The following is a 41,096-nucleotide window of genomic DNA, read 5'->3' on the forward strand; positions in this document are numbered from 1 at the left end:
GGACGTTGGTAATAATATTTACAAAACGCTGTTCAAAACTCGCCCGTTTAAAAATGGAAATCCTGTTGCCGTAAATATCGCGGTATTTTGATGTTTTGCGCAATTGGTTGATAGTCAGTATTATATATGAATTTTGTTTCGTCCGCATGTCAAGCACTCTTCGTTTTCAAGGTTTGTGCAATCCGATTAGCGTCCCGTTGGTCTGCATTTAGTATCCCGTTGGCTTCCGTTTAGTATCTAAATGGCTCGCGATTACCTGCCAAACGGCTTCCAACGGGTGCCCCGTTGCGGGAAAAAGACGGATTTTCGGTTTTCTGCCGGGCGCTCTATCGTGTTGTATATCGCAATCGGTATCGTTTCCGTTTTCTATTTCATGGAAAAAGAAAGTGTTAAATTAGTGATAAAATCATGACACTGTGACGTACCTCTCGTACAACCACGGAGAACATAAAGCGCACAGTAATCATGTCGACAGGCGGAGGGATAACGGAGCTGTGACTTTTGCGGTTGTTTTTTCCCGATGTGTGATTGGCGTGGGGCAAATCCTGAAAATAGGCTGTTGCCTTTGCCCGCCGTCTCGATTTTATTTCTTATTTTTGCAATCGGAAACCGTTGTCGCCACTGTCGGCGACACATATTTTATAGAATAATGGCAATGGCAAACAAACTCTGGGAAAAGGATTTTGCGATAAACAGTGAGATAGAGCGCTTTACCGTGGGGCGCGACCGCGAGATGGATATCTATCTCGCCCGGTACGATGTGCTCGGTTCCATGGCTCACATCAAGATGCTCGAAAGCATAGGACTGCTGGAAAAGGCCGAGCTGGCCGAACTGCTGGCCGAGCTTCGGCGGATATACGATTTGTGCGAGCGTGGCGGTTTTATGATTGAGGATGGTGTTGAAGACGTGCACTCGCAGGTAGAACTGATGCTCACCCGCCGTCTCGGCGATATGGGAAAGAAGATACACAGCGGGCGGTCGCGGAACGACCAGGTGCTGGTAGACCTCAAACTGTTCATCCGCCACGAGTTGAAAGAGATCGCCATGGCAACCGGCGGCCTGTTTGACGAGCTGTTGGCCAAAAGCGATGAGTATAAGAACGTGCTCATGCCGGGCTACACACACTTGCAGGTGGCGATGCCAAGCTCGTTTGGATTGTGGTTCGGAGCGCACGCCGAGAGCCTTGCCGATGATATGCTGTTCTTGCAGGCGGCCTACCGCATGGCAAACCGCAATCCGCTCGGGTCGGCTGCGGGTTATGGCAGCTCGTTTCCGCTGAACAGGACGATGACCACCGAACTGCTCGGGTTTGACTCGATGGACTATAACGTGGTATACGCCCAGATGGGTCGGGGCAAGACGGAGCGTAATGTGGCTTTCGCCATGGCCTCGATAGCGGGCACGCTTTCCAAGCTGGCTTATGACGCATGTATGTTCAACAGCCAGAACTTTGGGTTCGTCAGGTTGCCACGGGAGTGCACCACGGGCAGCTCGATAATGCCGCACAAGAAAAACCCCGATGTGTTTGAGCTTATACGTGCCAAGAGCAACAAGTTGCAGGCGCTGCCGCAACAGATAACGCTGATAATGAACAACCTGCCCACCGGCTATTTCCGTGACTTGCAGATAATAAAGGAGACGTTTCTGCCTGCGTTCGGCGAGCTGAAAGACTGTCTGCGCATGGCGGCGTATATCATCAGCCGTATCGAGGTTAATGAGGGTGTGCTGGATGACAAGATGTATGACCCGATGTTCTCTGTGGAGGAGGTCAACCGCCTCGCGGCCGCCGGAATGCCGTTCCGTGACGCATATAAGAAGGTGGGACTGGACATCGAGGCCGGCACGTTCGTGCCCGACCGCAATATCCGCCATACGCATGAGGGGAGCATCGGCAACCTGATGAACGACAGCATAAGGGCTATGATGGCCGGCACGATGGCCGGCTTCGGTTTCGACAAGGCCGAGGAGGCGGAGCGAACACTGCTTTCGAGATAGCTTTCCGGTTCCCGGGTCGCGGGAGAGTACGCTTTCACGGGGATTTGGCATTAAGAAACAAGATCGGGAAAACCATTCTTGTCGGAACCATTACAAGATAAAAACAGCAATGACAATACGCAAGACAATCATCAATACCGTTCTTCCGGTGCTGCTCGCCGTCGCGTCGCTCTGCTCGTGCGACAAAGCCGAGGAGACATACGGAAGCAACTATCCGTGTGCTTTCGCTTTCGACACCCGGCTGCACCCTACGAGCCTGCTTACGCGGGTGATGGACAACCCCGGCTCGTTCGTGCGGGTTGACGTGCGCAAGACGCAGGGTATAAACAGGCTGTCCATATCGTCCAACAATGGCATCGATACCGAAGACCTGCCAATCACCACAGACAGAGAAAACTACAGGATAGGAAACGTGGGGGCGGCAAACAGTATAATCGTAGGCTGCTCGGTGTTTAACGGACCGTGTGCCTACGACAGCCAGTGTCCCAACTGCATTGTTACCGGCGACATCTCGGGAGTGAGTATCCTGCTGGCATGGACGAGGGGCGGGCAGGCCGTGACGTGCGGCAAATGCAAGCGGAGCTATGAGCTGAACTACGACGGCCGGCCGACGGAGACTGGCGGCAGGCCGCTGATGCGATACAAGATTGGTTATAACGGCGTTGAGATGACGGTATACAACTGATTTTTTTGTAAAAACGTTTGGCCGTTACGATAAATAGCGCTACCTTTGCACCCGCAATAAGAATGCGGAAATAGCTCAGTTGGTAGAGCACGACCTTGCCAAGGTCGGGGTCGCGGGTTCGAGTCCCGTTTTCCGCTCACTGATACATGGATGCCGCAATGGTGGAATTGGTAGACACGAGGGACTTAAAATCCCTTGGCCAGTGATGGCCGTGCGGGTTCGAGTCCCGCTCGCGGCACGGTGTGTAAAGGTAAAAGGGTAAAAAAGTAAAAAGGTAAAAAAGCCGTGCGGCATGCCGTTGGACAAGCCGTCTCCAAAGCTTTTCTACCTTTTTACTTTTCTACCCTTTTTACTTTTTTACCTTTAAAAGTGCTAATAAAGTAAAATAAAACATTAAAAGGGGTGCTTAATCATCGCAGATGTTTATCTTTGCATAACAGTTGAATAACTTAATACATTAATAAATATGCAGAAGAATAATCTATTATTACTTTCCGCGGCATCGATGATGCTGCTTTCAACGTCATGCTCCTCAAAGCTCGGGGCGCTTTCGGCAGACAATTTCAAGGTCGTTCCCGACCCGCTGGAAGCCCATTCCGGTCAGGTGCCTGCCACGATAAACGGTATGTTCCCCGAGAAGTACATGAAGAAAAAGGCTGTGGTGACGGTAACGCCCGAGTTGCGATATGCCGACGGCATGGTGGCCCGGGGCGCGAGCGCTACGTTCCAAGGCGAGAAAGTGGAAGGTAACGACCAGACAATATCATATCTCGTGGGCGGAAACTACACGATGAAGACCAGTTTCAAGTACGTTCCCGAAATGCAGAAGAGCGACATGTATCTCACTTTCAACGCCCGTGTGGGCAAGAAAGAGGTAGAGGTACCTGCGGTTAAGGTGGCAACAGGTGTCATAGCCACGTCAGAGCTGTGCAAGACGACAGTGCGCACGGCCGAGAGCAGCATAGCTCCCGACGCATTCCAGCGTGTGACACAGCAGAAGCAGGAGGCCAACATCAAGTTCCTCATCCAGCAGGCCACACTACGCAAGAGCGAGCTGAAAAACAACTCGGTGACCGAGTTTGTCAGACTGCTCAAGGATATAAACGACAATCAGGAGGGACTCATTCTAAACAACGTGGAGGTATCGGCATACGCGTCGCCCGACGGAGGCTTCAAACTAAACGAGAAACTGGCCGACAAGCGTCGCCAGACATCGGAGAAATATGTGCAGCAGCAGTTGAAGAGCGCCAAACTTGACGCTCCGGTGGACGGCGGCTATACGGCACAGGACTGGGAAGGATTTCAGGAACTGGTCAAAGCGTCTGACATACAGGACAAGGACGTGATACTGAGAGTGCTCTCGATGTATAAAGATCCCGAGGAGAGAGAACAGCAGATAAAGAATATCAGCCAGGCGTTCCGTGAGCTTGCCGACGGCATTCTGCCGCAGTTGCGCCGCGCGCGCCTTACAATCAATTACGAGGTTGTAGGTCGTGATGACGAGCAGATCATGGCACAGTTGTCTAAAGACGCCAAGCAACTCAGCGTGGAAGAGATGCTTTATGCCGCCACTCTGTCCGAAAACCCCGCTGAGCAGGAAGCCATCTACAAGAAGACCACCGAGATATATCCCAATGATTGCCGTGCGTACAACAACATTGCGGCAATGGAAATGGCAAAGGGTAACAACGTGGAGGCAAAGAGATACATAGCAAAGGCCACGGCGATCAATGCCAACAGTGCCGAGGCTAACATAAATCTCGGACTCATGGCCTTGCAGGAAGGAGACCTGAACGCTGCCGAAGGATATATAGCAAAAGGCACGGGAGCAAGCGGATATGCCGAGGCGCTCGGTAACCTGCATCTTGCGCAAGGTAACTATGCACAGGCTGAGCGCGACTTCGGCAAGGTGAGCTCCAACAGTGCGGCACTGGCGCAGATACTGAACAAGAACTACGCTGCCGCTGCCACCACGCTGAACAACGTGAAGAATGCCGACGCCATGACATCGTATCTTAAAGCGGTGCTCAACGCTCGCCAAGGCAATAACACCGAAGCGGCAGCCGCACTGCGCACTGCTGTGGCAAAGGATGCCTCGCTGGCCAGGTATGCGGCCGCTGATCTCGAACTAAGGAACATCAGCAAATAAGGAAAAATGCGGTTTACCGGATTTTTATTGCTCACCCTGATACTGGTTTCATGCGGTGCCGAGAGCGGACGTTTCCGTATCGAAGGCCGGTTCAGAAACTTGAATCAGGGTGAGTTCTATGTATACAGCAGGGACGGGGCGGCCGACGGCATGGACACGATAAAAGTCGCCGACGGCCGTTTTGCGTATGAGACGGACCTCGAAAGACCCGCCACATTCGTCATCGTGTTTCCCAATTTCTCGGAGCAGGCGGTGTTCGGAGAGCCGGGAGCCACGGCTACAATCAGCGGCGACGTGTCAAACTTGAAGGAAATGGAGATCGAGGGCACGGCCGATAATGAGTTGATGACCGATTTGCGCATGCGGATTAACAAGTTGTCACCGCCGGAGATTACCGCCGCCGTGGAAGAATTCGTAAGGGAAAATCCGTTGTCGTCGGCCGCTATGTATGCCGTGGAGCGATACATCATCATGAAAGGGACGCCCGATTACGGGAAAGCGTATGAGCTGACCGCCCTGATGATTAAGGCAAATAACGCCAACCGTAGGCTGGCCGCGCTCAACAAGCAGTTGAAAAGCCTGCAAGCGGCGCGGAAAGGCGGCAGGCCGGTCGACTTCCGTGCCACGGATACGGACGGAAAGATAGTGGACAGGGCGATGATGGACGGCAAAGTGAACATCGTCTGCCTGTGGGCATCGTGGAATTACGACAGTCAGGCGATGTTGAGGCGGATAAAAGGATTGAAGAAGAAGTACGGGGCGGACATGTCTGTGATGAGCATCAGCGTCGATGCCTGGGCCGCTGACTGCAACGCCGCGCTTGAAAGAGACTCCGTAGACTGGCCCAATATCTGCGACGGCCGTATGTGGGACTCCCCTGTGATAAGCAGCCTGGGACTTTCCACCGTGCCGGGCAACATTGTGTTCGATGCCAAAGGCAAGGTCATAGCCTCCAACCTGACCGCCCGTGAACTGGAAGAGAAAACCGAATCGATACTGAAATAAAACACGATAATGCTTGTAAAAACATACTGTGCGGCGGTGCCCGGACTTGAAGCCATAACCGTCACCATAGAGGTCTGCATGTCACGAGGGGTGATGTATCACCTCACGGGGCTTGCGGATGTCGCTGTCAGGGAGAGTCACGACCGCATTGTTGCGGCTCTTCAAAACAACGGATATAAGTTTCCGGTGGCCGATATAACCGTGAACATGGCGCCGGCCGACATCCGCAAGGAGGGAAGCGGCTACGACCTGCCGTTGGCGATAGGCATATTGGCGGCCAACGGGAAGATAGACGCCTGTCGGCTCGGTGATTATATGATGATAGGGGAGCTGGGGTTGGACGGGCGCTTGCAGCCTGTGCGCGGAGCGTTGCCCATAGCCATAAAGGCCAGAGCCGACCGTTTCAAAGGGCTTATAGTGCCGAAGCAGAACATACGGGAAGCGGCCGTGGTGAACAATATCGACGTGTACGGTATGGAAAACATCACCCAAGTCATAGCATTCTTCAATGGTGACACGTCGGTAGAGCCCACCGTGACGGATACCCGCAAGGAGTTTTATGAGCGGCAGAGTACTTTTGAGCTTGATTTTGCCGATGTCCGTGGACAGCAGAGCGTGAAACGGGCGCTTGAAGTGGCCGCCGCCGGCGGTCATAACCTGATAATGATAGGCCCGCCGGGCAGCGGCAAGTCGATGATGGCCAAACGGTTGCCGTCGATACTCCCGCCGCTGTCTCTCTCGGAGAGTCTTGAGACAACGCAGATACACAGTGTCGCCGGCAAGCTCAGCCGTGACACGTCCCTGATTACCCAGAGGCCGTTTCGCGCTCCTCATCATACCATATCGCAGGTTGCTCTTGTCGGTGGCGGGCACAATCCCCAGCCGGGAGAAATTTCGCTTGCCCATAACGGTGTGCTGTTCTGCGACGAGTTGCCGGAGTTCAACCGTACGGTGCTTGAAGTCATGAGGCAACCGCTTGAAGACAGGCATATAACAATAAGCAGGGCAAAATATACGGTGGAATATCCATGCTCGTTTATGTTCGTGGCTTCGATGAATCCCTGTCCGTGCGGGTATTACGGCGACCCGACGCACCGCTGCGTGTGCTCTCCCGGACAGATACAGCGATATATGAACAAAATCAGCGGACCGTTGCTTGACCGCATAGACATACAGACGGAGATAACGCCGGTGCCGTTCAGCGACATATCGAAGGGAGAACAGGGCGAACCGTCGGCCGACATCCGCGAGCGCGTCATTGCCGCGCGCCATCTTCAGGAGCGGCGCTTTAAAGACTTTAAGGGCATACACTGCAACGCACAGATGACCGAGCGCATGATTCATCGGTATGCGGAACCCGATGCGTCGTCGCTCGATATGCTCCGCATGGCAATGGAGAGGCTGTCTCTCTCAGCCCGGGCGTACAGCCGGATACTCAAAGTGGCCCGGACAATAGCAGACCTCGAAGGGTCGGCCGATGTATTGTCGCATCACCTTGCCGAGGCCATCGGATATAGAAATCTCGACAGGGGCGACTGGGCAGAGAGGGGAGTGTAAGTTTAATACATGTGGGCATTGCGGTAGGCACCCACCTGTATACGTAAAGTTAAAACATCATCTATATTTGCCAAACAGCCATGTACGGCGTGCAAGAAAGCCTTTTTAATTTTCTATTTTAATACTGTCGGGCCTTTATTGATAAAAACTGTTTGAAAAGTTGCGGGAAATGGCATACCTGCAAATTGATTATGGCTCCCACTGTGAAAAATCACATTATGTTCCTGCTCTTGATGATAGGCAGCCCGAAAGCGCCTTTACCTATTTGCAGGTGATATCGTGTTCCGGTTCGTATCCTGTTATATTGTTTCAGGCTTATTTGCATCTCTTTTGTCCGGCCGTTGTCAAACTTTACTGTCATGTAATACACGTAATAAGTCTTTCCGCTTGAATATACCCGTCCACGTATGCGTCGTGTCTGTTGGCGTTTCCTGCTGAACTTCCGCTGCACGGTAACTTCTTCCCGGTGTTCGGACGAAGCGTCTTCAATATAGTAATTTCCCGCCAATATGACAAAGACGATGAGGCTGGCCGCCGTGATGGCATGCGCCGTGGCCCGTACCCATGTCTTTGTTGATGGGAACATGCGTTTCCATATTTTTTTTGTCGGTAGCCACAGGAGCGCCGTGCCCGCTGTCGCAATGGCGAGAATGGGTGTCCAATCGGTGAGTGTCTGATGATAAATCATAATGTTCCATGTATTCAGGCACACAAGAACGATTATTCCCGTAATTGTTATTGTTGTAGAAGACATTGTTTTCATAAAATATGACCTTTTAGGCAAAGTTACTCAAAAGCTGGCTTATTATTGCCTGTTTAATTCGTTTTTTATCGTCATGCGGCCATTTCGTTACGATATAATATGAAGCCATATTACTTATGACGATGTTTTTTTGTGATGTAAGGCACAGCCTGTATTGCCTGGTAAAAATTTCCTCATCATGGTAGTGATAGGCCCTTGACCGTTTTAAGCATTTATATTGCAGGTCGGTAATAAAAAACAGGCGGCAGTCATTTGGTGTATGGGATATTTTGCGTAATTTTGTTTTCCGATAACATAGCTGACATTACATTAATTTATGATAGACGAGATTTTGAATTACAACAGGGAGTTTGTCGCCTCAAAGGGGTATGAGAGGTTTGTCACGTCGAAATATCCGGACAAGCGTATTGCCATCGTCACTTGCATGGATACCCGGCTCGTGGAACTGTTGCCGGCGGCATTGGGGCTTCGCAACGGCGATGTGAAGATAATAAAGAACGCCGGAGGTACGATTGTCAATCCGTTTGACTCTACGATGCGGTCGCTTCTGGTGGCCGTATATGAACTCGGAGTAAACGAGATAATGGTGATAGGGCATACCGGATGCGGAGTGCAGGGTATGAACGCAGCCGAGATGCTTGACCTTATGCGTGAGCGAGGCATCAGTGAGGAGCATATCACTTTGATGCGCCATTGCGGTATTGACCTTGACGGTTGGCTTCACGGATTTGAAAACAGTGCCGATGCCGTGCTTGAAACCGTCGATCTTATAGCCAATCATCCGTTGATGGCGGCCGATATTCGCGTGGCCGGTTATATAATGGACTCTACCACGGGTGAGCTTACAACCCTGTGAACGCGGTGTCCGACCGTTGCATGATGAACGTTTGACATAAAAATGCGGGCGTACCGATTATCGGTACGCCCGCATTTTTATGTCGTTTTTTTATTTGTATATCTTCTTCTCCACTTTGCAGCTGCCGTCAGAGTAGATACGCTTCTCGATTACGAGACCTTTGGCCTTGTTCACGATTTGTCCGTTTGCATTCATGCGGATGACGGAAACCGGAATGCCCGCTTTGTCATTGTCGGATATTTGTCCGATGCTGTCTTCCTGCATCTTTTCCGCAGCGAGTCTCAGTTGTGCGTGCACGTTGTAGTATGCAGGTTTGGCTTTCAGGTTGCTGTCGAACATCAGCGGTTGGTTCTGTCTCCATGAGTGATTGTCCGATATACCCCATATCAGCATCGACGGGCAGTTCTCGTTTCTGAGGAATACTCGCGTGATGGCTCCGTATTCTTTTGCCTGTATGTCGAGAGCGTCCGACGCGTATGGATTGGCCAGTGCAATGTCAAGTTCGGTGATGATGCACTTCATGTCAATGTCGGCGTAACGTCTGATGTTCTTTTCCAGTTTTAGCGTGTCAAGCTCTCCGGTAGTCAGGTGGCATTGCAGTCCGACACCGTCTATCGGCAGTTTCGACGCTTTCAGTCTCTTCACGAGGTTGAAGTATGCCTCGGTTTTCGTGCCGCCCATGAACTCGGCGCCGTATTCGTTGATGTAAAGCTTTGCCTGCGGGTCGGCCTGATGCGCCCATACGAATGCCGAGTCGATGAACTCCTCGCCGATGTATGTCGCCCATATTGATGGTCTGAGCTTGTATGCGTCGGGGTCTGTGCGCACGATGCTCTGGTCGTCGTCGAGCACTTCGTTGCATACGTCCCATTCGCGGATTCTTCCCTTGTAGTTGCCCACCACGTTGAAGATATGGTTCTTCAGTATGTCAAGCAACTCGCGTTTGGTAAAGTTATGGTCGTTCTTCTTTCCGTCCTTGCTCAGCCATGTGGGAACCTGCTGGTGCCATGCCAGTGTGTGCCCTCTCACTTCCTGGTCGAATCGGTCGGCCACCCACATCACCGCGTCAGAACCTCCGTAGTTGAAGTTGCCCTGACTCGGTTCCGTGGCGTCGAATTTCATCTCGTTCTCACCTACGATGATGTTGAACTCCATGCCCGCCAGTCCGGCTTCACCGTCGTCGCGGCTGCAATCGTAGCGATAGCTTGCCACGGCCATACCGATGTTCTTGCCGAGCTTCTGTGCGTATGTGCGCAGCGGGGTGTCGTCAGTCATGTCTGCCGTCCAGTCGTCATCCGGATACTCGCCTTTGTTACCTGTGTCGTCGTCATCATCTTCCACTTCGCCCTGGCCGCTGTAATCCAGCGAGGTCACCTTTGCCACCACGCTGTAAGAGCCGTCGGTATTCTCGCGCTGCTCCACGACCCATGTGTAGTCTTTCGGATATCTGAACCGGAAGCCCCAGTCGTTACCCTGTTTCTTCGTTGCGGTGAGCAGTGTAATCTCATCGTTCACCGTCAGTTTGGCGTCTTCTGTGAGCGCTATTGTCAGGCGTGGCATTTTCTCCGATGTCTCGAAGTCCTGTGTCTTGTTGTTGTATGCCAGTGTACCCTTTATGTCGAGCAGGTCGTGCTCTTCGGTGTTCTTGACTCTGCAAATGATGTTTGCCTCCGGGTGTAGGGTTATGTTTACGTCTGATGTCGCCGCCGCATAGTTGGCGATATGCAGAGTGCCGGGATTCTTGGTGCCGGGAGCTACATTGCCGTATACCTCTGTCTGTGCGGCCACGTTTCCGTTGCCGGCCAATGTAGTACCCTTGAACACGAACACAGTGCCGCTGCCGCCCACGGCTCCGCTCTTTTTGCCGGATTGTGCCGCCGCCGCGTCGTTGTCGATAACCAATGTTCCGTCGAGCAGGCGTATTCCGGCACTGATGTTATTGTCGTTGCCGGTGATGGTGTATGTACCCTTGCCTTCCTTTATCAGTCCTATCTTGTTGCCCTCGTTTGACGCATATATCTTTCCTGCGAGAACGGCGTCGGTATTGTTTGCGCCGATAACGTAGTAGGAGTTGGCCGAGCTTTTCTTATAATATCCGTCGAGCACGCTTCCTTCTTCCGTGTTCAGCTCACCTATTCTGATGCCTCTTGTGCCCGACTCCACGGCTATTGTCGCTCCATTGTGCAGCACCACTTTCTTGTCGGCGAATATGGTGTTGCCGCGAGAAGCCTCGATATTGTCGGGTTGGAATGTTCCGCTGCTCAGCAGCAAGCCGTAGAAACCGCAGTTTGCTTCCATTCCTTTGTATGGGAACACGTGTATGTCGCCAGTCATGGCGTTCCACTCTGGATATGTGGTGCCTTTGCTGTTAGCCGTTCCTATGTATGAGCGTTCGCCTCCGGCATAGATGTTCAGCGTTCCGCCACCTGCCACTTTGCCGGTCCACTCCGAGTAACGGGATGTGCGGACGTTGGCCGTCTGCCCGACAGGGATGTATATGTTGTCCGATATGTTCTTGTAGGAGCTTGACGAGTTTTTGACGCAATAATCGAGTGTCTCTCCGTCTTCCGGGGTGATGTAGTCGTCCAGCTCTCCCACCAGTTGTATGTTGTCTATGTAGAAGTCTGAATTGTTGTGGTGTATGCCGAGGCGGATTACGTCAGAGTTATTGTCTTCGGCCACTTCTTTCAGAGTATATGCCTTGGTCTGCCATTTCCCCTTGTCGCCTTGGTGCGGGTAACCTTCGTCACGGTATACCTCTTGCGTACCGATGAAGGCGGCAAACTGTTTCCAGTCGTCAACCTCTTCGGTGCTGCGGTAGAGGTCGTATCTCACTGTCTGGTAGCGGTCTGTAATCGCTTTGCCCCTCAGCTCTGTGGGCAATATGAATTCGGGATGGCATCCCCAGTCTTTCAACACGACGTGCAGTACCTTGTTGTTCGGGTTTGCCGGGTCTGTTTCCACTTTTGCCGTCGACGCGATCTCTCCGTCGCCGTTTCGCCATAATACCCATTCCGTGCCTACTGCGTAGTTCTCGAAGTCACATACTGTCAGCGGTGCGGCATTGCTATTTCCACACCATGCCGCAAAGACAGCAGCGACCATGCCAAAGAATTTTCTTCTCATGATTTAAATATGATCCTTTTTATTAGTAATATTTATAATTCAACCGTTCATAACGATATCAAGGCTACAAAGTTACTTGTTTTTTCTCAAAACGCAGAAATAAGCGGTGAATAATCATTGTGGAAGGCAAATATCCGGTCTCGATAAAATGAAGTTGTCGGTATACGTGGCTTTATTGTTGTCTATGGCGGACGGTTGTCATGCAAGCCATTCGCTGATACGTTTTCTTACCAATGAGGTCTCACTGAGAATACGTATGAATTCTTTGGCGGCCGCCTTTCTGTAACATCCTTTCAATGTCTGCACGGAACCTTCCATCCTGCATCGTTCGTGACAGATTGGAATGGCTTTAAGGTCTTCCGCGTCTTCGGTGGCCGAGCCGGATAGTATTGTGCATATACCGGTGTTGCGGACAATGCGCAGAAGCGGTGTCACCTCGTTCATCTCTATATGCACGTTAAGCTCGGCGTTGCCATCGGGCAATATGCTCTCCAACACTTTGCGCGCTTGCAGTCCTTTGGCCGGCAATGCTATCGGATAGTCGGAAAGGTCGGTGAGCGATATGCTTTCTTTTCTGGCCAGAGGATGGTCCTTCCGTGCGATCACAGACAGGCGGTCTTCAAAAAGGATATGCGATTCTATCTGCGGATAGTGGCCTTGCGGCCGGAAAGACAGCACGAAGTCCAGTTCTCTCTTCGACAGTCTTTCTATCAGTTCGGCCATGGGCATGTATACCACATTCAGGCGTATCTCCGGATAGCGTTTGATGAAGTCTTTTATGGTCTCGTGCATCACCATGTTGAACGAGTGTGTCACTCCGATGTTCAATGTCCCGCATTTCATGTTTTTCAGATCTTCCATGCGGTTGGCGCAGTCGTCGGCTGTCTGTATGGCTCTCTCGGCAAATGGGAGCAGTTCCTTTCCCGGTTCGGTGAGTGCCACTTCGTGCGAGTTTCTGAAAAACAGGGCGCAGCCGAGCTCGTCTTCCAGTTGCTTTATAGTCTGCGAGAAAGTGCTCTGTGTGACGCATGTGGCGCGTGCGGCCTCAGAGAAATTCAGTGTTCTCGCCGCCTGTATAAATGATTTCAGGTGTCTTAGTTCCATGTATTAATGGTCGTTTCTTAGGTTTTTCTATGTGCAAAGATACATCGTTTTGCTCAAAAAAACTTTCGTCCGGCATTTATAATGTCATTTTAACTTTGTGTCCTGTGGGGAATATTTGCCCAGGCAGAATATGGGCACGGTCACTCCGATGAACATAAGTACGATGATGGAGCAGCATAGAAAGCCGTTGTAGTTCAGTTGATATAGGTGGTGCATGAAGTCGTTTTCCGAAGCGTGGCGTATGCAGAGCAGGAAAGCTTGTATCGTGCGGTAAGCGTACATGCCGGGAATCATTGGCAGCAAAGCCGGAAACGAGATGCTCTCGGCCGGGGCTTTCCTGTGTGATGATAGAGGCACGGCCAGCAGGCCGATAACGAGGCTGCCGATAAAACTTGCCGTAATGACGGACATGTCGAGCCTGTCGGTCAGCAGTGTTCTCGTGCCGTGGCCTGCGGCGGCAAGCAGGGCGCAGTCTGAAAAGTTTCTGACAGGCACATTGCTTATACTGCCGAAACCGATGGCGGCAATCGCCGCAAAGATGCAATCTTCCAAAATGTATGTCATACTTATGTTTGTTTACATGATGTTGATGTTCATTATCAATAAGCAGAGGTATAACCCGGCAGACAGGCAAATGGTGGTGGTCGAGGCCGTGATGAACCGGCTCATGGCGCAGATGTGGTGACCGTTGATCAGGTCGCTCACGGCATTCATGTAATGTATTCCCGGCACGAGGTAGAGCACACTTGTGGCCAGTGCGGTGTCGGGAGTGCCGCTCCAACTGAAAACACGTGCTGAGCACGACATTACGGCAGATATGCAGCTTGCGGCTATGATGGATAGGCGTGGGTCGATATGCCACTTTCTGTGCAAGGCGTCTTTGACGTAAAAACCGCAGGCCGTGGCAACGAGCACTATGAGCATTGCCATGCCGTCGCCTCCGAACAGACGGCAGAACGATGCATTGGCAAGAGAGGTGAGGGCGGTCACTGCCGGAAAAGGTATTCTCGGCGTGCCTGTCACTTTTCGGTATAGCATGATTGCCGTGCCGAGCGGCAGATGTCGCTCACGGCAGTGGAGGCTTAGTTTGCTTAGCGATTTCACAGTGTGATAGTTCACGGCGCATAGGCATGTAGCCTTGCTCCTGACGATGATGCTGCCTGCCGCCTTGCCTTTTACCACTACTTCCACGTGGCGCGGATAGATGTTTACTTCCGTCTCGCTGCCGTATGCCTCTGCCATGCGTAGAACGTTTTTCTCTATCCTTACCGTTGTGGCTCCGCATTCAAGCAGTGTCGCGGCATAGTCGCACAGGAATGTTTCAAGCTCATGCCTGTCGGTGGTTGTGTGTCTAATTGTCGTCATCGTCTGTTGAATATATTGTGTCGTTGTCCCATGATATGATATGGTGTTTCTTGTTCAGTGAGCTTAATTTTTTGCACACTGTGTCGCCGAATGCCACGAAAGCCACGAAAATGAGGCATCCGTATATTGGCAGCGCTTCGTCGGATAGTAATATAGCTGTTGTCATAACTTATCGTTTTTTTGTATTCATCCGGCAAAGTTACGGCATGATTGTCGGGCGGAAAATGATTTGGATGCGTTATTGTGAATAGCGGCTATCGGTAAATGGTATATAAGGAGGTATTTATTTGTCTTTTAATTATATTTTAAGTAATTTTGTCATCCTGTAAAATCAAAAGTATAGGAATGGATAATATGTTTTCGGATGGTATAGAGGTCATCGTGTTTGATGCCGATGATACTCTTTGGGACTGTCAGTCGCATTTCGAGAAGGTAGAGCGCCGCTACTGCGAGTTGCTCTCGTCGTATGGTGATGAGAAGACGGTGGCCGGCGAATTGTTTCGTACAGAGCGTGAGAACATGGCTATGCTCGGCTATGGCACCAAGGCTTTCACGCTGTCGCTCATAGAAAATGCAGTGCGGGTCAGTGGTGGAAAGGTGTCCGGTGATATGGTCGGAGAGATTGTGAGTATGGGTAAGTCGCTGTTGTCCATGCCGGCAGTGCCGCTTCCCGGAGTTTACGATGCGTTGGCCCGACTGTCCGGTTACCGTATGGCAGTGTTCACCAAGGGCGAGCTTCTCGATCAGGAAAATAAGTTGCGCCGTTCGGGACTGGCCGGTTTTTTCGAGCATGTTGAGATTGTTTCTGATAAGACCGAGCGTGAGCATGCCGCTCTGTGCGATCGTCTCGGTGTCGTTTCAAGGCGTGTTCTCATGGTTGGCAACTCGTTTCGCAGCGATATCGCTCCTGCGGTGGCTATCGGCGCCCGTGCTGTTCATATCCCGTTTCACGTCACATGGGAGTTGGAAAAGACGGAGGAATACGCCCATGAGCGGATTGTCAGGTTGTCGCACATCAGCGAATTGCCGTCACTGGTATTGTCCGGTCGGTAACGTTTGCGACTGTGAGGCGTATGTAAAACAACTGTGAGGCATATATAAAGTGTATGTAAAATGTTAACGGCGCAAAGTCTGATCGTCAGACTTTGCGCCGTTAACATTTTATAGAATACGTGAAAAGCGGGTTATTTGACAAACTTGTGTCCGTCGACAATGTATATACCCTTGCCCACTTTGTTTATATCTGTTCCCATGTACCGTCCGTCAATTGTGTATATATGTCCGTTCCGGTATTCGGTTGCGGTCGTTTTGATGTCTTCTATGCCGTTGATGTCGGTAGGCGTCACAAGAACCTCATCAAGGAAGAAACGATGTTTGGCAGTCTTGAATGTCACTTTTATGTTTCCATTTCCTGAGATTGTGGTGCTGTAATCGTTCCATCGGTTTGGAGTCATTGTGAATGTCGAGTGTTCTATTGACGCATTATCTCCACTAACAGCTACGGTAAGGTTTACACCATCTCCTATCCAAGGAGCCGCTTTGAATTTCAATGTCGCGCTGCCATTGATTAGGAACTCGGGTGTTGTGGTGTTTCCGTTTTGTAGGTTTGAACCAAATCTTGCGCATCCGTTGCCTCCGAATTTGTTGCTTCCGACCCATCCGGTGTTGTCTGAAACGAAAGAGCCGGAACCGACTCCGTTGCCTCCCCATATATTATCGTTTCCTCCATTACCGAAACAGAGGTTGAATGATTCGTAGAATAATGCGCCCTCCGGTTTTTCGGGTTTCAGATTTTCGTTCTTTTTCACCTCAAACGATACCGTTCCATTGTTATGACGGGCAATGTTGAGAATGGATTTGTCCATATAGTAAGTACCGTCAGTGTTTTTGTTGTATAACATGGTTGACGGTGTGGTGGTAGCCGTGATGCAGTTTACCGAGCCGTAAGGGAACGGGTCGCCGGCAAAATCAGCTGCCGATGTGCTTCCGTCTTTGTTGTCCGCATGGATGATGGTGCACCTTTGGTGATCGTTGATATATGGGTTTGTGGTGCAGTTAACCATGTTGTAACTCCATACGGATTTGTTGAAGTCCACGTGCAGCACGAGCAGTCCCGAACCGTAAAGCTCGCTGTCCCATCCGGTCTGTTGCCTGTTTTCAAACAGGTAATACTCGTTTTTATTTCCTTGATTGTACATTATGTAAGTATCGCCGCCTTCGCCGATTGCTTTCATGTCGGTGATGACGGTGTCGCCGGTAATCTCTATCGGCTGTTTCCATCCGCAGTACATCCGCTCGTAGCTTGTGTATGACGGCGGGGTGAAACCATTGTCGAGATGGCTGCCCGAGTCCATGATGTCCCACACTCCCATGCCGAAGTTACCGCCGTACTGAGTGTCGTACATGTCGGGCAGTCCCATGCAGTGTGAAAACTCGTGGCAGATCACTCCGATACCTTCCGGCTGCGTGTCGCTGCGCATCTCGTTGCTGCATGCGTATGTGTTTATGACGACTCCGTCGAGCTTTATTCCGTAGCCGAGTTGCGACTCGTGGGGCCAGATGGTGTTCTCGTCGCCGCCTGTTGCCTCGCCGCGTCCGGCATAGAGGATGAACACCTGATCCACGGCACCGTCGCCATCCCAGTCGTAATCGGCAAAGTTCACCTGGCTGTCTGCTTGTTGGCAGGCTTCGACAACCATGCTGCGCACGTTAAGGTCAATTGCTCCGTTGTATCCGTTGGCACCGTAATAGGCATATCCCTTTGGCATCGTCATCGGACCCACCACATCGAAGTCGAGTGTGAACTGTCCTTCACTCTGGTCACGGAAATAGTCTTTTACGCTGCCCACGAATCCGTCGTTGCTCGTGAACCCTTCCTCGTTGGCTATTCTGTCGTACAGTGCCTGGTCGTGGCCGGGTTTAAACTTGGTGTCGGCAAACTCCACGAGTATTATCAGACCTTTCTTTGTACCTGTATATGCGGGGTGGTCTCCTCCGATTGTCGCTTTCATCTGGCCTTGTCCGGCTTTTGCCAGCATACGTTTTGTATTGGCTTCCTTTCTCAGCTCCATCGCCCTTTCGGCTATCATGGTTTTGTTGGCAATCTCGTAAACATCGGTTCCTTGTTTCTTTACGTATCCGGTTCCGTCGGCCGCCTGCCAATAGTGTCCGAATTCGTCGCCTTTCAGTTCCACTCTCACTTCCCTTCCATCAGCCAGCCGCACGGTTTTCCAGATGCCGCGCTGTGCCGGAACGGCCATGGCAAGTGTTGCCGTGGCGATGAACGACAGTGTCATCAATAACTTTTTCATGTCATTATGTTCTTTGTTTGTTATGTTATTTTATATTGTAGATATGCTGTTTTCGGTAGTGTGCGCAGCAATTTGCAAAGTTAGTGAATAAAAATGAGAAAATAAAGAGAAGGGAGTTAAAAGAGAGTGTAAGCCGTCGAAATGGTGAAAGCCGCATTTCGCTAATCTTCAAAAGTCGGCCTCCGGTCGTGTGTCATACCCTCATCACCGCTCTTACGGCAAACCAACAGTGCATCGCCAAAGTGACGAACCTGCCGTAATGGGCTTCCATTATGCGGTAACGCTCTTTCAGGGAACTGCGGCGATGCTTCGTCGACAGGCCCTCCTCGGTGTAGTTTGCTATCGTGGCCTGTACGTTGAGGAGCGGCAGTTGCCTGCTTTCAGCCTCTTTCATCACTCTGATGCACCAGTCTACATCGGCCGAATAGCGGTATCGCAGGTCGTAAGCGATGCCTCTGGCTATGTCTTTTCTTGCGTAGAAAGCCTGATGGCACACGAGCATTCCGTGCCTGAACGATCGCCATGTGAGTTGTTTCGGCGGTGTCAGTCGCCGGCGGCGCAGAAACACCCCGTTGCTGTCCACGATGTCCGTATCGCCATACAATACGGCGGGCAGTTTGCCAATAGCCGCTTTTTTAGCCTTTGCTTTTCTTATGATTGACGATACGGTTGAGGCTTCGGGGTAGAAATCTCCGGCGTTCATGAATACGATGTAGTCGCCGGTGGCCATTGTCAATCCTTTGTTCATAGCGTCATAAAGTCCATTGTCCGGTTCCGACACGATTATTACCCTGCGCCTGTTGTGTATAGTATAGCTGTCTCGCTTGTATTCTTTGGTCATTTTTACGGTTCCGTCTGTCGACGCTCCGTCTACGATGATATGCTCGATGTTGTGATAATTCTGTGTGAGCACGCTCTTTAAAGTGCGTGGCAACGTCTCCTGTGCATTATAAGTGACGGTTATGATGCTTAGTCTTATCATACGGTTTCAGGCTTTGTCGTTTATTAGTCGGTTGTATATCTCTATATATCTGTTTGCCACGGCACTCTCTGAAAACCTTCTCTGCACCTCGTTGCGGAGTTCTTCTCTCCGGATGTCCGTCTTTATGCACCAGTCAATGCCGGCCGCGAGGTCGTCCGTAGATTGGTATTTGGCGAGATAGCCGTTCTTTTTGTGTCTTATTATGTCTGTCTGTCCGCTGTTGTCGAACGATACTGGAAGGCAGCCGCAGGCTTGCGCTTCTATCAGTGTCTGCCCGAATGTCTCATAAAGTGATGATGACACAAGCGTGTCGGCAGCCGAATAAATCTTCGACAGCGTGTCCTCGTCGCTCACGGATCCTGTGTGTTTGTATTCCACGGGCATGTCGTCGAGTATGCTTTTGTCTCTTATCGCTCCGAAAAGCAGCAGGCATACGTCTGTCCTTGCATATCCGTGGCGCTTCACGAGGCATGCCAGTGCCTCTTTCAGGAAATGAAATCCTTTGATGGGTGTATCTATTCGGGCGGCTCCGAATGCTATGACATGTTTTTGGGCGATACCCAGCGCTGTGCGTGATGTTTTCCGGTCGAGCGGTTTGAATTTTGAAAGGGGCAGCGAGTTGGGAATCGTATCTACCGGTTGGCCATGCAATAGCGCGCTCGAGCGTGCCCTGTCTGCCAGCCACCCGCTTACGGCCACGAAATTTATGCGTGCTCCTTCGAGCAGGTCCCGTTTGCGTATGAATGTCCTGTAAGCCAAATCCTTGGTGCCCGGAAACCTCAGCATCGGGCATTCTCGGCATTCTGTGGTGTATTTGCCGCATGTGTGTGCGTGATGGCAGATGGCCGTACACTCCCACATGTCGTGCATTGTCCATACCACGGGCTTGCCTGCCGACAGTATCTTGCGGATGCTTTTCAGCGACAGCATGCCCTGGTTTATCCAGTGCAGGTGTATGATGTCGGCCTCTTTGAACTCCGCCGTCCGCGTGATGTCCATTCCGGCGTCGGCCGTCGACACAGCGAAGAGGTTCTTCCGGCTGAACAGATTATTGGCCCAGATGACCAGCCGCTCGTACAGGAATGCCGCCTTGTGCCTCATTCCGCCGCCGCATTGCGCCACATATAGTGCGCCAGTCTGTTTTTTTGCCACCAGCATGCGTGCCTTTATGCCGTTGTTGTTCAGTGCCTCGGTCAGCCGTCTGGCCGCCACGGCCGCTCCGCCGGTGCATTCACTCGTGTTGACTGTCAGTACTCTCATTGTCATTGTGATTGTGTTTGCAAAGATAGTGTTATTTCTCGAAAGTAGCATGATTGTTTGGCGCTATTTCTTCAATAAAGCGATATGCGTTTTATTGTTTGTGGATTGGATCCCGTGTCTTTGCCGGTATGCGATGCGCTGATATTCGGTGCCAGCTACAAATAAAACGCCGCCGCTTTCACAAGCGGCGGCGTTCGACCTAATGTAAAAGTGGTATTCACCACATTAATTAAAACGAAATGTTTTAATCATTTCCCTTCCGCCCCGCCTCACGCTTCTTATAAACATTCGTTGGCGTGCCGGCCGTTTACTGCCGTGCGTGACGGATTATTGTCATCAACCGTATCCTTAGTCTTCCTCGTCCATGCCCCATACGTCGAAACTTCCGAAAGCATGGTCTTTCGAGCGGTCGGTGTCATTGTTGCCTGACGGGTCTACATCCAATAATGCGCTTGCGGCGAGTATTGGTGAAATTTCTATGTTGAGCACGTATGTTGATGGTTTGATATACTTTTTCATGTCTTTTCGTTGTATTTGTTTGTTGATGATTTGATTTTTTGTTGATAAACTTCTTGCCGTTCTTTATCAGCAGCCCTTTGGCATCTGCCGAAACACGGCGACCCGTGAGGTCGTATACCGGTGCGTCGGCCTCGTATTTGGCAGCGTTGATGTCGCTGATGCCTGTCGTCTCACCGTCGAAAGCAATCTTCACGCCTTTGGCTGCGTTCGTGCCGCTGACGAGCAGATACGCCCTGTTGGCCTTAATCTGAGTGCCGGCTGGTTGGCGGAATCCGGCTACTCCGTCTTTCATTCCGAGAGTGAGCACGGTCTTACCCGGCTCGGCGGCAAGTACGGTTATGTCTGTGTCTTCGGTCACGCCTTTGAGGTCGCTTACCATGACGCCTGTTGATGTCGCTTCTTCGAATGTGAACTCACCTGCCTCATTACTTTTCACGAGCACGCCGTAATTCGCCGGGATGAAATCGAGCGTGATTTCGCTCACGGTCAATGTCGTCTCGTCGGCACTTAACTCGCCCCTGTATGCCGTCACGCCGGCGGGGATAGTGGCGTTATAGTCGAGATAGAGGCTGTAGAAGTCTGTATCGGTGGTGGTGAGGGTGTAGCTTTTGGTAGTATGAGGATATTTTACTGCTATCATGCTTGGATAGAGGACCTGTCCGTTGTCAGTAATGGTAAGTGTGTTTTCTGTTCCTGTATATGTGTATGTCAAGGTCTTTGCTTTTGTATCAACTTTATCTGCATCCTGATTGTTGAAAGACATAGCATTTACCGTGGGTGTTGGTCGGTATATACACTGGCAACACCTTTCCTCCAGCATGAATTCTTAGCTTCATATTGCGTGCCGTTGAGACTTACCTTTCTTGATTTAGTGTCGTTCGTGATGTTTTTTATATTCGCACCAATAACACTTTCAATGGTAACATTCTCCATGCTTGTCCATGTCTTTTCACCTACGGTTTTGTTTGTGTCATCAAGACTCTGCGTAAGTCCGATAGTTGTTGTCTGTGCCCATCCCATGCCGATTCCGCATGCAATGAGCATTAATAAACTCAGTATTCTTTTCATTTTAATTTGTTAATAGATTTATATTATGTCAATTTAATTTCGCGAACAAAGATAGTTAATAATATTCAAAAAAAACAGATGTGAAAATATTTCAACAGAGGGTTCTTTTAACCTTTTTTGCGATACAAATATACTTTCAGCGTCGGGTTGTGTGTTTATCAGGGTTGATGTGTCTCGTGTGTCGGTTTTGCCGGTGGAATATATTTTGCGGCCGTTTGATATAGTTTATCGCTATCGGCCTGGTGCGGTGCGTTGCCAGTGATTGTCGTGAATAATGTTTACAAAAGGTCGTTTATATTTCGATTTTTTTGAAATTAAAAGCCTGTGGGCTGAAATATCACAGTATTTTGCGATTTCGGCAACGGCCTGTCAGTCAGGTGATTATGTTTATGTGGACATGTTTTGACAGTATTTTACCGTGTGAAGGGCACCCCGTCGGGTGTGTTTATATATGGTTTTGGGTCGCGTTTGGATACCCGTTGCGACACAACGGGTATCCAAACGCAATGCAACGGGTATCTAATCATGGAGCAACGAGTATCCCGTTGCAAAAAAATGCCGTGTTTCCGGTCTTGCAACGACAAGTCGGGCGCTTTTTATTTTCTATTTCGTGGAAAAACAAAGTGTTAATTTCGTGACTTTATTCTTACATACATAGGTTCTGTCCTGCTATCGCCTTTTTGTGTCGGGAGTTGGTAAGGCGATAGGTGATGTCATGGCGGGATGTTGTTGCCCGGTATGTTTACTGCCCGGAGACCAGCGGCCACCCGTCTGCCGTCCACTCCATATTGCGGCGAACGAGCACCGGCGCTCCTTTGTCGGTGGTGCTGTATCCGTGGCAGATGAATATGTCCTTGTCTCCGAAATGATACGCCGCACTGTGTCCCACAGCCTCAAACAGGCGTTTGTCTCCCTCGATGACGACGGTGCCGCCACCATCGCGCATGTCTCGTCCATCCCGGTCGAGATACGGGCCGGCCACGTTGCGGCTGCGACCCACCGCCACCTTATATGTGCTTTCCGTTCCGCGGCAGCAGTAGTCCCACGACACAAAGAGATAGAAATATTCTCCGTGGCGGAAGATGAACGGAGCCTCCACGGGATTTTCACGGCCGCCGGTCTTGCGGCGGGCTATCGTGCGGATGCTGTCACGGCTCGCTATGTGCATGGTAGAGTCGAGCGGGGCGAGCTGTATGCCGTCCCAGAAAGAACCGAACGCAATCCATGGACGGCCATTCTCGTCGATGATGAAGTTGGGGTCTATGGCGTTCCAGTTGTCGCGCCCGCCGCGCGAGCACACCAGTGCGCCTTCGTCTTTCCATTGTGTGCCTCCGTCTCCTCTGCCGTCGGGTGCCACGAGCCTTTCGGCCGAGGCCAGTCCTATGGCCGACGTGTTCTTTCCGAATGTGGAGCAACTGTATGCCAGCCACCAGCGGCCCCGGAACCGGATGATGTCGGGTGCCCACACGTGGTCTCTGAATCCGGGCACGGAGTCGTGCGTCCACCCGGGAATGGACCCGAGTACGGGGGTGCGGCTCCACACCGTCCATTCTTTCATGTCTGCAGATGTAGCCAACTGCAAGCCGTGTCCTGTGCTCATCATGTAGTATGTGCCGTCTTGCACGGCCATTACCGGGTCGTGTACCATCGGATTGCATGTCTGTATGCTCTGCTGTGCGGTTGCCGTTGCGGCGATCAGTGCGAATAGGGATAGTGCGGTTTGTCTCATGTATGTATATTCTTAATATAGCAGTAAGGCTCCGGCCGCGGCGCTGTATGCGATCATGTGTATGGGATTGATTTTGAAAAACATGGTTCCGGCGAAGGTGGCCGCGAACAATGCTGTGCTGATGAAAAACCGCCACGGGTTTTCCGAGGGTGTGGAGAAGTTGTCGGGGGTTATGAGCAACAGAGTGGCCGCCCCGAGAAGTCCCACCACGGCGGGGCGCAGTCCGGCGAATACAGACTGTACCGTCGGGGTATGCATGTATTTGAGGAACATTCGGCTGATGACGATCATCAGTATGAGCGATGGTAGAACGAGGGCCGCCGTGGCAGTGAGACTGCCGAGGATGGCGAGCGGCTCGCCAAGTCCGGCGTTGTGTACGGCGGTATATCCGCAGTATGTGGCGCTGTTGATGCCTATCGGGCCGGGTGTCATCTGGCTGATTGCCACGATGTCGGTAAACTCGCTCGTGGTCATCCAACCATGGTTGTGCACCACTTCGGCCTGTATGAGAGACAGCATGCCGTAGCCGCCGCCGAAACCGAAAAGGCCGATGAAGAAGAAGGTGACGAATAGGTCTGTGAAAATCATGATCTTGCGGTTTTGTCGTGTGTGCCGTCAGTGTGCGGGCTGTCTGTTCCGGTGTGCTTGCCGTCTTTCTCTTTGGTCCGGCAGATGTATCTGCCGTATATCCATCCGCCGGTTCCTGCTATGATGATGACGGCTATCGGCGACACGCCGAGTGCCCATATTGCGAGTGCCGACACTATCGGAATCCAGCAGTTGGTGATGCTTATCCGTGCGCTGCGGGCCATGTTGAACGTGGGCACCGCGATTAGCGCCACCACGGCCGGGCGTATGCCTCTGAACATTGCCGCCACGATGGCGTTGTCTTGGAAACGGCGGAAGAACATGGCGATGAGAAGTATGATGACGAATGAGGGCAGGGCGGTGCCGAGTGTGGTGCACACGGCTCCGCGTGTCTTGCGCAGACGATATCCCACGAAGGTGCTTACGTTGATTGCGAACACGCCGGGACAACTCTGTGCTATGGCGATCACGTCCATAAGTTCCTCGCGGGCCATCCACCGGTGGCGGTCCACTATCTCTTTTTCGATCAGCGGTATCATGGCGTAGCCGCCGCCAAGGGTGAACAGTCCTATCTTGAAGAACGTCTTAAAGGATTGTAAGAGCATGTTTTTTTAGGAGAGGCTTTTTTAGGAGTTAAAGGAGCTAAGGGAGTTATGCAGGCCACCGCCTGTGGGGTTAAGGACAATACTGATTATAATATATATAGCTGTTATATGAACTTGATACAACTTTAAGCATTTGTCTTTAACCCCACAGGCGGTGGCCTGCATAACTCCCTTAGCTCCTCTGGTTTCTAAAAAATTATTGTCTTGCTTTTACCCATTCCCTGGCGTTCACGAACGCTTCTATCCAAGGGGTGACATCGTCTGCACGGCGGTCGGCAGGATACCATGCGTTCTGCCATGGGAAGATGGCGCGCTCCAGGTGGGGCATCATGGCCAGGTGACGACCGTCGGCGCTGCATATTCCCGCCACGGCGAAGTCGCTTCCGTTCGGGTTTCCGGGATATTCGGCACGGTTATACTTAGCCACTATGTTGTATTGGCTCTCGTCTCCGGGCAGGGAGAACCTGCCCTCGCCGTGAGCAACCCAGATACCGAGTCTGTTTCCGGCCAGTGAACGGAGCATCACACTGTCGTTCTCCGGTATGGCGAGACTCACGAAAGAACTCTCGAACTTGTGCGAGTCGTTGTGTTTCATCTGTATTTGCTTGATGTCGGAAGTCGGTTTGCCATCGAGCAGTCCAAGCTCTACCATGATCTGGCAGCCGTTGCATATACCCAGCGACAGGGTGTCTTCGCGTGCATAGAACTTTTCGAGCGCCTCTTTGGCCTTCGGGTTGAAGAGGAACGCGCCTGCCCAACCTTTTGCCGAGCCGAGCACGTCGCTGTTTGAGAAGCCTCCGCAGAACACGATCATGTTGATGTCTTCGAGTGTCTCGCGGCCGCTGATGAGGTCGGTCATCATCACGTCTTTCACGTCGAATCCGGCAAGGTAGAGCGAGTATGCCATCTCACGCTCGCCGTTGGTGCCTTTCTCACGTATGATGGCGGCTTTGATGCCGGATGGTGTGCGGCGGTCGGGGTCGATGCCGTATTGCGACAGCCGGCCGGTGAAGTATTTGTTGAACTTCATCTCCAAAGGCTGGTTCTTATAGTTGGCGTATCTCTCGGCCGCGCAGCCGTTCATGCTCTGTTTGCGGTCGAGCAGGTATGATGTCTTGTACCATGTGTCGCGCAGTGCGTCGATGTCGAACTTATGCTCGAAGTCGCCGCATTTCACTGTGATGTTGCGGTCGTCTGGCGTTGAGTAGCCGATCTTGGCAAAGCCTGTTCCGTGCTCGTCCATGAATGTGCGGAACTCCTCTTTATGCTCGTCTGATACTTCGATTATCACTCCCGGGTTTTCGGCGAAGAGTGTCTTTACGATGTCTCCGTCGGTACACAGGTCGTGCAGGTTGATGTGCATGCCGCCCTTAGTGTTGGCAAAGCACATTTCGAGCAGTGTGGTTATCAGTCCGCCGGCGCTGATGTCGTGACCTGCCATTATCCAACCGCGGTTTATCAACTCCTGAACGGCGTGGAAGGCGTCGCGGAAATACTCGGGATTTTTCACCGTGGGGACATCGTCGCCCACCTTGCCGAGACTTTGTGCGAATGCGCTTCCGCCGAGGCGCTGCTCGTCGAAAGAGAAGTCTATGTGGTAGATGGATGCGTTCTTGTCGTTCACCATTACGGGCGATACCACCTTGCGGATGTCGCTTACCTCGCCGCCGGCACTCACGATGACCGTTCCCGGGGCAATGATCTTGTTGCCGTCGGGATATTGCTGGGTCATGGAGAGCGAGTCTTTACCGGTAGGCACATTCACCTGTATGGCGCAGCAGAAGTCGGAAAGGGCCTTGACAGCACTGTAAAGGCGGGCGTCCTCGCCCTCCTGCGAGCGGCAGGGCCACATCCAGTTGGCCGAGAGGCTGAGGCTGTCCATGCCTTCCGAGAGCGGTGCCCACACGATGTTGGTAAGAGCCTCGGCCACGGATAGCACGCTGCCTGCCTCGGGCGAAGCCAGGCCTGCCTGCGGGGCGTGGCCCAGAGCGGTGGCGATACCCTTGCGCCCACGGTAGTCGAGAGCCACCACGCCGCAGTCGCTAAGCGGCAACTGTATCTCGCCCTGGCACTGCTGGCGGGCTATCTTGCCCGTAACCGAGCGGTCGACTTTGTTCGTCAGCCAGTCTTTGCAGGCCACGGCTTCGAGCTGTAACACGCGAGACACGTAAGTGTCCAGTTGCGTGTGTCCGGCTGCCTGTTGGCAACCGTTGTCCGCCTGTGTCTTGTCCGTGCAGTTGTCATAAGCCAGCCGAGCGTAGTTGCGCCGCACCGTGTTGTCTTTCATAATGGTTTTCGGTGAGTGGCCGAACATCTGGGCCACATCGAGGTCGAACGGTCTGATGCCGTCGCCCTGCTCGAATGAGAAGTGGGCGTCGCCCGTAGTCTCGCCGACCACGTACATAGGGGCACGCTCCCGCTCGGCAATCTTACGCACGTCGTCTATGTGTTTCTCGTCGATGAGCAGTCCCATGCGTTCCTGACTCTCGTTGGCGATAATCTCTTTGGAGCTGAGGGTCTTGTCGCCGATAGGCAGTTTGGCCATGTCTATCCGTCCGCCGCACTCCTCGACAAGCTCGCTGAGGCAGTTGAGGTGACCGGCAGAACCGTGGTCGTGGATGCTGACCACCGGGTTGACGTCGCCTTCGCACAATGCTCTGACGAGGTTGTAGGCGCGTTTCTGCATCTCCGGGTTGGCACGCTGCACGGCGTTAAGTTCTATTCCGTTAGAGTATCGGCCCGTATCTACCGACGATACCGAGCCGCCGCCCAGTCCGATGCGGTAGTTGTCGCCGCCCACGACAACCACCTTGTTGCCTTTCTGCGGCTCCTTTTTGAGGCAGTCGCGCTTCGTTCCGTAGCCTACTCCGCCAGCGAGCATTATCACTTTGTCGTAAGCGTACTTCTCGTTGCCCTCGCAGTGCTCGAATGTGAGCAGCGAACCGCATATCAGCGGTTGGCCGAACTTGTTGCCGAAGTCGCTCGCTCCGTTGGAGGCTTTGATCAGAATCTGCTCCGGTGTCTGGTAGAGCCATTTGCGTACCGGCAGTATGTCTTCCCAGTCTCTGTCACGGTCGCCCGAGAGCTCGTCTTCCGCGAGTCTCGGATAAGAAGTCATGTATACGGCTGTTCCGGCGATTGGCCATGAGCCTGTTCCGCCGCCCATGCGGTCGCGGATTTCTCCTCCTGTACCGGTAGCGGCGCCGTTGAAAGGCTCCACGGTGGTGGGGAAGTTGTGTGTCTCGGCTTTCAGGGATATAACGCTCTCCACGTCCTTGACGGTGAAGTAGTCGCTGGTAGTCTGGTCGGCGGGAGCGAACTGCTCTACGACCGGTCCTTGGGCGAAGGCCACGTTGTCTTTATATGCCGATAATATCTTGTTCGGGTTTTCCTGTGTTGTCTTTTTAATCATTGCGAAGAGGCTCGACTCCATCTCTTTGCCGTCGATGATGAACGTGCCGCCGAAAATCTTGTGGCGGCAGTGCTCGGAGTTTATCTGCGCGAAACCGAATATCTCGGAGTCGGTGAGCGGCCGGCCGAGCTCTTTCTCTATCTTGTGTAGATACTCTATTTCCTCTTTCGAGAGCGCAAGTCCTTCCTGCTCGTTGTACTCTTCGAGGTTGTCCACATGCTTGATGGGCTGCGGGGCGAGGTCGACGGTGAACACCGACTGGTCGAGTCCGTCGTACATGCGTTGCAACATCGGGTCATGTCCGGCCTCTTTCGATTCCACGGGGAAGAACTCTTCTATACGAGAAATGCCGTTGAGATTCATGTTCTGTGTAATCTCTACGGCATTCGTGCTCCATGGTGTTATCATTTCGCGGCGCGGACCGATGAAAAATCCTTCCATACTGTCGCCCTCTACTGGCTCGGCGTTGCCGTACAGCCAGCAAAGCTCATTGATTTCGTCGCTGTTCAACCGATGGTCTGTCTCGGTCGCTATTACGCTCTTCTGCGGAGTCTTGAAAAAAAGAATCATGCCTTATATTTTAATTAGGGGAAAAATACGTATTTGCCCGCAAAGTTACATCAAAATAAGGAGAGAGCAAAATATTAAAAGGTCTTTTTTGTATCGCGTTCAGTTGCCTTTAGCCTTGCGTTTGGCTGCCAAACGGTATGTTTTCAAAAGGTCGACACCCACTTTCACGGTGCATACCGACGGCTTGATACCGTCTGTCGTCTTGAAGAGGGGTGTCAGTCCGATAGTCGTTCCGATGTTCAGCACGCCAAACTGCATGTCCAGTTCCATGTTCATGCCGAAGCGGTTGAGCCGCAGGTAGTCGGTCACGCCGTCCGTTGCGTCGGTCGACTTGAAGTTATACTTGGCGTTTGTGCGAGCCTCGAACGACAGACCGATGTTGCAGGAGTATATGTCGTCGATGCTTTGGATGCGGAACATCACCGGCAGCCGCAACGAACCGAAGTGTATGTTGTTCTCCGTTGTCGCGGGGTTGTCCGTGCGTTTCACCATGTCGCCCTCGTGACTCATGGCATGGTTCTTGTCGAAACTGTACCGTGAGTATACCAGTTGCACGCCGGCCGATATGCCGATGGTCTTCGATTTGTTCATGGCGAAAGCGACGGAATAGGGTGTCAGGCCTATTTCGAGCGACCCGGTGCGGTGTGCCCGTGTGCCGTCGTAACTGCTGCCGAGCGGTTTTGTGACCATACTTCCGAAGCCGTACCATACCGTCGGCATGCCCGGGTCGAACTTCCGCTTGTCTAAATCCTTGATGCCCGTCATCGCCATGCCGGAGAATACGCGTTCCTCTTCGGTACCGTTGGTGAACACACTCTCTTTCGTTTTGGTCAGATAGTTGTCCTTTCGGTCGAATACCTTGAAGTCAGGCTCACCTCCCCGCTCGCCGATTACTATTCTCTTGCCTTTGTAAATGACGGTGGTGTCGTTGGTTTCTTCTGCCTGTGCCGCAATGGCGGCAAGGCAAAGCAGTGCTGTGAGTATCTTGTTTGTCATGATATGGGGCGTTTGTTTTTTATATATGGGTCGTTTGCTTTTAATGTATGGGTTGTTTCGTTCCAAGATATGGGTTATTTCTTCTTGAACAGTTTGAATACCTTGCCTATATCGGTGCCTATGCTTATCGAGGTCATGTTGGCCTTCACGCCGTCTGTTGTCTTGAATATCGGTGTGAGACCGGTTTTCAATCCGAGGTACACGGGGCCGTAGTTGATATACATTTCCAAGTTTACTCCGAAGCGGTTGAGTTTCAAAGCGTCGGACATCCCGGTTGTGTTGTCCGACGCTTTGAAGTTATACTTGGCGTTGGTGCGTGCCTCGAACGACACGCCTAACGACACGGCGCCCGGCATTTGAGGCTCTTGCAGGGTGAAGAGGAGCGGTACTCTCACCGAACCGAAGAACATATTGTTTGCCGTTGTGGCGTCGCATCCGATGCGTTCCACAAGTCCGTTGGTCATTCTCATGCCGTAATTGTGGTCGAAGCGGTATCGGGAGAACACGAGTTGCAGGCCCGATATCAGTCCGAATGTCTTGGCCCTGTCGAGCGAGACGGCTGTCCGCAGCGGTGTGACGCCCGCCTCAAACGAGCCCCACATGTTGCTGCCCATGGGGTTGCCGCTACTTCCAATTCCATCGGTAAGTTTGTTGATGCCGACCCATACGGTGGGCAACATCCCTTTCACGCCCATTGTCTGCAACTCGTTCTCGCCCGAGAAAGGCGAGCTTACGTATGTCCTTACGACGTTGTTGCCGTCTACAAACACGCTTTCTTTTATCTTGTTCGTGTCATTTTGGTATACGGTTATCTTTGTCTCGGTGTCGTTTGAGCCGATGACGAACTTCCGTCCTTGATAGTTTACCGTGGTGTCTGTCGCCTCGGTGGCGTTCATTGTGCATGGCAGTAATGCTACGATGGCTATGATAATACTTCTCATTGTCTGTTGTTTGTTTGCCGCTTGTCATGCTAAAGCGTTTATGCCGGCATGGCCTGCGTTTTGGTTTTGATTATGGTGGGGTTGCCATTTATCTTTGGTTGGCACCTTTTTGTCCGGCGCCCGGTGGGTTGCCCCGTCCTGCTTACAGTATCACTCCGAGGCCGACAGACGTCGTGTAGCACTCTGGCGCATTCCCTTTTTTGAACAGTGGAGTGAGTCCTACGCTCATGGTAACCATCAGGTTGTTGTAGCCGGCATAGAACTCGGCGTTGACGCCCATCGGATTCATTTTCAAGTTCTTTGACGGTGTCACCGTTCCTTGCTCCGTTTTGTATCTGCTTAGCTCGTTGAAGCGCGCTTCCAAGGACGCTCCCGCACCGATATACATTTCGTGATTGCTTGTCCCCAGCCGGGTCTGCCACTCCAATACGACAGGCAACTTGATCTTCTGATAGCTTATGTAGCTGTTTTTCACTTCTCCTTCTTTTATCGGCACGAGCTCGCTGCGGTTGCCGTCGAATGTCATTGTCCAGCCTTTGTCGAGGTGGTGGTGGGTGAATACATACTGCACTCCCATGCCTATGCCGAATGTTTTTGAGGCGTTGAACGATATGTTGGCGTTAATCAGCGTAAGTCCTATTTCGTATGACTTGGTGTTTCTTGTGTGAAGCGCGTTTGAGTTGCCGAACGACAGGCGGCTGTCGTTCCACAACGCGGAGTTGAAGAAGAAGTCGGGCAGATGCACGTTGAACTTGTTTTTTCCTCGCGCGTTCCACGTGTTGGGCAGAAACGGCGACGATACATATACCTGTTCCACTTCCTGTCCGTCGGCGAATGTCGTCTCCTTGACCATCCTCATGCCTGTACTGTCGTTCTTGAAGACGCTTACTTTTATCATATCCCCGTCTTCCGACACTACTATCTTCCTGTCTTTCGTATTCACCACCGTGTCTGTTTTCACTGTCGTTGTGGCTATGCTGTCGTTTGCTTGTGCGCCTATGGCCATTACAGCGGCGGCTATTAAAGTAAAGAGTTGTTTTTTCATTATATTTGTTCTTTGGGTTTTCTGTATGTTTATTGTCATTTTGAGTAGCAGATGCTCATGATGTCCTGTGGCGAAAGGTTGCCCTCTATGTATATTACCGCACCGCGGTTACTGTCGGTATTGCTGAAAAGGATGTAACGGTTGATGTTTTTTTCTTCCGCCGGCATCATGTAGTATCCGCTTACGATGCGTCCGTTTTCCACCACTTCGCGGATTTTCTTGGCCCGTTTGCGGTCTTCTTTGAGCAGCGTGGCGATATTTTCCCCATATTTTTTGTAGGTGAGGCTCTTGTAGACTTTGAGCTTGTAGCCTTTCAGTCGGGTGTCGTGCAGTTCCACCATTTTGCAACCTTTGGCGTGACCATATTGTTCAAAGGCCTTTCCTGTTTTCAGATCGCCTTGTGCCAGTGCGGTCGCTGTAGCCATGACAGCCATCAACAGGAGCATTGACAGTCTTTTGAAGATGTTGCGTTGTCTCATGTTATGTCGTTTTTTTTGTTTCTTTAAAATGTTTATATTCTCTATATCATATTTTAGTGAAAATGAGTATGCTTGTTGCCTTTCTTGCGGGTGATGTCCTGTCAATCATCATCTGCTCATCATTTTCAGTGCTTCAAACGGGTCGTCGTCCGTGCTTGATACGAGTTTGAGTGCTTGTTCGGCTTCTTGCATGGCAAGGTCGTTGTCCGTATATTCGATACCGTCTATCACCACATGGTTTATCGCTGTCGCGGGTCGATGCCTGACGATGCCGAAAACGAGCATTGCCGCTGCCGCCGCTGGGCAGACATACATCATGACGCGATGTAACGTGCGTCCGGCTTGATGTTTGTGCCGTTCCGGTTGGTGTGCCGTTTGGCTTGTGGCGGTTTCTTTCCGCTCTGCCGTCACGAAGGCGAAAATAGCCCGTAACGGCTCCCATTCGTCCGGAATGCTGTCGCCTGCCGTATTGAAATACTCTCTGAGAGCCTGTTCCTCCGATCCGGTGGTGTCTCCGTCCATGTATCTCTCTATTAGTTTCGCGATGCTTTCTTGTGTCATATATTGTTCCTCTCACTTCTGTCTTTTATTTGTCAGATGTCTTTTTCCGTGATGTGCCTGTGGCTTTTGCAGGCTTGCGGGCTTTATCTACGCATGGCGGAAATCCTTATGAACTCTTCCCTTACTTTGCGTCTTGCCCTCGACAGGTTTTGCCTCAGGCTCTCGGCTGTGCATCCGGTGATTTGCATTATCTCGCCGCTTTCATATCCTTCTATCTCTTTCATTCTGAAAATAGTGCTTTGCAGTGCCGGCAACCGGTCTACGATGGCTCTTATCAGCCTCACCTGGTCGGTCTCTTCCACTGTGTTGTCTTCCGTGTATGGTTCGGCATAGGCATTTGTCTTGTCCTGTTCAAACCTCTTGCGGCGCCACGAGTCGATGGTCTTGTTGCGAAGGATTGTCATTGCCAGAGCCTCTATGTTGCCGTGATTTTCGAGTTTGTCGCGCATGTTCCACAGGCGGAGCATGACTTCCTGCACTATGTCTTCTGCGGTGTCGTCATCTCCAGTCAGTGTGCGTGCCCGTGCCACGAGCCTTGGTCTGATTGGTGTCGTTATGCTGTTGAACGTCTCTATATTCATAATCGCTTTCATAAATAAAACGATTATGGCGGTGTTTTGTGACACCGTGACATGATTTTTTTTAGGAGTTGGGGGAGTAAGTATTTGTGTAGTAAGCAGAATTGCTTGGGAATAGTTATGTAATTCTTTTTAGGAGTTGGGGAGTAAGTATTTGTGTAGTAAGCAGAATTGCTTGGGAACAATGAAGCAATTCTTTTGAGAATTAAGGTTGTTTCTTTGGGATATTAAAGGCGTTAAGGAAGTTATAGCTCGCAAACTCGCTCGGAGGTTGAATGACAATGGCTTTAAGTGTTGGGTGAGGTGCCACGTTTATGCCCTCGGCACCCGTCGTCCTGGCTCATCCCGCCGGACTTATGATGCACCAGCAAAAAAATGTCTATATCGTATTATTTGCTTTTTACCTTTTTACTTTTAAATGGCCTTTGCTTGTGTAAAGCGTAAGCAAAAACAAGTTTCCCCTTTCTGTGAACGGCACAGACAGGGGAAGCAGGTTATAGGAATGGTAATATTTGTTGCACCTTGGTCACCAGCTTTGAGTGCTTGATGAACCATGCGCAGTTAATCTGACGGATGTTTTTGGGCAACAGGTTGGTGTCGCGGAGCTTTCTGAGAAAGTTTCTCAACGGCTTGCCTGGAGATTCCATGTCGTCTGTCATGATACCCGTGCGGGCCAGTTCGCGATTGGCCTCAATCTCGTTGATTTCCACTTTCCCTATACGAACCATATAGTCGTCAAGGCAACTTTGGATTTTCTCCATGTTCAAAGAGTTTATCATACGCGGTACTTTTTAGTTAAAAGGTTAATGCAAATATACGACTTTTTCCTATTCGGCAGTCATCTTTTTTATCTTTATTGGACAATATTGACAATAATAAGGATATTTAGGACAGAAGTGTAAGGAATGTTAACCGATTTGTTGCAATGTGAAAACAAAACGCATTTTATAATTTTAAATTAGTGTAAAAACGCCGTGTTTTTATTGTATGTTGATATTTGCGTGTGCAGATGTCAATCCTGCAGCCGGCCGACCGTAAGAAGATTAGTTTGTTGTATGATGTGCAGAGCGGAAATGAAGTGAATTAAGGCAACGGTGTCTGCTTGTTGATTTTTACAAACGGTACTTCTTACTGTCGGCCGACGATGGATTGGGGTTTTATGTACGGTCAGGATTCACGGCTTTCCTTCCATGCTTTCGTCACCTCGTCGATGCCAATCCCGAGAAGGCGCATGTCGTGGAAGATTGCCGGCAGGGTGCGTTCCATGAAGTCGGTGCGGCGCGTGTCGGCAATGTGCGCCCTTGCTCCCGATGACACGAAATATCCGATGCCCCGTTTGTTGTATATTATTCCTTTGCGGGCAAGCTCGTCGTAAGCCTTCACTGCCGTGTTGGTGTTCACCTGCAATAGCATTGCGTATTCGCGAACGCTCGGTATGCGGCTGTCTTCACCATAGGTTCCGGCAATGATTTCGTCGCACAGGCGGTCGGCAATCTGGATGTATATAGCTTTGTCGTTGTTGAAAATCATAAGTTTGTCCATTTGTTGTTGATTACTTGCATGCGGCAGAACAGTTTGTAGGAAGCCCACAGCTCGAAGGCTATCAATGCGGCAAGCGCCATGTCGGTGAGTATGAATAGGGTCGTGGGGCTTATCGGATTGTGCTGGAAGAATATCCTGTGTACATAGGACGTGAAGTCCAGTTCGATGAGGATGTAGCCCGCCGTGTATACGATAATGAATACCATGCCCATCGTGCATAGCCATGAATGTTGGCGGAAGAGCGTTCCTCCGAGAATGAATGTCATGTATCCGGTGACTATGATTTCTATAACCAGCAGCCATGTGGCCATGTCGTTTATCTGTTGGCTTATGCCGGCGTTGAAGAAAACTATGCCATCACAGAAAAAGAATATGTTTTTCAGAAACCAGAACGATACCATGCCGATGTAGCGCTGGTTCAGTATGAAGTCGAGTAATGCTCTCAGCAGGTCGGCGGCGAACAGTGCGGCGATAAACACGATAAAGGCACCTACCGACGAGTAGAGTATCTTGACAATGAACTTTTCCATGTTTGAGGCCGGTTGCATCAGCAGGCTTATCCGTTGTTGCTTAGTCTTCATCGTGGTGAATATCATCGATGCGCATACGGACATGAACAGTACTGCTATGAAAGACAAGGACGCAGCCAGTGCTTGTGCTTTGTCGGTAGAATATTCCGGACTGTATGTGTCGCCTCTTGTACTCAATATGTCGATGGCGAAGAAACACAGGATACCGAACATGATGGACAGTGTCATGCGGAGCGTCACTTTCCAGTTTGATACCAAATCCCACTTGATGGTGAGCAGCAGGCGGTTTAGATTTATATTTCTCATTTTCTTTTGTTTTTTTCTTTTGTTTGTATTTTGTCTCGGATTGTCATGTAACGGGCAGACACGTCTTTCCCGATTTACGCATTAGTGCTTTCTTTGCACATTTTCGTCACGGCGTTGAAGAGCAGTTCGAGGTTGACGGACGTTTCCGGGCTGTTCTCTTTTCTGCGCGCCATGACGGCGTTGCCCTGCAATGTGGGCTCGGCGTATATCACGTCGTCGGCCTGTTCGCCCGGCATGCGGTACTCGAAGGTGTATTTCTTGCAGATGTCGGCCACCGGGCTGTCGAGCAGCATGCCTGTGGGCGAGGCTATCAGGATGTGGTCGAGCAGTTGTTCCACGTCGTGGACCTGATGGGTTGAGATTACTATCGTGCGGTCATCGCTCATGTTTCCTGTCACCACCCGGCGGAACTGGCTCTTCGACGGAATGTCGAGACCGTTTGTCGGCTCGTCCATCAGCAGCAGGCGGGTGCCGGCGGCGAGTGCGAACGACACGTAGACTTTCTTCTTCTGGCCCATCGACAGTTCGTCGAGACGGGCGAACGCAGGCATATCGAAATCGCGCAGGCAACTGTCGAGCACCTTGCGGTCGAAGTTGGGGTAGAAAGGTGCGTTCAGTTTGATGAAAGTGTCGAGCGACACGGGCGGCAGGTCAAATTCCTCGGGAACGATGAACATGTCTCTCAGCGCCTCGGGCAGTCGCTTCTTCGTCTCATTGCCGTCAAACGTCACCGTTCCGGCCGTGGGGCGGAGTAGTCCGCAGATGAGGTAGAGCAGAGTCGACTTGCCGGTACCGTTCTTACCCAGCAGTCCGTAAATCCTGTTTTTCTCAATCGTGAGATTGAGTTTGCTGAACACGTTTCTGTTGTTCGGTGTCTTTTGTTTCTTTACAAACGGCAACCCGGTGTGGTTGGCGTATTTGAAACTCATGTTTTTGATTTCAATCATATATTTGTATTTTATGGGTTTGTCAATTTTATTATTATCGTTCTGTCTGACTTTGTTTTGTGGTGTTTCTTACACCTTTAGGCTGTGTTCACCCTCTCATGCCGGTTTGGCCTTGTGGCGTTTGCCGGTGTTCATGGCATATTTATTTTATGAACTGTGTGTATGTATGCAGCGTTTTTTTGTTTATCAATGATATTTATATCAGGGTTGTGCTGTTCGGCATTCAGACGGCTTTGTCCCAAGCTTGATTGGCGGAGTGTGATTCTCTCCCGCCGGGCTGATTTTCGCTTTGCATTGATATAATTGCATTTTAAATGACAATGTGTATTTGTGTACTACTTTGATATTACACTGCAAATGTAGTACATTTATTTTTTTTCCACAACCATTTTATGAGTTTTTTTTAATCAATTATGCGGTTTGGCTTTTTCTCATGCTTTTCCGGGTATATTTTTGTTTCTTATCCCATGAATTTACATCCGTTTTGTTATACTTGCATTGATTATGTAAGATAAATCCCATCTCCTTTTTCATTTATGTACCGAGACAATGTACGTGTGGTTTGAGCCTCCCGTATTGTCGTGTGTTGATTGCAATCTTAAAGTTTCGGAATAATCATTACAAAAGTCCTCTCATATTTCGATTGTTTTGGAATTGAAAATCCGTGGCCGCAAATAAGCGGGCTTTGGACTTGTTTGGGTAACTTGTTGTATATCAGTGATGTATGCCGTTTTAAACGTATTGCGGCTCAGGATATTCTGTTTTGTGGAGGCGGAAATGATGCGATTGGCGTCCCGTTGCCTTGCATTCAGATGCCCGTTGGCTTCCGTTTAGTTGCTAAACGCTTTGCAATATGCCGCTAATCGCTTTCCAACGAGCGTCCCGTTGCGGAAAATCGGCCGGACTATCGTATTGTATATAGTGTATTGTATAGTGCCGGTTTTTCTATTTCATGAAAAAACAAAGTGTTAAAATCGTGATGTTTTTATTACATTTTCCTGCCGTGGCTCTGAGGTGGTTCAGACACAATGGTTTCGTTAAAGAAATGAATAGAGGTGTGTTTGAAGTTAAAAAACATTAAACATGTGTTACGTTTATTCTACACCTGCGTCATAAATATATAAATTTGCAAGGCGAGATTACGGAAATATATGTCAGGATAGAGGCAAGGATGAATCTTTTACGGGATTGTGGACAGGGCGGAAAGAGATTATTGCGTGTTGTATATAATTAAGGTAATACCTTAATATATGGATGTGATATAAATATATACGGAAAACAATAAAACAAAGGAAAGGGAATAGTATGAAAAAGAACATTGTTATTATGTCGCTTGTTGCCGGCTGCATGCTCGCCACGGGCTGCGCAAGCAAGAAGGAGTTGGAAGGCTGTCGCGCTGAGAATAAGGAACTCACGGGCAAGTATCAGGATACGCGCGAGGAGTTGGCCGCGAGCAAGACGCGTGTGGCAAGTCTTGAAAGTCAACTCGCACAGCAGAAGAGAGACTATGCGGCTCTGCAACGTTCGCTCGACAAGAGTCTTACGTCTACCAGTCAGAACAACGTGAACATCTCTAAGCTTGTTGATCAGATAAACGAGTCAAACCAGTATATACGCCACCTCGTGGAGGTCAAGAGCAAAAGCGACTCGCTGAATATGGTACTGACTAATAATCTGACACGCTCGCTGTCGAGAGAAGAGATGAAAGAAGTGGATGTGCAGGTGCTCAAAGGTGTGGTGTACATCTCGCTGGCCGATAATATGCTGTACAAGAGCGGCAGTTATGAAATCAATGACCGTGCGGCAGAGACGCTGTCGAAAATAGCAAAGATCATAACCGACTACAAGGACTATGACGTGCTCGTGGAAGGAAACACCGACAACGTGCCTATCTCGCGTCAGAATATCCGCAACAACTGGGATCTGAGTTGTCTTAGAGCGTCGAGTGTGGTTCAGTATCTGCAAGACCATTATGGTGTAGACCCGAAACGTCTCACGGCAGGAGGCCGGGGCGAGTATAATCCGCTGACGACCAATGCCACAGAGATGGGAAAACAGCGTAATCGCCGTACACAGATTATCATAACTCCGAAACTCGACCAGTTTATGGATTTGATAGACAAGGCTCCGGAGCAGTAAGCGTTCTTCTGTGGGGCTCCCTGTGATTTGCGACAGCATATCTGATGGCTTACATGATGATTCGTGCGCGACTGCCAGGCAGTCGCGCACGAACGTTTTATCTCATCACGGCTTTAATCGTTTTGCCGTCTTGCCTGATTATTATGATGCCGCTGTGCGGTATCGTTTTGTCGAGCTTGCGGCCGTCGGGAGAATACATTTCGTATTTACGGTCGAAGTCTATGCCGGTATTTCTGTCCGTGACATCGCCTATGGATGATGTCGACGCGGTGCCGCTGACGCTTATGTTTTTTATTTCCCATTGCATGTTCTCGGCCGTGGTGCTGCGGTAGTGGAACGCCACCCGTATTTTCTTGCCGGCGAAAGCGTCGAGTGAGATGTCTCCCGAGTTGTTGAACGCCCAACTGTTTCCTGCCGGCCATGTGAAACCGGTGAGTGGGGTGGCCTGCCCGTCGCAGATGATTTCAACGTCAAGAACATCTTGTGGGGAATGGGTGCTGCGGTGGTTGACGGCGTGCGTGAACGAAAGGTTTGCTCCTGCATATTCCGTCAGGTCTATCTCAGGCGAGATTAGAGAGGCGTCGGAGTCGTGACCGCTGTTGTCGTAATATGCCGTGGCTATCCAACCGTACTGGTTGTCGCGTCTCCATACATTGAAACCTTCGTATGGAAGGGTGGATGCATTCTGCGTGAAGCCGCCTCCGTCGGTGGTGAAATCCACTTGAAGTATATTTTCTTCATTCGGATCGGGATTGTCGCCGCCACCATCGTCGATATATTCGTCAGCTTTGACAGTGGTTTCCGGGTCGAAAGCGTATGTGATGCTGTCACCCCATACATATTCCATAAGGTTAGGGAAGTCGACAAATGGGTTGCGGTTGCCTTGTATTTTTGATACCTCATTATTTCGTTTGATCTCCAGTTCATCCACGATATCTGTTTTCGCCCACTCTATATATAGCGTGTATGCCCATTCTTTCAGAGTAGGGTAGTAGCCTTGGGTCAGTATTTGGTTGGCTTGTGTCCCGCTCCATGTCAGGTTCTGGTATGCGGTTGCCATGTACATGTAGCCTCTGGCGAAATCGCCTTTCCATTTGTCGGCCGGTTCCCACAGCTGATAACCGTTGGTTCCCGTGCCAATCCGGGTGCATCCGTTGTCTGTCGTGACGGTCGTTACCTTTCCCATGGGATAGTTCTGCTTGCTCGAATTGATCTTTTCTTCGCAAGGCATGAGGTTATACAGATCTTTATATGCCTGGTTTTTGCTTCCGCCCCACCAGCTCTTGGGGAAAGAGTGCTCGATGTTCATCCCGCTGACAGCGCTTCCTTTTGCTCCGAAGTAACGCTTGTCGTTGCTGTACCTGTCTATGACCATACCGTCTTCGGCTTGGTCTGTGGAGTAAAAACCGTACCATGTCGTTCCGTTGCCGTTTCCGTAGTCGAGAACTTTGGCGTTTTTGATTATCTCATGTATTGCATTTTTCAGTTCGGCGCCTTTCTTGCCTTTCAGTGAGGCATAATATCCGGCCGGTATCTGTGCTGTTGCCGTAAGCGCAGTGGTTGCCATGACGAATATGGCTGCGGCGGTTTTGAAGTCTTTTCTCATCATAAAAATTCTTTTGTCGCTAAATGTTTTAATTCTGTAATTATGTAAATAATAATTAGTAAATAACGGAAAGTCTACAAAGATACATCTTTTTGGACAAAAGGAAGCGGAATGTATATAAAATAACGGGGGTACGGTAATTAACGATGAAGAAATCCGATAATGTAAATATTTTACGGTGGTTTACAGGTATATCGACTTTTTTATGGCACTATCCAAGGTTTTGTGTAAACGAGGAATACGGGATTCTAAAATTAGTTCCGTATTCCTCGTTTACACAATATTATGGACACAGCCAGAATATCTATAAGCACCCAACAAAGAGGTTGCTGCCGCAGAACTTGACAATCTGGAAAAGAAATGGGGAGGAAAGTATCCATACGCCATACGTTCATGGAGGAACAATTGGGATGACCTGACTGTTTTCTTCCAGTTTCCGCTGGAAATCAGAAAAATAATCTATACCACAAATCTCATTGAGAATCTGAACGGAAAAATCAGAAAGTACACGAAATCAAAGCTTTCATTCCCTTCGGACGATGCCGTAAAAAAGACCGTATATCTTTCGCTTATGGAGATTGAAAAGAAATGGACAATGCCTATTTCAAACTGGGGCTTTATTATGAATCAATTTATGCTTATGTTTGAAAACAGAATCCAGATATAAGAATGGAAAAGGCGCGAGAGTTTGACCCCTTCGGACACGCGGGATTTGACCCCACGGGCATAATAAGATTGACCCCTTAAAAGTCCTGGCGGCGGGGGTCAATTTTATT

Annotated in this window: 34 protein-coding genes, 2 tRNA genes and 1 pseudogene; 11 read left to right on the forward strand and 26 right to left on the reverse strand. The window is 50.6% G+C overall.

The genetic code is table 11. The features are described from left to right. Positions 1-655: 655 nt before the first annotated feature. The 7 genes from argH to MoGM_RS01915 all read left to right on the forward strand — a co-directional run bounded on the left by argH (position 656) and on the right by MoGM_RS01915 (position 7,392). Positions 656-1,996: an argininosuccinate lyase gene (argH, locus tag MoGM_RS01885; RefSeq protein ID WP_104368555.1), complete on the forward strand. Its 1,341-nt coding sequence runs from the start codon at positions 656-658 to the stop codon at positions 1,994-1,996. A gap of 109 nt (positions 1,997-2,105) precedes the next feature. Beyond that, positions 2,106-2,681 (forward strand): hypothetical protein, encoded by a 576-nt coding sequence (locus MoGM_RS01890; protein ID WP_104368526.1) that lies wholly within the window; start codon positions 2,106-2,108, stop codon positions 2,679-2,681. 64 nt (positions 2,682-2,745) lie between these two features. Beyond that, positions 2,746-2,818 (forward strand) — tRNA-Gly (locus tag MoGM_RS01895). Positions 2,819-2,833: 15 nt separating this feature from the next. After that, positions 2,834-2,919: transfer RNA gene (locus MoGM_RS01900), tRNA-Leu, on the forward strand. 228 nt (positions 2,920-3,147) lie between these two features. Next, positions 3,148-4,830 carry a hypothetical protein gene (locus tag MoGM_RS01905; RefSeq protein ID WP_104368527.1) on the forward strand — a complete coding sequence of 561 codons (1,683 nt, stop codon included), beginning with the start codon at positions 3,148-3,150 and terminating at the stop codon, positions 4,828-4,830. Between the two features lie 6 nt (positions 4,831-4,836). Beyond that, the gene (locus MoGM_RS01910; RefSeq protein ID WP_104368528.1) at positions 4,837-5,835 is read left to right on the forward strand and encodes a TlpA disulfide reductase family protein; all 999 of its coding nucleotides are present in this window, start codon (positions 4,837-4,839) and stop codon (positions 5,833-5,835) included. A 9-nt stretch (positions 5,836-5,844) separates the two neighbouring features. Then, positions 5,845-7,392, forward strand: a complete 1,548-nt coding sequence (locus tag MoGM_RS01915) for a YifB family Mg chelatase-like AAA ATPase (RefSeq protein WP_104368529.1) — start codon at positions 5,845-5,847, stop codon at positions 7,390-7,392. A gap of 211 nt (positions 7,393-7,603) precedes the next feature. Here the strand turns inward: MoGM_RS01915 and MoGM_RS01920 are convergent, their stop codons facing one another. After that, positions 7,604-8,155, reverse strand: coding sequence for a DUF2500 family protein (locus MoGM_RS01920; RefSeq protein WP_104368530.1), 552 nt, complete (start codon positions 8,153-8,155; stop codon positions 7,604-7,606). 316 nt (positions 8,156-8,471) lie between these two features. On the opposite strand from MoGM_RS01920, the gene MoGM_RS01925 reads away from it, so the two are divergent. After that, positions 8,472-9,011, forward strand: coding sequence for a carbonic anhydrase (locus tag MoGM_RS01925; RefSeq protein WP_104368531.1), 540 nt, complete (start codon positions 8,472-8,474; stop codon positions 9,009-9,011). 90 nt (positions 9,012-9,101) lie between these two features. On the opposite strand, the gene MoGM_RS01930 is transcribed toward MoGM_RS01925, so the two are convergent. The 5 genes from MoGM_RS01930 to MoGM_RS01950 form a co-directional block, all read right to left on the reverse strand. Then, complete coding sequence (locus MoGM_RS01930) at positions 9,102-12,137, reverse strand: endo-1,4-beta-xylanase (protein WP_233210120.1); 3,036 nt, start codon at positions 12,135-12,137, stop codon at positions 9,102-9,104. A gap of 198 nt (positions 12,138-12,335) precedes the next feature. Next, complete coding sequence (locus MoGM_RS01935) at positions 12,336-13,241, reverse strand: LysR family transcriptional regulator (protein WP_104368533.1); 906 nt, start codon at positions 13,239-13,241, stop codon at positions 12,336-12,338. Positions 13,242-13,325: 84 nt separating this feature from the next. Beyond that, positions 13,326-13,805 (reverse strand): threonine/serine exporter family protein, encoded by a 480-nt coding sequence (locus MoGM_RS01940; protein ID WP_104368534.1) that lies wholly within the window; start codon positions 13,803-13,805, stop codon positions 13,326-13,328. 12 nt (positions 13,806-13,817) lie between these two features. Further along, positions 13,818-14,606: a threonine/serine exporter ThrE family protein gene (locus tag MoGM_RS01945; RefSeq protein WP_104368535.1), complete on the reverse strand. Its 789-nt coding sequence runs from the start codon at positions 14,604-14,606 to the stop codon at positions 13,818-13,820. Continuing rightward, positions 14,593-14,772, reverse strand: a complete 180-nt coding sequence (locus MoGM_RS01950) for a hypothetical protein (RefSeq protein WP_104368536.1) — start codon at positions 14,770-14,772, stop codon at positions 14,593-14,595. The genes MoGM_RS01945 and MoGM_RS01950 overlap by 14 nt, the downstream gene beginning before the upstream one ends. A 179-nt stretch (positions 14,773-14,951) precedes the next feature. Here MoGM_RS01950 and MoGM_RS01955 point away from each other — a divergent pair, with 179 nt between their 5' ends. Continuing rightward, positions 14,952-15,659 carry an HAD family hydrolase gene (locus MoGM_RS01955; RefSeq protein ID WP_233210122.1) on the forward strand — a complete coding sequence of 236 codons (708 nt, stop codon included), beginning with the start codon at positions 14,952-14,954 and terminating at the stop codon, positions 15,657-15,659. Positions 15,660-15,790: 131 nt separating this feature from the next. On the opposite strand, the gene MoGM_RS01960 is transcribed toward MoGM_RS01955, so the two are convergent. The 19 genes from MoGM_RS01960 to MoGM_RS02050 form a co-directional block, all read right to left on the reverse strand. Further along, positions 15,791-17,917 carry a M6 family metalloprotease domain-containing protein gene (locus MoGM_RS01960; protein WP_104368537.1) on the reverse strand — a complete coding sequence of 709 codons (2,127 nt, stop codon included), beginning with the start codon at positions 17,915-17,917 and terminating at the stop codon, positions 15,791-15,793. A 193-nt stretch (positions 17,918-18,110) separates the two neighbouring features. Beyond that, on the reverse strand, positions 18,111-18,899 hold the full coding sequence (locus MoGM_RS01965; protein ID WP_104368538.1) for a glycosyltransferase family 2 protein: 789 nt from the start codon (positions 18,897-18,899) through the stop codon (positions 18,111-18,113). 6 nt (positions 18,900-18,905) lie between these two features. After that, the gene (locus MoGM_RS01970; protein ID WP_104368557.1) at positions 18,906-20,159 is read right to left on the reverse strand and encodes a glycosyltransferase; all 1,254 of its coding nucleotides are present in this window, start codon (positions 20,157-20,159) and stop codon (positions 18,906-18,908) included. 415 nt (positions 20,160-20,574) lie between these two features. Next, the gene (locus tag MoGM_RS01975) at positions 20,575-21,441 is read right to left on the reverse strand and encodes a hypothetical protein (protein WP_104368539.1); all 867 of its coding nucleotides are present in this window, start codon (positions 21,439-21,441) and stop codon (positions 20,575-20,577) included. A 5-nt stretch (positions 21,442-21,446) separates the two neighbouring features. Next, positions 21,447-21,746, reverse strand: coding sequence for a hypothetical protein (locus MoGM_RS01980; RefSeq protein WP_146078617.1), 300 nt, complete (start codon positions 21,744-21,746; stop codon positions 21,447-21,449). 742 nt (positions 21,747-22,488) lie between these two features. Beyond that, complete coding sequence (locus MoGM_RS01985) at positions 22,489-23,475, reverse strand: family 43 glycosylhydrolase (protein ID WP_104368541.1); 987 nt, start codon at positions 23,473-23,475, stop codon at positions 22,489-22,491. 12 nt (positions 23,476-23,487) lie between these two features. Beyond that, a complete protein-coding gene (locus MoGM_RS01990; protein ID WP_104368542.1) occupies positions 23,488-24,063 on the reverse strand; it encodes a chromate transporter in 576 nt (191 codons plus the stop codon). Further along, positions 24,060-24,668 carry a chromate transporter gene (locus tag MoGM_RS01995; protein WP_104368543.1) on the reverse strand — a complete coding sequence of 203 codons (609 nt, stop codon included), beginning with the start codon at positions 24,666-24,668 and terminating at the stop codon, positions 24,060-24,062. The genes MoGM_RS01990 and MoGM_RS01995 overlap by 4 nt, the downstream gene beginning before the upstream one ends. A 196-nt stretch (positions 24,669-24,864) precedes the next feature. Further along, positions 24,865-28,650 (reverse strand): phosphoribosylformylglycinamidine synthase, encoded by a 3,786-nt coding sequence (gene purL, locus MoGM_RS02000; RefSeq protein ID WP_104368544.1) that lies wholly within the window; start codon positions 28,648-28,650, stop codon positions 24,865-24,867. A gap of 99 nt (positions 28,651-28,749) precedes the next feature. Then, positions 28,750-29,646 (reverse strand): outer membrane beta-barrel protein, encoded by an 897-nt coding sequence (locus MoGM_RS02005; protein ID WP_104368545.1) that lies wholly within the window; start codon positions 29,644-29,646, stop codon positions 28,750-28,752. Positions 29,647-29,720: 74 nt separating this feature from the next. Continuing rightward, positions 29,721-30,587 carry a hypothetical protein gene (locus tag MoGM_RS02010; protein ID WP_104368546.1) on the reverse strand — a complete coding sequence of 289 codons (867 nt, stop codon included), beginning with the start codon at positions 30,585-30,587 and terminating at the stop codon, positions 29,721-29,723. 142 nt (positions 30,588-30,729) lie between these two features. Next, positions 30,730-31,632: a hypothetical protein gene (locus MoGM_RS02015; RefSeq protein ID WP_146078618.1), complete on the reverse strand. Its 903-nt coding sequence runs from the start codon at positions 31,630-31,632 to the stop codon at positions 30,730-30,732. Positions 31,633-31,667: 35 nt separating this feature from the next. After that, positions 31,668-32,111 (reverse strand): hypothetical protein, encoded by a 444-nt coding sequence (locus tag MoGM_RS02020; protein WP_104368558.1) that lies wholly within the window; start codon positions 32,109-32,111, stop codon positions 31,668-31,670. 108 nt (positions 32,112-32,219) lie between these two features. Further along, entirely contained in the window at positions 32,220-32,672 is a 453-nt protein-coding gene (locus tag MoGM_RS02025) for a hypothetical protein (protein ID WP_104368548.1), read from the reverse strand. An 83-nt stretch (positions 32,673-32,755) separates the two neighbouring features. Next, positions 32,756-33,265 (reverse strand): RNA polymerase sigma factor, encoded by a 510-nt coding sequence (locus MoGM_RS02030; protein WP_233210125.1) that lies wholly within the window; start codon positions 33,263-33,265, stop codon positions 32,756-32,758. Positions 33,266-33,744: 479 nt separating this feature from the next. Further along, complete coding sequence (locus MoGM_RS02035; protein ID WP_104368550.1) at positions 33,745-34,029, reverse strand: hypothetical protein; 285 nt, start codon at positions 34,027-34,029, stop codon at positions 33,745-33,747. 388 nt (positions 34,030-34,417) lie between these two features. After that, on the reverse strand, positions 34,418-34,780 hold the full coding sequence (locus tag MoGM_RS02040; RefSeq protein WP_104368559.1) for a GntR family transcriptional regulator: 363 nt from the start codon (positions 34,778-34,780) through the stop codon (positions 34,418-34,420). Further along, entirely contained in the window at positions 34,777-35,628 is an 852-nt protein-coding gene (locus tag MoGM_RS02045; RefSeq protein WP_104368551.1) for a hypothetical protein, read from the reverse strand. Before MoGM_RS02045 ends, MoGM_RS02040 begins: the two co-directional genes overlap by 4 nt. Positions 35,629-35,702: 74 nt before the next feature. After that, positions 35,703-36,575 (reverse strand): ATP-binding cassette domain-containing protein, encoded by an 873-nt coding sequence (locus MoGM_RS02050; RefSeq protein WP_104368552.1) that lies wholly within the window; start codon positions 36,573-36,575, stop codon positions 35,703-35,705. A 1,305-nt stretch (positions 36,576-37,880) separates the two neighbouring features. On the opposite strand from MoGM_RS02050, the gene MoGM_RS02055 reads away from it, so the two are divergent. Continuing rightward, complete coding sequence (locus tag MoGM_RS02055; protein WP_104368553.1) at positions 37,881-38,714, forward strand: OmpA family protein; 834 nt, start codon at positions 37,881-37,883, stop codon at positions 38,712-38,714. A 97-nt stretch (positions 38,715-38,811) separates the two neighbouring features. Here MoGM_RS02055 and MoGM_RS02060 read toward each other — a convergent pair whose 3' ends face one another. Next, complete coding sequence (locus tag MoGM_RS02060; protein ID WP_104368554.1) at positions 38,812-40,323, reverse strand: endonuclease; 1,512 nt, start codon at positions 40,321-40,323, stop codon at positions 38,812-38,814. Positions 40,324-40,616: 293 nt separating this feature from the next. On the opposite strand from MoGM_RS02060, the pseudogene MoGM_RS02065 reads away from it, so the two are divergent. Continuing rightward, positions 40,617-40,987, forward strand: a pseudogene (locus MoGM_RS02065) (transposase); the annotation flags it as partial. Positions 40,988-41,096 lie beyond the last annotated feature (109 nt).

It is taken from the genome of Prevotella sp. MGM1 (assembly GCF_002933775.1).
Classification (GTDB): domain Bacteria; phylum Bacteroidota; class Bacteroidia; order Bacteroidales; family Bacteroidaceae; genus Prevotella.

Bases quoted from the DNA above. Each gene is read 5' to 3' on its own strand.
- argH (WP_104368555.1), top strand. From the start codon at position 656: ATGGCAAACAAACTCTGGGAAAAGGATTTTGCGATAAACAGTGAGATA.
- MoGM_RS01890 (WP_104368526.1), top strand. From the start codon at position 2,106: ATGACAATACGCAAGACAATCATCAATACCGTTCTTCCGGTGCTGCTC.
- MoGM_RS01905 (WP_104368527.1), top strand. From the start codon at position 3,148: ATGCAGAAGAATAATCTATTATTACTTTCCGCGGCATCGATGATGCTG.
- MoGM_RS01910 (WP_104368528.1), top strand. From the start codon at position 4,837: ATGCGGTTTACCGGATTTTTATTGCTCACCCTGATACTGGTTTCATGC.
- MoGM_RS01915 (WP_104368529.1), top strand. From the start codon at position 5,845: ATGCTTGTAAAAACATACTGTGCGGCGGTGCCCGGACTTGAAGCCATA.
- MoGM_RS01920 (WP_104368530.1), bottom strand. From the start codon at position 8,155: ATGAAAACAATGTCTTCTACAACAATAACAATTACGGGAATAATCGTT.
- MoGM_RS01925 (WP_104368531.1), top strand. From the start codon at position 8,472: ATGATAGACGAGATTTTGAATTACAACAGGGAGTTTGTCGCCTCAAAG.
- MoGM_RS01930 (WP_233210120.1), bottom strand. From the start codon at position 12,137: ATGAGAAGAAAATTCTTTGGCATGGTCGCTGCTGTCTTTGCGGCATGG.
- MoGM_RS01935 (WP_104368533.1), bottom strand. From the start codon at position 13,241: ATGGAACTAAGACACCTGAAATCATTTATACAGGCGGCGAGAACACTG.
- MoGM_RS01940 (WP_104368534.1), bottom strand. From the start codon at position 13,805: ATGACATACATTTTGGAAGATTGCATCTTTGCGGCGATTGCCGCCATC.
- MoGM_RS01945 (WP_104368535.1), bottom strand. From the start codon at position 14,606: ATGACGACAATTAGACACACAACCACCGACAGGCATGAGCTTGAAACA.
- MoGM_RS01950 (WP_104368536.1), bottom strand. From the start codon at position 14,772: ATGACAACAGCTATATTACTATCCGACGAAGCGCTGCCAATATACGGA.
- MoGM_RS01955 (WP_233210122.1), top strand. From the start codon at position 14,952: ATGGATAATATGTTTTCGGATGGTATAGAGGTCATCGTGTTTGATGCC.
- MoGM_RS01960 (WP_104368537.1), bottom strand. From the start codon at position 17,917: ATGAAAAAGTTATTGATGACACTGTCGTTCATCGCCACGGCAACACTT.
- MoGM_RS01965 (WP_104368538.1), bottom strand. From the start codon at position 18,899: ATGATAAGACTAAGCATCATAACCGTCACTTATAATGCACAGGAGACG.
- MoGM_RS01970 (WP_104368557.1), bottom strand. From the start codon at position 20,159: ATGAGAGTACTGACAGTCAACACGAGTGAATGCACCGGCGGAGCGGCC.
- MoGM_RS01975 (WP_104368539.1), bottom strand. From the start codon at position 21,441: ATGTCTTTCAACAATCAGGATGCAGATAAAGTTGATACAAAAGCAAAG.
- MoGM_RS01980 (WP_146078617.1), bottom strand. From the start codon at position 21,746: ATGAAAAGAATACTGAGTTTATTAATGCTCATTGCATGCGGAATCGGC.
- MoGM_RS01985 (WP_104368541.1), bottom strand. From the start codon at position 23,475: ATGAGACAAACCGCACTATCCCTATTCGCACTGATCGCCGCAACGGCA.
- MoGM_RS01990 (WP_104368542.1), bottom strand. From the start codon at position 24,063: ATGATTTTCACAGACCTATTCGTCACCTTCTTCTTCATCGGCCTTTTC.
- MoGM_RS01995 (WP_104368543.1), bottom strand. From the start codon at position 24,668: ATGCTCTTACAATCCTTTAAGACGTTCTTCAAGATAGGACTGTTCACC.
- purL (WP_104368544.1), bottom strand. From the start codon at position 28,650: ATGATTCTTTTTTTCAAGACTCCGCAGAAGAGCGTAATAGCGACCGAG.
- MoGM_RS02005 (WP_104368545.1), bottom strand. From the start codon at position 29,646: ATGACAAACAAGATACTCACAGCACTGCTTTGCCTTGCCGCCATTGCG.
- MoGM_RS02010 (WP_104368546.1), bottom strand. From the start codon at position 30,587: ATGAGAAGTATTATCATAGCCATCGTAGCATTACTGCCATGCACAATG.
- MoGM_RS02015 (WP_146078618.1), bottom strand. From the start codon at position 31,632: ATGAAAAAACAACTCTTTACTTTAATAGCCGCCGCTGTAATGGCCATA.
- MoGM_RS02020 (WP_104368558.1), bottom strand. From the start codon at position 32,111: ATGAGACAACGCAACATCTTCAAAAGACTGTCAATGCTCCTGTTGATG.
- MoGM_RS02025 (WP_104368548.1), bottom strand. From the start codon at position 32,672: ATGACACAAGAAAGCATCGCGAAACTAATAGAGAGATACATGGACGGA.
- MoGM_RS02030 (WP_233210125.1), bottom strand. From the start codon at position 33,265: ATGAAAGCGATTATGAATATAGAGACGTTCAACAGCATAACGACACCA.
- MoGM_RS02035 (WP_104368550.1), bottom strand. From the start codon at position 34,029: ATGATAAACTCTTTGAACATGGAGAAAATCCAAAGTTGCCTTGACGAC.
- MoGM_RS02040 (WP_104368559.1), bottom strand. From the start codon at position 34,780: ATGATTTTCAACAACGACAAAGCTATATACATCCAGATTGCCGACCGC.
- MoGM_RS02045 (WP_104368551.1), bottom strand. From the start codon at position 35,628: ATGAGAAATATAAATCTAAACCGCCTGCTGCTCACCATCAAGTGGGAT.
- MoGM_RS02050 (WP_104368552.1), bottom strand. From the start codon at position 36,575: ATGATTGAAATCAAAAACATGAGTTTCAAATACGCCAACCACACCGGG.
- MoGM_RS02055 (WP_104368553.1), top strand. From the start codon at position 37,881: ATGAAAAAGAACATTGTTATTATGTCGCTTGTTGCCGGCTGCATGCTC.
- MoGM_RS02060 (WP_104368554.1), bottom strand. From the start codon at position 40,323: ATGATGAGAAAAGACTTCAAAACCGCCGCAGCCATATTCGTCATGGCA.